The 43932-nt window shown below is 67.5% G+C and carries 45 protein-coding genes; 25 read left to right on the top strand and 20 right to left on the bottom strand.

Features of this window, described 5'->3' with window-relative positions:
- Positions 1–816: DUF3027 domain-containing protein (locus tag A9X04_RS24265; RefSeq protein ID WP_067926119.1), on the top strand; the 816-nt coding region annotated here is incomplete at its 5' end.
- Here the strand turns inward: A9X04_RS24265 and A9X04_RS24260 are convergent.
- Together A9X04_RS24260 and A9X04_RS24255 are read right to left on the bottom strand one after the other, a co-directional pair.
- Positions 813–1268 (bottom strand): SRPBCC family protein, encoded by a 456-nt coding sequence (locus A9X04_RS24260; RefSeq protein WP_067926116.1) that lies wholly within the window; start codon positions 1266–1268, stop codon positions 813–815. The two genes, A9X04_RS24265 and A9X04_RS24260, sit on opposite strands and share 4 nt — an antisense overlap.
- Positions 1269–1296: 28 nt before the next feature.
- Complete coding sequence (locus A9X04_RS24255) at positions 1297–1572, bottom strand: DUF2530 domain-containing protein (protein WP_067926114.1); 276 nt, start codon at positions 1570–1572, stop codon at positions 1297–1299.
- 198 nt (positions 1573–1770) lie between these two features.
- Between A9X04_RS24255 and A9X04_RS24250 the strand changes: the two genes are divergently transcribed.
- Genes A9X04_RS24250 through A9X04_RS24240 form a run of 3 tightly spaced genes read left to right on the top strand, consistent with a single transcriptional unit; the run spans position 1771 to position 3301 of the window.
- Positions 1771–2202 carry a MarR family transcriptional regulator gene (locus tag A9X04_RS24250; RefSeq protein ID WP_067926111.1) on the top strand — a complete coding sequence of 144 codons (432 nt, stop codon included), beginning with the start codon at positions 1771–1773 and terminating at the stop codon, positions 2200–2202.
- Complete coding sequence (locus A9X04_RS24245; RefSeq protein WP_067926108.1) at positions 2199–3032, top strand: RNA methyltransferase; 834 nt, start codon at positions 2199–2201, stop codon at positions 3030–3032. Before A9X04_RS24250 ends, A9X04_RS24245 begins: the two co-directional genes overlap by 4 nt.
- On the top strand, positions 3029–3301 hold the full coding sequence (locus A9X04_RS24240; RefSeq protein WP_067926105.1) for a DUF2537 domain-containing protein: 273 nt from the start codon (positions 3029–3031) through the stop codon (positions 3299–3301). Before A9X04_RS24245 ends, A9X04_RS24240 begins: the two co-directional genes overlap by 4 nt.
- A gap of 23 nt (positions 3302–3324) precedes the next feature.
- Here the strand turns inward: A9X04_RS24240 and sepH are convergent, their stop codons facing one another.
- Both sepH and serC read right to left on the bottom strand, forming a co-directional pair.
- A complete protein-coding gene (gene sepH, locus A9X04_RS24235; RefSeq protein WP_067926103.1) occupies positions 3325–4101 on the bottom strand; it encodes a septation protein SepH in 777 nt (258 codons plus the stop codon).
- 118 nt (positions 4102–4219) lie between these two features.
- Complete coding sequence (gene serC / locus A9X04_RS24230; RefSeq protein ID WP_067926153.1) at positions 4220–5338, bottom strand: phosphoserine transaminase; 1119 nt, start codon at positions 5336–5338, stop codon at positions 4220–4222.
- A gap of 242 nt (positions 5339–5580) precedes the next feature.
- Here serC and A9X04_RS24225 point away from each other — a divergent pair, with 242 nt between their 5' ends.
- Together A9X04_RS24225 and A9X04_RS24220 are read left to right on the top strand one after the other, a co-directional pair.
- On the top strand, positions 5581–6606 hold the full coding sequence (locus tag A9X04_RS24225; RefSeq protein ID WP_067926100.1) for a diiron oxygenase: 1026 nt from the start codon (positions 5581–5583) through the stop codon (positions 6604–6606).
- A gap of 20 nt (positions 6607–6626) precedes the next feature.
- Entirely contained in the window at positions 6627–8324 is a 1698-nt protein-coding gene (locus A9X04_RS24220) for an FAD-dependent oxidoreductase (RefSeq protein WP_067926097.1), read from the top strand.
- Here the strand turns inward: A9X04_RS24220 and A9X04_RS24215 are convergent.
- On the bottom strand, positions 8321–8779 hold the full coding sequence (locus tag A9X04_RS24215; protein WP_067926094.1) for a VOC family protein: 459 nt from the start codon (positions 8777–8779) through the stop codon (positions 8321–8323). The genes A9X04_RS24220 and A9X04_RS24215 overlap by 4 nt on opposite strands.
- A 132-nt stretch (positions 8780–8911) precedes the next feature.
- Complete coding sequence (locus A9X04_RS24210) at positions 8912–10033, bottom strand: citrate synthase 2 (RefSeq protein ID WP_067926091.1); 1122 nt, start codon at positions 10031–10033, stop codon at positions 8912–8914.
- Positions 10034–10105: 72 nt separating this feature from the next.
- Here A9X04_RS24210 and pdxH point away from each other — a divergent pair, with 72 nt between their 5' ends.
- Entirely contained in the window at positions 10106–10765 is a 660-nt protein-coding gene (pdxH, locus tag A9X04_RS24205) for a pyridoxamine 5'-phosphate oxidase (protein WP_067926090.1), read from the top strand.
- A gap of 162 nt (positions 10766–10927) precedes the next feature.
- Entirely contained in the window at positions 10928–12220 is a 1293-nt protein-coding gene (locus tag A9X04_RS24200; RefSeq protein ID WP_067926087.1) for a citrate synthase, read from the top strand.
- 16 nt (positions 12221–12236) lie between these two features.
- Here the strand turns inward: A9X04_RS24200 and A9X04_RS24195 are convergent, their stop codons facing one another.
- The 5 genes from A9X04_RS24195 to A9X04_RS24175 all read right to left on the bottom strand — a co-directional run bounded on the left by A9X04_RS24195 (position 12237) and on the right by A9X04_RS24175 (position 17501).
- A complete protein-coding gene (locus tag A9X04_RS24195; protein ID WP_067926085.1) occupies positions 12237–13808 on the bottom strand; it encodes an NAD(P)/FAD-dependent oxidoreductase in 1572 nt (523 codons plus the stop codon).
- Positions 13805–14068 carry a DUF2630 family protein gene (locus A9X04_RS24190; RefSeq protein ID WP_067926083.1) on the bottom strand — a complete coding sequence of 88 codons (264 nt, stop codon included), beginning with the start codon at positions 14066–14068 and terminating at the stop codon, positions 13805–13807. The genes A9X04_RS24195 and A9X04_RS24190 overlap by 4 nt, the downstream gene beginning before the upstream one ends.
- Before the next feature lie 51 nt (positions 14069–14119).
- A complete protein-coding gene (locus tag A9X04_RS24185) occupies positions 14120–15460 on the bottom strand; it encodes a HAMP domain-containing sensor histidine kinase (RefSeq protein ID WP_067926081.1) in 1341 nt (446 codons plus the stop codon).
- 15 nt (positions 15461–15475) lie between these two features.
- Entirely contained in the window at positions 15476–16186 is a 711-nt protein-coding gene (gene prrA / locus A9X04_RS24180; RefSeq protein WP_102419630.1) for a two-component system response regulator PrrA, read from the bottom strand.
- A gap of 175 nt (positions 16187–16361) precedes the next feature.
- On the bottom strand, positions 16362–17501 hold the full coding sequence (locus tag A9X04_RS24175; protein WP_067926078.1) for an FAD-dependent oxidoreductase: 1140 nt from the start codon (positions 17499–17501) through the stop codon (positions 16362–16364).
- Between the two features lie 104 nt (positions 17502–17605).
- Between A9X04_RS24175 and A9X04_RS24170 the strand changes: the two genes are divergently transcribed.
- On the top strand, positions 17606–18157 hold the full coding sequence (locus tag A9X04_RS24170) for a TetR/AcrR family transcriptional regulator (protein ID WP_067926075.1): 552 nt from the start codon (positions 17606–17608) through the stop codon (positions 18155–18157).
- Positions 18158–18233: 76 nt separating this feature from the next.
- Here the strand turns inward: A9X04_RS24170 and A9X04_RS24165 are convergent, their stop codons facing one another.
- Complete coding sequence (locus tag A9X04_RS24165; protein WP_067926072.1) at positions 18234–19706, bottom strand: carboxyl transferase domain-containing protein; 1473 nt, start codon at positions 19704–19706, stop codon at positions 18234–18236.
- 27 nt (positions 19707–19733) lie between these two features.
- On the opposite strand from A9X04_RS24165, the gene A9X04_RS24160 reads away from it, so the two are divergent.
- The 7 genes from A9X04_RS24160 (at position 19734) to A9X04_RS24130 (ending at position 26859) form a co-directional block, all read left to right on the top strand.
- Positions 19734–20465 (top strand): enoyl-CoA hydratase, encoded by a 732-nt coding sequence (locus tag A9X04_RS24160; RefSeq protein WP_067926070.1) that lies wholly within the window; start codon positions 19734–19736, stop codon positions 20463–20465.
- A gap of 5 nt (positions 20466–20470) precedes the next feature.
- Complete coding sequence (locus A9X04_RS24155) at positions 20471–21583, top strand: MBL fold metallo-hydrolase (protein WP_156764516.1); 1113 nt, start codon at positions 20471–20473, stop codon at positions 21581–21583.
- Between the two features lie 96 nt (positions 21584–21679).
- Positions 21680–23257: a serine hydrolase gene (locus A9X04_RS24150; protein WP_067926067.1), complete on the top strand. Its 1578-nt coding sequence runs from the start codon at positions 21680–21682 to the stop codon at positions 23255–23257.
- Positions 23254–25626 carry a cation-translocating P-type ATPase gene (locus A9X04_RS24145; protein WP_067926064.1) on the top strand — a complete coding sequence of 791 codons (2373 nt, stop codon included), beginning with the start codon at positions 23254–23256 and terminating at the stop codon, positions 25624–25626. The genes A9X04_RS24150 and A9X04_RS24145 overlap by 4 nt, the downstream gene beginning before the upstream one ends.
- Positions 25627–25693: 67 nt before the next feature.
- Positions 25694–25882 (top strand): antitoxin, encoded by a 189-nt coding sequence (locus A9X04_RS24140; RefSeq protein ID WP_067926061.1) that lies wholly within the window; start codon positions 25694–25696, stop codon positions 25880–25882.
- A 4-nt stretch (positions 25883–25886) separates the two neighbouring features.
- Positions 25887–26360, top strand: coding sequence for an SRPBCC family protein (locus A9X04_RS24135; RefSeq protein ID WP_067926058.1), 474 nt, complete (start codon positions 25887–25889; stop codon positions 26358–26360).
- 64 nt (positions 26361–26424) lie between these two features.
- On the top strand, positions 26425–26859 hold the full coding sequence (locus tag A9X04_RS24130) for a hypothetical protein (protein ID WP_067926056.1): 435 nt from the start codon (positions 26425–26427) through the stop codon (positions 26857–26859).
- A gap of 5 nt (positions 26860–26864) precedes the next feature.
- On the opposite strand, the gene A9X04_RS24125 is transcribed toward A9X04_RS24130, so the two are convergent.
- From A9X04_RS24125 to A9X04_RS24110, 4 genes are all read right to left on the bottom strand, one after another.
- Entirely contained in the window at positions 26865–27347 is a 483-nt protein-coding gene (locus A9X04_RS24125; RefSeq protein ID WP_067926053.1) for a VOC family protein, read from the bottom strand.
- On the bottom strand, positions 27347–28861 hold the full coding sequence (locus A9X04_RS24120) for a carotenoid oxygenase family protein (protein ID WP_067926045.1): 1515 nt from the start codon (positions 28859–28861) through the stop codon (positions 27347–27349). Before A9X04_RS24120 ends, A9X04_RS24125 begins: the two co-directional genes overlap by 1 nt.
- Positions 28851–30089: an acetyl-CoA acetyltransferase gene (locus A9X04_RS24115; protein WP_067926042.1), complete on the bottom strand. Its 1239-nt coding sequence runs from the start codon at positions 30087–30089 to the stop codon at positions 28851–28853. The genes A9X04_RS24120 and A9X04_RS24115 overlap by 11 nt, the downstream gene beginning before the upstream one ends.
- A 226-nt stretch (positions 30090–30315) precedes the next feature.
- Positions 30316–31719: an MFS transporter gene (locus A9X04_RS24110; RefSeq protein ID WP_067926039.1), complete on the bottom strand. Its 1404-nt coding sequence runs from the start codon at positions 31717–31719 to the stop codon at positions 30316–30318.
- A gap of 348 nt (positions 31720–32067) precedes the next feature.
- Between A9X04_RS24110 and A9X04_RS24105 the strand changes: the two genes are divergently transcribed.
- The 3 genes from A9X04_RS24105 to A9X04_RS24100 all read left to right on the top strand — a co-directional run bounded on the left by A9X04_RS24105 (position 32068) and on the right by A9X04_RS24100 (position 34050).
- A complete protein-coding gene (locus tag A9X04_RS24105) occupies positions 32068–33543 on the top strand; it encodes a DUF4185 domain-containing protein (protein ID WP_067926036.1) in 1476 nt (491 codons plus the stop codon).
- An 84-nt stretch (positions 33544–33627) separates the two neighbouring features.
- Positions 33628–33768, top strand: coding sequence for a hypothetical protein (locus A9X04_RS30605; protein WP_156751819.1), 141 nt, complete (start codon positions 33628–33630; stop codon positions 33766–33768).
- 48 nt (positions 33769–33816) lie between these two features.
- Positions 33817–34050 (top strand): hypothetical protein, encoded by a 234-nt coding sequence (locus A9X04_RS24100; protein WP_067926033.1) that lies wholly within the window; start codon positions 33817–33819, stop codon positions 34048–34050.
- A gap of 185 nt (positions 34051–34235) precedes the next feature.
- Here A9X04_RS24100 and A9X04_RS30020 read toward each other — a convergent pair whose 3' ends face one another.
- The 3 genes from A9X04_RS30020 to A9X04_RS24090 all read right to left on the bottom strand — a co-directional run bounded on the left by A9X04_RS30020 (position 34236) and on the right by A9X04_RS24090 (position 37387).
- The gene (locus tag A9X04_RS30020; protein WP_369829014.1) at positions 34236–34433 is read right to left on the bottom strand and encodes a DUF4193 family protein; all 198 of its coding nucleotides are present in this window, start codon (positions 34431–34433) and stop codon (positions 34236–34238) included.
- A 180-nt stretch (positions 34434–34613) separates the two neighbouring features.
- Entirely contained in the window at positions 34614–36461 is a 1848-nt protein-coding gene (locus tag A9X04_RS24095; protein ID WP_067926143.1) for a fatty acyl-AMP ligase, read from the bottom strand.
- A 338-nt stretch (positions 36462–36799) separates the two neighbouring features.
- The gene (locus A9X04_RS24090) at positions 36800–37387 is read right to left on the bottom strand and encodes a TetR/AcrR family transcriptional regulator (RefSeq protein WP_067926030.1); all 588 of its coding nucleotides are present in this window, start codon (positions 37385–37387) and stop codon (positions 36800–36802) included.
- 222 nt (positions 37388–37609) lie between these two features.
- Between A9X04_RS24090 and A9X04_RS24085 the strand changes: the two genes are divergently transcribed.
- From A9X04_RS24085 to A9X04_RS24070, 6 genes are all read left to right on the top strand, one after another.
- The gene (locus tag A9X04_RS24085; RefSeq protein ID WP_067926027.1) at positions 37610–38002 is read left to right on the top strand and encodes an MmpS family transport accessory protein; all 393 of its coding nucleotides are present in this window, start codon (positions 37610–37612) and stop codon (positions 38000–38002) included.
- Complete coding sequence (locus A9X04_RS24080) at positions 37999–40908, top strand: RND family transporter (RefSeq protein ID WP_067926025.1); 2910 nt, start codon at positions 37999–38001, stop codon at positions 40906–40908. Before A9X04_RS24085 ends, A9X04_RS24080 begins: the two co-directional genes overlap by 4 nt.
- Positions 40905–41231, top strand: a complete 327-nt coding sequence (locus A9X04_RS24075) for a DUF732 domain-containing protein (protein ID WP_067926022.1) — start codon at positions 40905–40907, stop codon at positions 41229–41231. The genes A9X04_RS24080 and A9X04_RS24075 overlap by 4 nt, the downstream gene beginning before the upstream one ends.
- A 35-nt stretch (positions 41232–41266) precedes the next feature.
- Positions 41267–41344 (top strand): DUF5078 domain-containing protein, encoded by a 78-nt coding sequence (locus tag A9X04_RS32455; protein ID WP_369829013.1) that lies wholly within the window; start codon positions 41267–41269, stop codon positions 41342–41344.
- 70 nt (positions 41345–41414) lie between these two features.
- The gene (locus A9X04_RS32450; RefSeq protein WP_369829012.1) at positions 41415–41474 is read left to right on the top strand and encodes a hypothetical protein; all 60 of its coding nucleotides are present in this window, start codon (positions 41415–41417) and stop codon (positions 41472–41474) included.
- 238 nt (positions 41475–41712) lie between these two features.
- Positions 41713–42375, top strand: a complete 663-nt coding sequence (locus A9X04_RS24070; protein WP_369829011.1) for a Crp/Fnr family transcriptional regulator — start codon at positions 41713–41715, stop codon at positions 42373–42375.
- 261 nt (positions 42376–42636) lie between these two features.
- On the opposite strand, the gene A9X04_RS24065 is transcribed toward A9X04_RS24070, so the two are convergent.
- The gene (locus tag A9X04_RS24065; protein ID WP_067926016.1) at positions 42637–43572 is read right to left on the bottom strand and encodes a TIGR03619 family F420-dependent LLM class oxidoreductase; all 936 of its coding nucleotides are present in this window, start codon (positions 43570–43572) and stop codon (positions 42637–42639) included.
- Positions 43573–43932 lie beyond the last annotated feature (360 nt).

The following is a 43932-nucleotide window of genomic DNA, read 5'->3' as shown; positions in this document are numbered from 1 at the left end:
CACCGGTTTCTTGCGCATCTGCACGGCTATCAGGGCTGGCAGTGGGCCGTCGTCGTCGCCGCCCACCCCGGTGCCGACCACGCCACCGTGAGCGAAGTGGTGCTGATTCCCGGACCGACCGCGTTGCTGGCCCCGCAGTGGGTGCCCTGGGACCAGCGGGTGCGCCCGGGAGACCTGAGCCCCGGGGACCTGCTGGCCCCGGTGGCCGACGACCCGCGGTTGGTCCCCGGCTACACCGCCAGCGGCGACCCCCAGGTCGACGAGACCGCCGCCGAGATCGGGCTGGGACGGCGCTGGGTGATGAGCGGCTGGGGCCGTGCCGAGGCGGCCGAGCGGTGGCACACGGGCGACCACGGGCCCGACTCGCCGATGGCCCGCTCCACGAAGCGGGTGTGCCGCGACTGTGGATTCTTCCTGCCGCTGGCGGGCTCGCTCGGCGCGATGTTCGGGGTCTGCGGCAACGAACTGTCGGCTGACGGGCAGGTGGTCGACAAGCAGTACGGTTGCGGCGCGCATTCGGACACCCCGGCTCCGGCGGGGACGGGTTCGCCCATGTACGAGCCGTACGACGACGGTGTGCTCGACGTCGTGGAGGCGCCGCCCGAGGCGGCCGAGCCCGCCGAGACGCCCGATTCCTCCGAGACGCCCGAGATTCCCGAGTCAGCCGAATCGCAGATACCCGAGACCGAACCGGACAGCGGTCCGGAGGTCGAACCGGAGTTGTCGGCATCCGCGCCCGAGACCTCGGCGGCCCACGCCGACACGACGGAGTCCGATGCCCCCGAGGGCGGGCCGGTGCAGCCCGAGGTGGATTAGCTCTTTTCGGCCGCGGCCTTGATCCTGGCCAACGAGGCGTTCATGCCCTCGAGCAACTCGCGCTCGAAGTTGGTGGTCCCACCGAACAGTCCATTGACCGACAGGTTCGAGAACGCGGTCACGCCGTTCTCCGCGTGACGGCTCTCGATCACCCGGGTGCCCCCGTCGATGGGTTGCAGCTCGTAGCTCCAGATCGTGTGGTTGGTGTCGACGCGAAACGCCAGCTTGGTCTCGGGAATGACCTCGACGACCGTGCACGTGGTGGGCCAGAACATCCGGTTGCGGCGATTGATGTTGAGGCTGCGCATGCCCTGGCGCAGCGGGCCGAAGGTCTTCATCCAACGGCACTGGGGGCTCCACTGCGGCATCCGCCGAAGATCCGAGACCAACCCCCAAACGGTGGAAACCGGTGCGTCAATATCGATTTGCGCTTGCAGTAGCGGAGCTACCATCGATCCTCCCGGGTTATCGGTGCGAGAACTAGCCGTGGTCGAGATAGTTGTCGAGTCCGGTCTGCGCGCCGCGATCGCCACGGCGCGCCCCCGCGAGCTGTAACACGAAGATGCTCGTGCCCAGCACGCCCACCCCGAGCCCGGCCAGCGTCAGCGGACGCCAACTCTGCAGCGCCGGGACAAGAAATGCGGCGGCCGTCGCGACCAGCCAGCCGAGCGCGCCGAGGCCGATGAAGGGCCACGCGTTGAGCAGTGCGGGTGGCAGGGGCGGCGCCTCGCGGTTCTCGCCGGATTCCTCGGACATCGCGATTAACATAGCCCCCGCCGGTGCGGGCCGTCCTTCCACCCGCCCGGGCACAAGGTCGCCGAAATGCCTGGGCAGCGCGGGTTACCCGGCCACGCAAGCGGTTCGGCGACGTCGGCCCGCGTGGTCTTGAGGACCAAAGCCCGTCGTTCACCGGTTCGTATCCCGATTTCCTGAGGTTCCGTGTAACCTCGCGCCATGCCTGACAGCGATGCGCGGCTGGCGAGCGACCTGTCGCTGGCGGTCATGCGGCTGGCCCGCCAACTCCGGTTCCGAAACCCGTCGTCGCCGGTGTCGTTGTCGCAGCTGTCGGCGCTGGCGATGCTGGCCAACGAGGGCCCGATGACGCCCGGCGCGCTGGCTATCCGCGAGCGGGTCCGTCCGCCGTCGATGACCCGGGTGATCGCGTCGCTGGCTGACATGGGCCTGGTGGACCGCGCCCCCCATCCCGTCGACGGCCGCCAGGTGCTGGTCTCGGTTTCCCAGTCCGGCGCCGAGCTGGTCAAGGCGACCCGACGGGCCCGTCAGGAGTGGCTGGCCAAACGGCTGGCGACGCTGGACGACGAGCAGCGTGACACCCTGCGCCACGCGGCCGACCTGATGTTGGCCCTGGTCGACGAAAGCCCGTGAGCGATGGAATCGATGGCCTCAACGTCCAGGATGTCGACGACCCCGACGACCCGCGGCTCGACGACTTCCGCGACCTGAACAGCGTCGATCGCCGTCCCGATCTGCCGTCCGGCAAAGGCCTGGTGATCGCCGAGGGGGTGCTGGTCGTCCAGCGCATGCTCGCCTCCAGGTTCACCCCGCACGCGCTGCTGGGGACCGAGCGCCGGCTCGCCGAGCTCGCCGATGACCTGGCGGGCAATGCCGTGCCGTTCTACCGCACCTCCGCCGACGTCATGGCGCAGGTGGTGGGCTTCCACCTCAATCGTGGGGTGCTGGCGGCCGCCCGCCGGGTGCCGGAACCCGGCGTGGCCGAACTGGTCGCGCGCGCCCGGACCGTCGCGGTGCTCGAGGGCGTCAACGACCACGAGAACCTGGGCGCGATTTTCCGCAACGCCGCCGGGCTGGGCGTCGACGCGGTGGTGTTCGGCAGCGGCTGCGCCGACCCGCTCTACCGCCGCGCGGTCCGGGTGTCCATGGGGCACGCCTTGCTCGTCCCGTACGCGCGAGCGATGGACTGGCCCGCCGAACTGACGATGTTGAAAGAGAACGGATTTCGGTTGCTGGCGATGACACCGCACAGCGACGCCCGCACCCTGGCGGAGGCCATGGCGGCCGCGCGCGACGAACGCGTCGCGGTGATCGTGGGTGCCGAGGGGCCGGGCCTGACGCCGGCGACCCTGCGGAGAAGCGATGTGCGCGTGCGCATCCCGATGTCGCGCGGGACGGACTCCCTCAACGTGGCCACCGCGGCCGCCGTGGCGTTCTACGAACGGGTTAGGCTCGGCGGGTGACCGACGATTCCGCGCCCTGGGCAACGGGTTTGACGGTCGCCGGCTTCGTCGCCGCCGTGACCGGCGCCGCCATCGTGGTGCTGAGTCTGGGCCTCATCCGGGTGCATCCGCTGCTTGCGGTCGGGCTGAACGTCGTCGCGGCCGGCGGGCTGGCGCCGACGCTGTGGGGTTGGCGGCACAAGCCGGTGCTGCGCTGGTTCCTGCTGGGCGCGGGGATCGGTGTCACGGGAGCGTGGCTGACGTTGCTCGCCCTGACGGTGGCGGGTTAGCCGGTACGGGGGCGGCGGGTCGCCTAGCGCTGCCCGCCAGAGCGAACCCCGAGCAGCACATCCTCCCAAGCCGGAATGACGGGCTTACCGCGTCGAGTATGTACCGGAGGCTCCTGGGGCGCGGGCTCCTCTTGCCGAGCGGCGGCGGCGGCGGGCTTCGCCGGCTCCTCGAAGTCGACGTGGGCGACCCGCGCGAGCGGGCGCAGCGGACGGTCGAAGTTCGGGTCGACCAACTCCTTGGCCGCGTCGTCGATGGCGGTGACTGTGCCGCCGTGGGCGCCGGGGGCGAAGCAGAAGTGCGCGATGTTGTCCGACCGGCCGGCCTTCCAGGCCAGCTGCACGGTCCAGCGGCTGTCTTCGTTGCGCCAGGCGTCCCAGCTGAGCCGGTCCGGTTCCAGGCCGCGCGTCACCAGGGCGGCGCTCACGGTCTCCAGCAGGGTGAGCACCGCGGGGCCGTCGGCGAGCACCGGGTGCGCGGCCGTTGCCAACTCAGCGGCCCGAGCGCGTTCCAGCAGCACCGGGTGCGCGAATCGGCGGACCCGCGAAACGTCGGAGCCCGACGCCGCGGCGACTTGTTCGACGGACGCGCCGGCGCGGATCTTGGCCTGAATCTCTCTGGGGCTCAGCATGTTGGTGACCTGAATGTCGAGCTGCGGTTGCTCCGGCGGCGCGATGTCGCCGCGCACGGCTGCCTTCAGTTGATCGTCGACCGCGAGCTTGAAGGGCTCGGCGGGATCGCCGGCCTCGCAGATGATGTGTTTGCCGCCGGCATCGACCCCAACCATTTTGAGTTCCCGCATGGTTTCTCCTCGCAGGCTCCGTGCAGGTCGACGGACCCGTCTTTTGCGCACTCTAGTGCAGCTGACGCCCGCAACCTGTGCTGACACGCTGGGCGGTTGCGCGTGGATTGCGTGGGGGTTACAGCCGCTCGACGACCCAGTCGACGCATTGCGTCAAGGCGCTGACGTCATCGGGGTCGACCGCCGGGAACATCCCGACCCGCAGCTGGTTGCGGCCGAGTTTGCGGTACGGCTCGACGTCGACGATGCCGTTCGCCCGCAGGATCTTGGCGACGGCAGCGGCGTCTACGTCGTCGACGAAGTCGACGGTGCCGACCACCTGGGACCGCAAGGCGGGGTCGGTGACGAACGGAGTGGTGTACGGCCGCTCCTGCGCCCAGGAGTACAACCGCTGCGACGAGTCGGCCGTGCGCTTGACGGCCCAGTCCAGCCCGCCGTTGCCGAGCATCCAGTCGATCTGCTCGGCCATCAGAGCCAGGGTGCCGACCGCCGGGGTGTTGTACGTCTGGTTCTTCAGGCTGTTGTCCACCGCGATGGGCAGCGACAGGAAGTCGGGAACCCAGCGGCCCGACGCGGCAATGGACTCCACCCGCGCGAGTGCGGCGGGGCTCATGATGGCCAACCACAGGCCGCCGTCACTGGCGAAATTCTTCTGCGGCGAGAAGTAATAGGCGTCGGTCTGGGCGATGTCGACCGGCAGGCCGCCCGCACCGGAGGTGGCGTCGATGACGACCAGGGCGTCGCCGGAGTCGGCCGGACGCCGAATGGGCACCGCCACCCCGGTCGACGTCTCGTTGTGCGCCCAGGCGATCACATCGACCGAGGGATCGCTCTGCGGTTCGGGTGCGCTGCCGGCGTCCGCCTTGACGATGATCGGGTCGCCGACGAACGGGTTGTTGGCGACCGCCGAGGCGAACTTGGCGCTGAACTCGCCGAAGGACAGGTGCAGTGAGCGCTTGTCGATCAACCCGAACGCCGCGGCATCCCAGAACGCCGTCGCGCCGCCGTTGCCCAGGATGACCTCATAGCCGTCCGGCACGGAGAACAGCTCGGTCAGCCCCGTCCGCACCCGGCCCACCAGATTCTTCACCGGGGCTTGCCGGTGCGAAGTGCCGAACAGCGGGGCCGCGCTGGTCGTCAGCGCCTGCAACTGTTCGGGCCGGACCTTGGAAGGGCCGCATCCGAAGCGGCCGTCGCGGGGTTTGATGTCAGCGGGAACCTCGAGCTGGTCAGCCATGCTCATCAGGGTAGTGAGCCGATGTGACCGGCGACGCAGCGGTCCGGCGGCGCACGCCCGTGACCCGCGCAAAACACCTGGCCGCGCCCGTGGTGTTTCGCCCGCTGTGAGGCAGGGCACACCATGCGCCTGACCACTGGTCAGCCCACAGCGGCGGATCGGGGTCTAGAAGATATCCGGTACCTGCGGTACTGTCTGGACACAGCACGTCCAAATGTAAACCTCGTTGGGGAGGCTTGGATATGGCCAGGACACGCATGGTTCGGCGTTGGCGCCGCAATATGGAGGTGCGCGACGACACTGAGTACGTCAACACGCTTGCCACACTGTCCGAGGGGTCGGTGCGGAGAAACTTCAACCCCTACACCGACATCGACTGGGACGCACCGGAATTCGCCGTCACGGAGAACGACCCGCGGTGGGTACTGCCGGCCACCGACCCGTTGGGGCGCCATCCCTGGTATTTATCGCAGCCCGAAGAGCGCAAGATCAAGATTGGGATGTGGCGCCAGGCCAACGTCGCCAAGGTCGGGCTGCACTTCGAGTCGATCCTGATCCGCGGCCTGATGAACTACACGTTCTGGGTGCCGAACGGCTCCCCGGAATACCGGTACTGCCTGCACGAATCGGTCGAGGAGTGCAACCACACCATGATGTTCCAGGAGATGGTGAACCGCGTCGGCGCGGACGTGCCGGGTATGCCGCGGACGCTCAAGTGGCTCTCGCCGCTGGTTCCGCTGGTGGCCGGTCCGCTGCCGGTGGCGTTCTTCATCGGGGTGCTCGCCGGCGAGGAGCCGATCGACCACACGCAGAAAAACATTCTGCGCGAAGGGAAATCGCTGCACCCGATCATGGAACGGGTGATGGCCATTCACGTGGCCGAGGAAGCGCGACACATTTCGTTTGCCCACGAGTTCCTGCGCAGGCGGGTGCCGCAGCTGACCAAGCGGCAGAAGTTCTGGACGGCCCTGTACCTGCCGTTGACGATGAAGGTCCTGTGCCGGGCCATCGTGGTGCCGCCCAAGGCGTTCTGGCAGGAGTTCGACATCCCGCGCGAGGTCAAGAAGGAGCTCTTCTTCCGGTCGCCGGAATCACGAAAGTGGTTGAGTGACATGTTCGCCGACGTCCGGATGCTGGCACACGACACCGGCTTGATGGAGACGCGCTCCGCCCGGCTCATGTGGCGGCTCTGCAAGATCGACGGCAAGCCGTCGCGCTACCGCAGCGAGCCGCAGCGCCGGCACCTGGCCGCGGCGCCGGCCGCCTAGGACCGCGCGGGTAATCGCCTATGCCGCACGTTATTACCCAGTCGTGCTGTAACGACGGGTCCTGCGTTTTCGCGTGCCCGGTGAACTGCATTCATCCCACGCCCGACGAGCCCGGCTTCGCCACCTCGGAGATGCTCTACATCGATCCGGTGGCCTGCGTGGACTGCGGCGCGTGTGTGAGCGCCTGCCCCGTGGGCGCGATCGCTCCGGACACCCGGCTGGACACCAAGCAGTTGCCGTTCGTCGAGATCAACGCGTCGTTCTATCCCGAGCGGCCGCCGGGTGAGAAGTTGCCGCCGACGTCGAAGTTGGCGCCGGTGATTCCGGCCGCCCAGGTGCGCGCCCGACGCCAGCCGCTGACCGTGGCCATCGTGGGATCCGGGCCTGCGGCGATGTATGCCGCCGACGAGCTGCTCACCCAGGATGGGGTGCGGGTCAACGTCTTTGAGAAGCTGCCCACCCCGTACGGGCTGGTGCGCGCCGGGGTGGCGCCCGATCACCAGAACACCAAGCGGGTCACCCGGCTGTTCGACCGGGTCGTCGGTCATCGCCGCTTCCGCTTCTACCTCAACGTCGAGGTCGGCAGGCACTTGAGTCACGCCGATCTGCTGGCCCACCACCACGCCGTGGTGTATGCCGTCGGCGCTCCCGACGACCGCCGCCTGCAGATCGAGGGCATGGGCCTGCCGGGCACCGGGACCGCCACCGAACTCGTCGCGTGGATCAACGGCCATCCCGACTTTGCCGAGCTGCCAGTCGATCTCGGCCATGACCGGGTGGTGATCATCGGCAACGGAAACGTCGCATTGGACGTGGCGCGCGTGCTCACCGCGGATCCGGACGACCTGGCCCGCACCGACATCTCCGACCGCGCGTTGGCGGCGCTTCGCGCATCCGCGGTCCGCGAGGTGGTGGTGGCCGCCCGCCGGGGCCCCGCCCAGTCGGCGTTCACCCTGCCCGAGCTGATCGGTCTCACGACCTCATCCGACGTCGTGCTCAGCGCGGCCGACCACGAGCTGGTGGCGGCCGACCTCGCCGCCGTCACGGACGGCTTGAGCAAGCGCAAGCTGGAGATCCTGAGCTCGCTCGGTGCCGATTCGGCACCAACCCACAACGGTGGGCGGCCGCGAATCCGGCTGGCCTATCAGCTCACCCCGAATCGCGTGCTGGGCGAACAACGCGCGACGGGCGTTCAGTTCGCCGTCACCGGCACCGACGACCTGTGTGACCTCAGCGCGGGACTGGTCCTGACCTCAATTGGCTACCGCGGCAAGCCCATCCGCGACCTGCCGTTCGACGAGTCGGTGGCCGTCGTCCCCAACGACGGCGGCCGTGTCGTCGATCCCGGCTCGGGGGCGCCGGTGCCGGGGGCCTACGTCGCGGGCTGGATCAAGCGGGGACCGAGCGGGTTCATCGGCACCAACAAATCCTGTTCGCTGCAGACCGTGCACGCCCTGGTAGCGGATTTCAACGCGGGCAGGCTGAGCGACCCGGTGGCGAAACCCGAGGCGCTGGCCGAGCTGGTGCGGGTCCGGCAGCCCGACGCCGTCGATGCCCACGGGTGGCGGGCCATCGACGCCGCCGAGGTCACCCGCGGCGGCGCCGACGGTCGCCCGCGCAGCAAGTTCACCGACGTCGCCGGCATGCTCGCCGCCGCTGCCGCCGCCGGGCCGGCGCCGGCGCCGCGACGCGGGCTGTTGGACCGGCTGCTCGGCTAACTCGCGCCCGGCCCCGCCATCGCGGCCTGGAGCTCGTCATAACCGACCTCGCGGACCGGCTGTCCCATCGACCAGTGGTGGCCGAACGGGTCGGCCACCACGCCGTAGCGGTCGCCCCAGAACTGATCGTCCAACGGCGCCACCACGGTGGCGCCCGCGTCCAGCGCGCGCTGGAACTTCGCGTCGACGTCGGTCACGGTCAGGTGGATCGTCACCGGGGTGCCGCCCAGTGACGTGGGCGTCATCGACTTGCCGCCGCACATCTCCGGGAAATCGTCGTTGAGCATGACCATAAAGCCGTTGATGCGCAGCGCGGCGTGGACCAGCTTTCCGTCGGGGCGAGGCACCCGCCCGATCTCCTCGGCGCCGAATGCCTTGACGTAGAAGTCGATCGCAGCAGCCGCGTCATCCACCACCAGGTGCGGGGACAGGGCCGGTTCGAAGTTGATCGCCATCGTGGTTCTCCTTGCTGTCGGTCTCCCAGACCCGCCCGGGGCGGGCGGGCTCGCGAGTTATGACCTCGCCCGCGACACAAACTCATCGCGGCGATCTCATTCAATCGCGGGGCACCGACAACCGGGCCCGCCTCAGGCGTGGGTGAGGCTGCGGTCCCAACCTTCGACGGACTCCGGGCTGCGCGGGGCCGGTCCCACGTAGATGGCCGACGGGCGCACCAGCTTGCCCAGCCGCTTCTGCTCGAGGATGTGCGCACACCAGCCCGCGGTCCGCCCGCAGGTGAACATCGCCGGCATCATGTTGGCCGGCACCTGCGCGAAGTCCAGGATCACCGCCGCCCAGAACTCGACGTTGGTCTCGATGGCCCGGTCCGGGCGACGCTCGCGCAGTTCGGCCAGCGCGGCCTGCTCCAGCGCGACGGCGACCTCGTGGCGCGGCGCGCCCAGCCGCTCTGCGGTCGCGCGGAGCACTCGCGCCCGCGGGTCCTCGGCGCGGTAGACCCGGTGCCCGAAGCCCATCAGCTTGTCGCCGCTGTCCAGGATCTTCTTGACCAGGCCACGGGCGTCGCCGGTGCGCTCGACCTCTTCGATCATCGGCAGGACCCGCGCCGGCGCCCCGCCGTGCAGCGGCCCGCTCATCGCCCCGATCGCCCCGGACAGCGCCGCGGCGACGTCGGCACCGGTCGAGGCGATCACCCGCGCGGTGAACGTCGACGCGTTCATGCCGTGCTCGGCGGCCGAGACCCAGTAGGCGTCGATGGCTTCGACGTGCCGCGGGTCCGGTTCGCCCTGCCACCGGGTCATGAAACGTGCTGTGACGGTTGCGCATTCGTCGATCACGCGCTGCGGGACGGCGGGCTGGTAGATGCCGCGGGCGGACTGCGCCACGTAGGACAGCGCCATCACCGAGGCCCGGGCCAGCTGGTCGCGTGCGGTGGCGTCATCGGTGTCGAGCAGGGGCTTGTACCCCCAGATCGGGGCCAGCATCGCCAGGCCCGCCTGCACGTCGACGCGCACGTCGCCGGTGTGGATGGGCAGCGGGAACGGCTCGGCGGGCGGCAGGCCGTGGCCGAACTTGCCGTCGACCAGCAGGCCCCACACGTCGCCGAAGGTGACCTGCTGGTTCACCAGATCCTGTATGTCGACGCCGCGGTAACGCAGCGCGCCGCCGTCTTTATCCGGTTCGGCGATCTCGGTGGTGAAGGCGACGACGCCTTCGAGGCCGGGGACAAAGTTCTCGGGGACCACAGTCATACCGAAAATTCTCGCACCCCACCTTCGGGCGGACGCTACCGGCCGGTAGCAAGCCCCGGTAGCGTTGGCGCGATGGCAGGACCAGACCCCGAACGCCTGCAGCGCATGCGCGTGGAATACGGATCGGTGGAGAAGGACGGCAGCCCCGACCTCGACACCGATTGGCTCGACGACGGTTGGGTTGCCTTGTTGCGCAACTGGATCGGCGACGCGGAACGGTCCGGCGTCGCCGAGCCCAACGCCATGGTGCTGGCTACCGTCGCCGACGGCCGGCCGACAAGCCGGACGGTCCTGTGCAAGAGCGTGGACGAGTCCGGGATCACATTTTTCACCCACTATGACTCCGCCAAGGGGGCCGACCTGGCGGCGACGCCATACGCGTCGGTGACCTTTCCCTGGTATCAGCTGGGCAGGCAGGTCCACCTCCGCGGCCCGGTGAGCAAGGTCACCCCGGATGCCACCCAGGACTACTGGTCCAAGCGACCGCGCGGCTCTCAGCTGGGCGCGTGGGCGTCGCACCAGTCGCGTGCGATCGCGTCACGCGCGGCGTTGCTCGACCAGCTGGCGGAGGTGACCGCACGCTTCGCCGACCGCGAGCAGGTGCCCGTGCCGCCGGGCTGGGGCGGCTACCTGCTCGCCCCGGAGTCGGTCGAATTCTGGCAGGGGCGGGAGAACCGATTGCATAACCGGATCCGGGTCACCGGCGCTCGGATCGAGCGGCTGCAGCCCTAGCCCGGCCGAGGATCGCCGCGACGCGGGAGCCGCACCCGATCGATTACCCAGGCCGTCCCGCAGAGCCGACCCCGGGCAGGCGCGCGAACGCGACAACGACTACCTTCACCTATAAGCACCTAGTCAGGGCAGCCATACCAGCCAGAGCGCAAAGGGGTTCTCGTGGCCGACACCGACGACACCGCAACTCTGAAGTACCCGGGGGGCGAGATCGACCTCGAGATCGTCCGCGCCACCGAGGGTGCTGACGGGATCGCCCTCGGTTCCCTGTTGTCCAAAACGGGGCACACCACCTTCGACAACGGCTTCGTCAACACCGCCGCCTGCAAGAGCGCGATCACCTACATCGACGGCGACGCCGGGATTCTGCGTTACCGCGGCTACCCGATCGAGCAGCTCGCCGAGAAGTCGACATTCATCGAGGTGAGCTATCTGCTGATCTACGGCGAGCTGCCGGACTCCGACCAGCTCGCGGAGTTCACCAAGCGGATCCAGCTGCACACCATGCTGCACGAGGACCTGAAGCGCTTTTTCGACGGCTTCCCGCGCAACGCACACCCCATGCCGGTGCTGTCCAGCGTGGTGAACGCGCTGAGCGCCTACTACCCCGACGCGCTCGACCCGATGGACAACAACCAGGTCGAGCTGTCGACCATCCGGCTGCTCGCGAAGCTGCCCACCATCGCCGCGTACGCGTACAAGAAGTCGGTCGGCCAGCCGTTCCTCTACCCGGACAACTCGATGTCGTTGGTGGAGAACTTCCTCCGCATGACGTTCGGGCTGCCCGCGGAGCCCTATCAGGCCGACCCCGAGGTGGTGCGGGCGCTGGACATGCTGCTCATCCTGCACGCCGATCACGAGCAGAACTGTTCGACGTCGACGGTCCGGCTGGTCGGGTCGTCGCGGGCCAACCTGTTCACCTCGATCTCCGGTGGCATCAACGCGTTGTGGGGACCGCTGCACGGGGGCGCCAACCAGGCGGTGCTCGAGATGCTCGACCAGATCCGCGAAAGTGGAGACGACGTCAGCGAGTTCGTCCGCAAGGTGAAGAACCGCGAAGAGGGCGTCAAGCTGATGGGCTTCGGCCACCGCGTCTACAAGAACTACGACCCCCGCGCCCGCATCGTCAAGGAACAGGCCGACAAGATCCTGGCCAAGCTCGGCGGCGATCCGCTGCTCGACATCGCCAAGGAACTGGAAGAGGCGGCGCTGACCGACGACTACTTCATCGAGCGCAAGTTGTACCCGAACGTCGACTTCTACACCGGGCTGATCTACCGGGCCCTCGGCTTCCCGGTCCGGATGTTCACCGTGCTGTTCGCGCTGGGCCGGCTGCCCGGCTGGATCGCGCACTGGCGCGAGATGCACGACGAGGGTGACAGCAAGATCGGCCGTCCGCGCCAGATCTACACCGGCTACACCGAACGCGACTACACGACGATCGACGCGCGCTAGCTACGGCGGAGTCGAGTCACAGCGAGGCCAGCACCGCCATGGCGGCGTTGTGCCCGCCGATCCCCGACACCGCGCCGCCGCGCCGGGCGCCCGAGCCGCACAGCATGACCCGCTCGTGCGCCGTCGCGACGCCCCATCGCCGCGCCGGGGTGTCCAGCGGGTCGTCGTCGTCGGCGAAGGGCCATGACAAGCCGCCGTGGAAGATGTTGCCGGCCGTCATCCCCAACGTGCGGTGCAGGTCCAGGGTGGTGGTCGTCTCGATGCACGGCCGGCCGTGGGCGTCACTCAGCAAGACGCCCTGAATCGGTTCGGCCAGAACGGAATCCAGCGATGCCAGTACCGAGTCGGCCAGCCGATCGCGCAGGGCGCCGGAGTAGGTGCCGTCGAACAGCGAGTGCGGGGTGTGCAGGCCGAACACGGTCATCGTGTGCGCACCCGAGTCGCGCAGCCCGGCCGGCAGAATGCTGGGATCGGTCAACGAATGGCAGTACGCCTCGCATGGCAGGGGATTCGGCACCTCGCCCGCGGCCGCCCGCGCATACGCCGTATCCAGTTGCGTCCACGCCTCGTTGACGTGGAACGTCCCGGCGAAGGCCTGTTCGGGCGTGACGCCGTTGTCGCGCAACCGCGGTAGCCGCCGCAGCACCATGTTCACCTTGACCTGTGCGCCCTGGACAGGCGGTGCGGGCCGTTCGCCGAGCAGTCCGGCCAGCACCGCCGGCGTGACACCCGCCAGGACGAACCGGGCCCGGATCAGACGCTCCTGGTCGCCGGTGCGGTAACGCACCACGCCATCCGGTTCGACCGCGTAAACGTCTGCACTGGTGGTGATTTCGGCACCATGGCGGATGGCGGCCGCCGCCAGGCCCTCCGTCAGCGCGCCCATTCCGCCAACGGGAACGTCCCAGTCCCCGGTCCCGCCCCCGAGTACGTGATAGAGGAAGCAGACATTCTGGATCAGCGACGGGTCGCCGAGGCGAGCGAACGTCCCGATCAGCGCGTCGGTCGCCATCACGCCGCGGACCACGTCGTCGCTGACGGCGGCGGTGATGGCGTCCCCGATCGGCTCGTCGATCAGGGCCTGCCACGCGGCCGCCGCTTGCCGCCCGCCGCTTTCCACGACATGCCGGCGGGCCTGCCCGCGGGTGCGCAGCGGTTCCAGCAGGGTTGGCCACAGTGGTTGGGTCACCAGTCGGCAGCGTCGGTAGAAGGCGGCGAACCCCTGCGCGTCGGGGCCGGCGCCGATCGCGGCGAACGTGTCAGCGCCCGCACCGATCAGCAGCCCCCGGTTGCCGTCGGTGCCGGGGTCGGGCGTGTACGACGAATACCGCCGCCGGGCCAGCCGCACCGAGGCGCCCAGGTCGTCGACGATGCTTGGCGGCAACAAGCTGACCAGGTAGGAGTACCGCGACAGCCGAACCCCGACGCCGTCGAAGGCTTGCACCGAGACGGCGGCTCCGCCAAGGTGTCCCAGCCGCTCGAGCAACCGCACCCGCAGGCCGGCCCGAGCCAGATAGGCCGCCGCGACCAGGCCGTTGTGACCGCCACCGACGACGACGACGTCGACGTGTCCCGGGTGCGGGCTCAGCTCAGGTAGCCCTCGACCTCGTCGGCCGGACGCACCTCGGCCGCGCGCGGGTCGCCGCCGGTTTCACGCAGCGCCCGCCGTTGCCGCAGCAGGTCCCAACACTGGTCGAGCTCGACCTCGAGCCGCCGCAGGCGATCATGCTCCTCCGATTGGGAGATGTCGCGCTGTTGCAGCTGCGCCCGCAGGGCTTTCTCCTCGGCGACCAGCTCGCGGATGTGTGCCAGGGTTTGGTTGTCGGTCGGTTTCTTGCCGTCGGCCATCGCTCCAGTGTGCCCGACCGCTCGGGGGCCGACTCGGTTGGCGAGGAAGCGCTAGCTGGGTCCCGGGAGCCGCAGCACCAGCCGCGCGCCGCCCAGCGGGCTGCTTTCCAGTGCGGCGGTCCCGCGGTGCAGGTGGGCCTGTTGGGCCACCAGCGCCAGCCCCAGCCCCGAGCCCGAATGCGAGGCGGTCGACCCGCGAGAGAACCGCTCGAACACCACATAGCGTTCGTCCTCCGGCACTCCGGTGCCGTTGTCGTCGATGGCGATCTCCACCCCGGCGCGCGAGCTGACCGCCGAGAGCTGGACGCGGGTGGCGCCGCCGTGCTTGACGGCGTTGGCGATCGCGTTGTCCACCGCCAGGCGCAGGCCGGCGGGCAACCCGACGATGATGCACGTCGGCGAGGGGACCAGTGACACGTCCAGGTCGGGGTAGATGCGCATCGCGTCGTGGGCGGCGCGGTCGAGCAGCTCGGTGATGTCGACCGGCACGTGATCGTCGGACGTCGACAGTTCGCCCTGGGCCAGCCGCTCGAGGGCGCTCAGGGTGGCCTCGATCCGTGACTGGGTGCGGATGACGTCGCTCAGCACCTCTTTGCGTTGGTCGTCGGTCATGTCCAGGGTGGACAGCACCTCGAGGTTGGTGCGCATCGCGGTCAGGGGGGTGCGCAGCTCGTGCGACGAGACGGCGGCGAAGTCGCGGGCCGACTCGAGCGCCTCCTTGGTCCGGTTCTGCTCGTCCCAAATGCGCTGCAGCATCCCCCGCATTGCCTCGGCGATCTCCACGGCTTCGCTGGCGCCGTGCACCTCGACGCGCGGCGCCTCGTCTCCGGCGTCGATCGAACGGGTCTGCTGCGCAAGCTGTTTGAAGGGCCGCACCGCGAACGCGGCCAGCAACCAGGCGAACACCGCCGCCGCGCCGATGGCGAAGCCACAGATCAGCAGGACCCGCCGGTGCAGGTTGTTGGTCTCGGCCAGCGTCGCGTCATACGTCGCGCCGACGGCGAGCGACGTGGGCTCCGGCGCGGGAATCTCCACCGTCCGGACCCGGTAGCGCACACCTTTGACGTAGGCGTCGGCGTAGTCGACGCTCAGCCTGGGCAGCGTCACGTCGGAATTCGACCTGACCTGGTCGCCGCGGCGGACCGTCATGATGGCGTCGTTGTCGTTGGGGGAGCGGGGGATTTCGTCGAGACCGCGCGGCAGGAAGGGGATCGCGAAACCGGCGGCCTCGTCGAGCCGGCGGTCCAGCCGCTCCTTGCGGTCGTTGGTGATGCCCACCCAGACGACGACGCCGACGATGAGGACGGGAATCGCCGCGCCGATGACCGTCGCGACCACCACCCGGGCGCGCAGCGAGGGCGTACGGGTGAGGATCCGGGACAGAAAATTCATCGCCGCTCGACCTGGCTACTGCATGCGCAGCACGAACCCGACTCCGCGGACGGTGTGCAGCAGCCGGGGACCGCCATTGGCCTCCAGCTTGCGGCGCAGGTACCCGATGAACACGTCGACGACGTTGGTGTCGGCGGCGAAGTCATAGCCCCAGACCAGCTCCAGCAGCTGCGCGCGCGACAGCACCGCGGTCTTGTGCTCGGCCAGCACCGCCAGCAGGTCGAACTCCCGCTTGGTCAGGTCGACGTCGACGCCGTTGACGCGGGCCCGACGGCCGGGGATGTCGACCTCCAGCGGGCCCACCGTGATGGTCTCCGAGGAGGTTGACGCGACGGCGCCGCGGCGACGCAGCAGCGCCTTCACCCGCGCGACCAGCTCGGCCAAGACGAACGGCTTGACCAGGTAGTCGTCCGCGCCGGCCTCGAGCCCCGCCACCCGGTCGTCGACCGAGCTGCGCGCCGACAGCACGCAGACCGGGACGTCGTTATCCATCGCCCGCAGCGCCGTGACGACGCTGACGCCGTCCAGCACGGGCATGTTGATGTCCAGCACGATCGCGTCCGGTCGGGTCTCGGTGGCGCTGCGCAAGGCTTCCGCGCCGTCGACCGCGGTCGACACCTCGAATCCGGACAGTCGCAGGCCGCGTTCCAGCGAGGCGAGCACGTCGGAGTCGTCGTCGACGACCAACACGCGGGGCGAGGTCCCACCAGTGTCCATGCCGCCCATTTTGCCTGATTGCCGATCACGGCGGTGCCCTGGCCGGGCCGCCGACGCCCAAAAGGTTACGTTTTCGACGCTGCGCCGCAACTGGCCGTTGACATCGGCACGCATGCGCCGAAACCAGTTGCGGTGCAGCCTGTTTCGCTTCCCCCGCCGTCGGTCGTCACCGGAAGGGGTTCGATCACTGTCGGGCCAGCCCGCTCAACTGCACCGCCAGCTGCCGACGGACCGCGGGAACCTCGGCGGCCAGACGCATCCCGGTGTTGCGCAGGGGGCGCAACGGGCGCGGCAGCGTCGCGATGCGGGTCAGCCGTCCGGTCAGCTTCAGCACCCGCTCGGCGCGTCGGCGCTGCGCGGCGCTGTAGGCGTCCAGCGCGGCGTCCGGGCCTCCTTGCAGAACCGCGGTCAGCGCGCCGGCCAGGGCCATCGCGTCGGTGATCCCGAGGTTCATGCCCTGGCCCCCGGCCGGGCTGTGCACGTGGGCGGCGTCGCCGGCCAGCAACAGCCGGCCGGCCCGGTAGCTGTCGGCGACGCGGTGATGGATGTGGAACCGCGACCCCCACACCAATTCGGTCACGACCGTTCGCCCCGGCCCGAAGCCGCGGGTGTCCAGCAGTGCCTGCACGAACCGCGCCGACGGCTGCAGCGGCGCGTCGGCCGTCGGCGCGACGACGCGGAAGATGTCTCCGGGCAGCGGCGCCAGCACCGTCAGGCCGTCTTTGGCGTAGAACAGGATCACCTCGTCACGGGGCGCTTCACCGGTCACTCGCACGTCGGCGAGCGTGAATGACTCGGCGAATTCGCCACCGGCGAAGCCGATTCCGGCTTCCGTGCGCACCGTGCTGTGCATCCCGTCCGCCCCGACGGCGTAGGCGGCGCGGATGGTGTCCCCGTCGTCGAACGTCGCCGTCACGCCGTCGCCGTCCTGGGCGATGCGACTCAGCGCCTTGGGCCGGACGACGTCACCGCCCAGCTCCCGCAGGCGCTCGAGCAGCAGCCGCTCGGTGTCGGCCTGGGAGAGCATCAGCGTGTACGGGTGTTCGGTCGGAAGCGTGCTGAAGTCGACGGGAATCAAGATGCGCCGGCCCTGCCGCATGGTGAACCGCGGCGCGATCACGCCCGCCTTGACCATTCGCCGGGACACGTCGAGCTCGTCGAGCACCTCGAGGGTTCGGGCGTTGACGGCGGCAGCGCGCGACGTGTTGGCGCCCTCCGCCACCTTGTCGACCAGTGTCACCCGAATCCCGCGGACTCGCAGCGCGGCGGCGAGCGTGAGGCCGGTAGGACCTGCGCCGACCACCAGGACGTCGGTGTCGTTCATGGCTGGCTCCTCTCCCTGATGCGTTAGTCAACGCTTGTTGGCATAACTCCATGGTCGCGCGTCGCTAGTGCTATGTCAACAGTTGTTGGCCTACAATCGTTGACATGAGACGGTCGTCGGACGAGACGAAGGCGGCGATCCTGGCGGCGGCGCGCGAGCGGTTCGGCGCGGCGGGGTTCCAGGGTGCGACGATTCGGGCCATCGCCGCCGACGCTGGGATCGATCCCGCGATGGTGATGCGGTATTACGGCAGCAAGGACAAGCTGTTCGCCGCGGCGGCGGAGTTCGACCTGCGGTTTCCCGACTTCGCGGCGACCGAGCCGACGCAGGTCGGGCGGTCGCTGGTGCGGCACTTTCTCGAACGCTGGGAGGGCGACGAGGCGCTGGTGATCCTGCTGCGGTCGAGCGCGACCAACGGCGAAGCGGCGCAACGGATGCAGGAGATCTTCGGAAACCAGATCCGGCCGCTGGTGGCCTCACTCGCGCCGGCGGAGGAGGTGGGGGTGAGGGCGGGGCTCATCGCCACGCAGATATTGGGGATGGCGTTGTGCCGCTTCGTGTTACGGCTCCCCCCGGTCGCGGAGATGACCCGCGACGAGATCGTCGACTGGCTCGGTCCGACCATTCAGCGCTATCTCGGCCTGCCGGAGGGCTGACTCGCGAGACTTAAACCACGGTGACGTTTTGCGGCGTGTCGTGGGCGTGGTTTACGTGTCGCGCGTTGTGCCGCGCTCAGGGCACTCCGATGCGGCGGTAGCGCCGCAATCGGGTGGCCAACCGCTCGTCGGCGGGCAGCTCGCGCAGGCCGTGCAGCTCGGCGGCGATGGCATGCGCGAGTCGCCGGCAGAACTCGACCGGCTCGTCGGCCGCGTCGGGATGTTCCGGGACGACGACGTCGGCAATTCCGGACCGCAGCAGGTCCGCCGAGCGGATACCTTGCGCGGCAGCGAGTTCGGGGGCGTGCGCGGTGTCACGGAAGACGATCGCGCTGGCGCCCTCCGGCGGCAGCGGCGCCAGCCACCCGTGCAGCGCGCACAGCACCCGATCGGCGGGAACCATCGCCAGCGCCGGCCCGCCGCTGCCCTGGCCGAGCAGCACCGAGACCGTCGGGGTGTCCAGGGTCACCAGCTCGGCTAGGCACTGGGCGATCTGGCCGGCGAGCCCACCCTGTTCGGCCTCCGCCGACAGGGCCGGGCCGGCGGTGTCGATCACCAGCACCAGCGGCAGGTGCAGTTCGGCGGCCAGCGCCATGCCCCGCCGGGCCTCGCGCAGGGACGCGGGGCCCACCATCCCGCCCGCCACCCGCTGCTGCCCGAGCACCACCGCGGGCTGTCCGGCGAAGCGGGCCAGTGCCAGCAGGGTGGTCGCCGCATCGCCCTGGCCGGTGCCCGACAACAGCACCCGATCGGTGGCGCCATGGCGCAGCAGCAGCCCGACACCGGGCCGATCGGGGCGCCGTGACGCCACCACGGAGTCCCACGCCGGCACGTCGGGTATCGGTTCGGGCGGCCGCGGTGCCGGCAGGGCCCCGGGCGGGTCGGCGATGACCGTCAGCGCGCGGTCCAGCATCCGGCGCAGCTGCTCCAGCGGTACGACGTCGTCGATCACGCCGTGGCGCTGCAGGTTCTCCGCCGTCTGGACGCCTTCGGGGAAGGGTTCGCCATAGAGCAGCTGGTACACGCGCGGCCCGAGGAAGCCGATCAGGGCGCCCGGCTCGGCGGCCGTGACGTGGCCCAGCGACCCCCAGGACGCGAACACCCCGCCGGTCGTGGGGTGGCGCAAATAGACGAGGTAGGGCAGGTGCGCCTGTTTGTGCAGCCGGACGGCGGCGGCGATCTTCACCATCTGCAGGAAGGCGACAGTGCCCTCCTGCATGCGGGTGCCGCCGGAGCTGGGCGAGGCCAGCAGCGGCAGCCGCTCGGCGGTCGCCCGCTGCATCGCGGCGGTGATCCGTTCGGCCGCCGCCACCCCGATGGAGCCGCCCAGGAAGCCGAACTCGCAGACCACCACCGCGACCCGGCGCCCGAAGATGCGGCCCTCGCCGGTCAGCACCGATTCGTCCAGGCCGGTGGCGGCCCGCGCGTCGGCCAGCTCTCGCGAATACTCCTCGCTGACCGGCACGGCGAGCGGCTCGCCGTCCCAGCGGATGAAAGAGCCCTCGTCGAGCACCGCGTCGCGCAGCTGAGCAGCCGTGATACGACTCACGACACGAGGCTATATAGGGTGGCTGCCATGATCGGTGTTACCCAGGACGAAGCCGTGCTGACCATCGAGCTGCAGCGTCCCGAGCGCCGCAACGCCCTCAACTCGCAGCTCGTCGAGGAGCTCCGGGAAACCTTCCAGAAGGCGAGCGACGGCTCCGTCCGGGCCATCGTGCTGACCGGCCAGGGCACGGTGTTCTGCGCCGGCGCGGACCTGAGCGGCGACGCGTTCGCCGCCGACTATCCCGACCGGCTCATCGAGCTGCACAAGTTGATGGACGCCACGCTGATCCCGCTGATCGGCGCCATCAACGGTCCAGCCATCGGCGCGGGCCTGCAGCTGGCCATGCGATGCGACCTGAGGGTCGTCGCGCCGGAGGCGTTCTTTCAGTTCCCGACGTCGAAATACGGCCTGGCGCTGGACAACTGGAGCATCCGGCGACTGTCCTCGCTGGTGGGTCACGGCCGGGCCAGCGCGATGCTGCTAACCGCCGAGAAGCTGACCGCAGACGCGGCGCTGCAGACCGGAATGGCCAACCGCATCGGGACACTCGCCGACGCCCAGGCCTGGGCCGCCGAGATCTCCGGCCTGGCGCCGCTGGCCATTCAGCACGCCAAACGGGTGCTCAACGACGACGGTGCCATGGAGGACTCGTTGCCGGAGCACAAGGAACTCTTCGACAAAGCCTGGAAGAGTCAGGACGTCATCGAGGCCCAGGTCGCGCGCATAGAGAAGCGACCGCCGAAGTTCCAGGGGGCCTGACAGCCATGCTGCGGGGGGCGCTGCGACTGGCCGCCGGCACGGCGTCGCTGGCGGCCGGCAGCTGGGTGGTGCGAGCGCTGCACGGCGCGCCGGCGGCACTCGGTGCCCACCCCACCGCCATCAGGGCGGTGGCGCAGGGCTCGCCCAACTACCGCGACGGCGTCTTCGTCAACCTCGATCCCGCCTCCGCCCTCACGATGGATCGCGAGGAGTTGCGGCTGGTCGCGTGGGAGTTGATCGGCAACCGGGGCGTCAGCCGGCCCGCCGCGCCGATCCCGTTGGCCGCGCCGGCCCTGTTCGACGGCGACCCCCGCCGGCTCGCCGTCAGCTGGTTCGGCCATTCGACGGCGCTGCTGGAAATCGACGGCTACCGGGTGCTCACCGACCCGGTGTGGAGCAATCGCTGCTCGCCGTCGGACCTCGTCGGACCGCAGCGGCTCCACCCGCCCCCGGTGCAACTGGAAGGGTTGCCGGCCGTCGACGCGGTGGTGATCAGCCACGACCACTACGACCACCTCGACATCGACACGGTGTTGGCGTTGACGCGCACGCAGCGGGCGCCGTTCTTCGTGCCGCTCGGTGTCGGCGCCCACCTGCGCGCCTGGGGGATACCGGAGCACCGAATCGTCGAGCTCGACTGGTATCAGAGCGCCCGGGTCGACGAGCTGACCGTGACTTGCGTTCCGGCGCGCCACTTTTCGGGTCGGTTCCTGGACCGCAATACGACGCTGTGGGCGTCTTGGGCGTTCGCCGGCCCGAACCACCGCGCGTACTTCGGCGGCGACACCGGCTACACGAAGAGCTTCGCTCACATCGGCGCCGACCACGGACCGTTCGACCTGACCCTGCTGCCCATCGGCGCCTACAACACCGCATGGCCGGACGTCCACATGAACCCGGAGGAGGCGGTCCGGGCGCACCGGGACCTCACCGACAAAGGGCTGCTCGTGCCGATCCATTGGGGCACCTTCCGGCTGGCCCCCCACCCGTGGGCCGAGCCGGTCGAACGCCTGCTCGCCGCCGCCGCACCCGAGCGGGTCGACGTGGCGGTTCCCGCCCCCGGCCAACGCATCGATCCCGCGGCGCCGCTCAAATCGAACGCCTGGTGGCGGCTCTGATTCGGGGTGCAGGCAACCTCGCCGCGCTGAGTTGAATTGCGCGGCTCCTTCTCGCGCCGCACGCGGCGCGCATCGTCGCCGCGCTAGGGTTCCGCCATGACGAAACGCGCGGCCGCCGCCGCTGTCACCGTGCTGCTCGGCATGACCGGATGTGGGCCCGCGCAACCGGTATCCAGCCCGCCCGCGCTCTCTGACGCACCGCCCAACGAGGTGTCCGGTGTGGCGATCCCGGCGGGGCGCATCGATCAGGCGGTGGCAAAGCTCGACGGCCTGGTCGGTGACCTGATGAAGAGCACCGGCGTCCCGGGAATGGCGGTGGCCGTCGTCCACGGTGGAAAAGTGCTGTACGCCAAGGGTTTCGGCATCAAGGACGCGAGCAGAGGGCAGGGACAGGACAACAAGGTGGACGCCGACACGGTCTTCCAGCTGGCGTCGGTGTCCAAATCGGTCGGCTCGACGGTGGTCGCGCATGAAGTGAGCGACGGCGCCGTCGCATGGGACACCCCGGTGGCGGCCAAGTTGCCGTGGCTGACGCTGAGCGATCCGTACGTCACCAGCCACGTGACCCTCGGAGACCTGTATTCGCATCGTTCCGGGCTGCCCGACCACGCCGGTGACAAGCTTGAAGACCTGGGCTACGACCGTCGGCAGACCCTCGAACGGCTGAAGTATCTGCCGCTCGCCCCCTTTCGGATCAGCTACGCCTACACCAACTATGGCGTGACCGCCGCCGCCGAGGCGGTGGCCGCCGCGGCGGGCAAGTCGTGGGAGGACCTGTCTGACGAGGCGCTCTACCGCCCCCTGGGCATGGCGTCGACCAGTTCGCGCTTCGCCGATTTCATCGCACGGCCCAACCACGCGGTCAACCACATGAAGATCGCGGGCAGGTGGGAGGCCCGGTTTCAGCGGGACCCGGACCCGCAGTCGCCTGCCGGCGGGGTGAGCTCCTCGGTCAACGACATGGCCCGCTGGCTGATGATGTTGCTGGGCAACGGAACATACGACGGCTGGCGGATCACCTCACCGGAAGCCCTGCTGGCCGCCACCAGCCCGCAGATCGTTTCGGCGCCCGCGAAAGCGCCCAACGCGCGCTCGGGGTTCTACGGATACGGCTTCAACGCGTCGGTCGATTCCTCGGGGCGCACCCAATACAGCCACTCCGGCGCCTTCGACCTGGGCGCCGCGACGAACTTCGTGGTCATGCCCGCGGAGAACCTGGGCATCATCGCGCTGACGAACGGCGCGCCCTACGGCATCCCGGAAACGCTGACCGCCGAATTCATGGATCTCGTCGTGTACGGCCAGATCCGCGAGGATTGGGCGGCTCTGTACCAGAAGGCGATCGGCTGGCTCAACAATCCCGAGGGCTCGCTGGTCGGCAAGCAGCCGCCGGCCCGGCCCGCCCCGCCCAGGCCGCTCGTCGACTATGCCGGGGTCTATGGGAACGATTACTGGGGACCCGCCGTGGTGACCGAACACGACGGCGCGCTGCAGCTGGCGATGGGTCCGAAGAACCGGACGGTCGCCCTGACGCACTGGGACGGCGACACCTTCACCTTTGCTCTGACCGACGAAAACGCGCCGCCGGGAACGGTTTCCAAGGCAACATTTGCGGGGCCGACACTGAACCTTGAGTACTACGACTCCGACAAGCTGGGAACGTTCACCCGATGATCGCGGGCCTGACCGATGCCGAGGTCGCGCAGCGGGTCACTGAAGGCAAGAGCAACGCCGTCCGGGAGCGTGCCACCCGCAGCATCCCGGACATCGTGCGGGCCAACGTCTTCACCCGCATCAACGCGATCCTGGGGGTGTTGCTGCTGATCGTGGTGGCGACCGGCTCGCTGATCAACGGCATGTTCGGCCTGCTGATCGTGGCCAACAGCGTCGTCGGCATGGTCCAGGAGATCCGGGCCAAAAAGACGCTGGACACCCTCGCCATCGTCGGACAGGCAAAGCCTCTGGTGCGCAGGCAATCCGGGACCCGCACCTTGCTGCCCGCCGAGGTGGTGCTCGACGACATCATCGAACTCGGACCGGGCGACCAGGTGGTCGTCGACGGTCAGGTCCTCGAAGAGGCCAACCTGGAGGTCGACGAGTCGTTGCTGACCGGCGAGGCCGACCCCATCACCAAGGCCGTCGGCGACGCGGTGATGTCGGGCAGCTTCGTCGTCGCCGGCACGGGCGCCTACCGTGCCACGAAGGTGGGACCGGAGGCCTATGCCGCCAGGCTCGCCGAGGAGGCCAGCAAGTTCACGCTGGTCAAATCCGAACTGCGCAACGGCATCAACCGGATCCTGCAGTTCATCACCTACCTGCTGGTGCCGGCCGGACTGCTGACGATCTACACGCAGTTGTTCACCACCCACGTGGGCTGGCGGCAGTCCGTGCTGCGGGCGGTGGGTGCGCTGGTGCCGATGGTGCCCGAGGGCCTGGTGCTGTTGACGTCGGTCGCCTTCGCCGTCGGGGTTATCCGGCTCGGCCAGCGCCGGTGCCTGGTGCAGGAGCTGCCCGCCATCGAGGGACTCGCGCGGGTCGACGTGGTCTGCGCGGACAAGACGGGCACGCTCACCGAGAACGGCATGCGCGTCGCGGGCGTCGAGGAACTCGAAGCGGCACGGCGGCACAGCGTCGACGACGCGCTGGCGGCACTGGCCGCCGCCGACCCGCGCCCCAACGCCAGCATGCAGGCGATCGCCGAGACCTATCGCCGGCCGCCGGATTGGATCGCCACGGCGACCGCGCCGTTCAAGTCGTCCACCAAGTGGAGCGGGGTGTCCTACTCCAGCCACGGCAACTGGGTGATCGGGGCGCCGGATGTGCTGCTCGACCCGGCGTCGGCCGCGGCCGAACGCGCCGAGCGGATCGGCGCGCAAGGTCTGCGGGTGCTGCTCGTGGGCACCGGCGACGTGGCCGTCAACCACCCGGACGCCCCAGGCCGCGTCACCCCCGTCGCGCTGGTGGTCCTCGAGCAAAGGGTGCGTCCCGACGCCGCGGAAACGCTGGATTACTTTGCCGAACAAGGGGTTTCCGTCAAGGTGATCTCCGGCGACAACGCGGTGTCCGTCGCGGCCGTCGCCGACCAGCTCGGGCTGCGCGGTGAAACCATGGACGCGCGCCGGCTACCGTCCGGGCCCGCGCAACTGGCCGACGCGCTGGACACGCACACCACCTTCGGGCGCGTGCGGCCCGACCAGAAGCGGGCGATGGTGCACGCCCTGCAATCGCATGGGCACACCGTCGCGATGACCGGCGACGGCGTCAACGACGTGCTGGCCCTCAAGGATGCCGACATCGGCGTCGCGATGGGAGCCGGCAGCCCGGCATCGCGCGCCGTCGCGCAGATCGTGTTGCTGGACAACCGGTTTGCCACCCTGCCGTATGTCGTCGGCGAGGGCCGGCGGGTGATCGGCAATATCGAGCGGGTGGCCAACCTGTTCTTGACCAAGACCGTCTACTCGGTCCTGCTGGCGCTGCTGGTGGGCATCGAATGCCTGTTCGCCGGGCCGCTCAAGGCCGACCCCCTGCTGTACCCGTTCCAGCCCATCCACGTCACCATCGCCGCGTGGTTCACCATCGGAATCCCGGCGTTCATCCTGTCGTTGGCCCCCAACAACGAACGCGCCAATCCCGGGTTCGTGCGGCGGGTGCTCACTTCGGCGTTGCCGTCCGGGCTGATCGTCGGCGCCGCGACGTTCGCCTCCTACCTGGTGGCCTATCACGGCCGGCACGCGACGTTTCAGGAACAGGAGCAGGCGTCGACCGCGGCCCTGATCACGCTGCTGATGACGGCGCTGTGGGTGCTCGCGGTGGTGGCGCGGCCCTACCAGTGGTGGCGGGTCGCGCTGGTCATCGGCTCCGGCCTGGCCTACGTGGTGATCTTCAGCCTCCCGCTGGCCCGCAAGGCGTTCCTGCTCGATCCCTCCGATGTCGTGGTGACGTCGACCGCCGCGGGGATCGGCGTGCTGGGCGCCGCCGCCGTCGAGGCGATGTGGTGGATGCGGGCCCGGATCCTGGGCGTGCACCCGCGGTTGTGGCGCTGACCGCCCGATCGCCCGCGTGTGCGGTTCCACCCGGCAAGTAGGATTTCGGCGGGGAAAGGACGGGTACATGGGATTCCTGGACAAGGCCAAAGAGCTGTTGTCGCAGAACGCCGACAAGGTCGAGACGGCGATCGACAAGGCCGGCGAATTCGTCGACGACAAGACGCAGGGCAAGTACTCCGACACCATCCACAAAGTGCAAGAAGAGGCCAAGAAGGCGGCCGAACAAGCGGCAAAAGGCGACAACCAGAACTGAGCTCATGGCGAAACTCTCCGGATCCATCGACGTCCCGCTGCCACCCGAGGTGGCCTGGAAGCATGCCTCGGATCTGTCCCGGTATAAGGACTGGCTCACCATTCACCGGGTGTGGCGCAGCACACTGCCCGACGACATCGACAAGGGCACGGTCGTGGAGTCGATCGTCGAAGTCAAGGGCATGTACAACCGGATCAGGTGGACGGTCGTTCGGTACAAGCCACCGGAGGGCATGACGCTCAACGGCGACGGCGTCGGTGGCGTCAAGGTCAAACTCATGGCCAAAGTTCAGCCCGCCGAGGAGGGCTCCGTCGTCAGCTTCGACGTCCACCTCGGTGGCCCGGCACTGTTCGGGCCGATCGGCATGATCGTCGCCGCCGCGCTGCGGGGCGACATCGACACGTCGCTGCAGAACTTCGTCACGGTGTTCACTCGGCCCGACCCCGGCATGAACGGTTCCGGCGGCGGCCACCGCTGACCGAGCAGCGCCACGCTAGCGTGACGCCCACGGGGCCGGTCCCCGGTCGGCTAATCTCGCTGACATGACTCGCCGGCTGCGCCCTGGTTGGCTGGTGGCGCTTTTCGCGCTGGTGATCTCGGCCAGCTCGTGGCTGCCCTGGCTGACTACGGCGGTCAACGGCGGGGGCTGGGCCAGCGGCATCGGGGGCGCTCACGGCAACTTGGAACTTCCGCGGGGGTTCGGCGCCGGCCAGCTCATCGTGCTGTTGTCCTCGGCGCTGCTGGTGACCGGGGCGATGGTGGGTCGCGGCCTGGCGGTGCGGCTCGCTTCGGTTGCGGCGCTGGTGATTTCCTTGCTCATCGTCGCCCTGACGGCGTGGTACTACAAGCTCAACGTCAATCCGCCGGTGTCGGCCCAATACGGCCTCTACGTCGCCGCGATCGCGGCGGTCTGTGCGGTGGTGTGTTCGATCGCCGCCGTCGTCGCGGCGCTGGCTTCCGGTCGGTCCGGTCGCTGAGGTCTCTACGGCGACGGGAACTCGTGTGTCCCCGACGCGGAGCTGTCGGCGGGCTCGTTGACGCCGAACACGAACGGGGCGAACACGATTTCGCGGCCGTCGGGGTCGCGGTAGGTGATCGCGCCCGTCGCCTCCCAGTACGGATGCTGTTCGACCGGTTCGATGCCCGCCGCTTGCAGGCGGACGATCGCCGCCTGCTGCGCCTGCCGGTCGGGGAAGTACAGGCACAGCTGTTCGTGGGGGTCCACCGCGACGGGCTCGACGGATTCCACGATCTCCAGGGTCAGGTTCCAGCTGGGCAGGCCGAAGATCGCGCCGTTGCTGCCGTAGCTGTCGCCGAACGTCTCGTAGAGCGGCAACCCCACCAGCTCGCGGTAAAACCGCACCGCCTCTTGGAAGTTCGACGACCGGCGCGCGAAGCGAATGCCGCCGATCGACGCCAGCTGCATCGGCCAGTGCGTGGTCCGGCGGGGCTTGTGGACGTCCATCACAGCCCGACCGCGGTCGCCGCCGACTCCGCGGTGTCCCAGCGCCGGAGCTGCTCGCCGGGCGCCCACGTCGCATGGGTGCCGCTGGAAATGCGCTCCGGCAGTTGAATTCTGCATACCGGGCCGTCGGCCACGCGCGCGGCGTCGAGAACCACGCAATACGAGGCGTCGGTATTCATGTCGGTGGTCAAGGTGATCAGGTAGCCGTCGTCCTCGCCGGTGGCACCGCGCCGCGGCGCCATCGCCGTCTCGCTGCCGTAGACGCCGTCGCCGAAGGAGAATTCCTGTTGGCTACCGGTGCGCAGATCGTGTTTGACCAGCCCGTCGAAGAGGAACCAGCCCGGTTTGCCCGTGGCGGCATAGGCGTAGCGGTAGTCGCTTGCGGCGTAGTCGGGGTTGATGGTCCCGAACTCGGTGACCGACTCCGACAGCCGCTCCTCGCGCACGGCGCCGGTGGCCAGGTTGAAACGCCACCGGTGCAGCCGGGATTGCAGCCGATCCAGCGCCAGGAACCGGAACAGCTTGTCCCACTTGGTGCCACCGTTGTCAATCGGCGAAGGGTCGCCCTCGAAGAAGCCGTCGAGCACGATCTCGTCACCGTCCTCGTAGGCGTTGACGAAGTGCAACACGAACGTGGGGTCCGCCTCGAACCATCGGATGTCCCCGGTTCCGCCCCGGCGGGGCAGGACCGCGAAACGCGACGGCAGGTCGGGATGAAAGCCCGGCAGGTGCACGTCCTGCTCGAGCAGGACGGGGTCCCAGAACAACGGAAAGTCGTTGAGAATCACGTAGTTTTCGGTGAATGCCATGTCGTGCGGCAGCCGCGGCCCGGGCAGGGGAATGTCGACGTAGTGGACGAGCTCGCCGTTCTCGTCGACCACGCCGTAGCGCATGTACGGGTCGCGCTTGCTGTAATTGAAGAACAGCAGTTCACCGGTTCTGCTGTCCACCTTCGGGTGCGCGGACACACCCCACTCGGTGGGGAAGCGCCCGTTCCAGGTCTCCTTGCCCAGGGTTTCACCCGACCACGGATTGACGCGGTAGAGGTCGCCGCACTGGTAGAAGCTGGTCAGCGCGACGCCCCGGTGCACGATGACGTCGGTGCTCGACGCGTCCTTCATCAGGGTGCGAGCGCTCCAGCCGTCCTTGCGCTTGGCCAACTGCACGGGCTCGGCCAGCCCCGGCCAGAGTGGCTCACCGGCCTCGTTCTCCGCCAGGAAGCCGTCGGTGCGCACAAAGCGGTTGCGATAGAAGGCTTTTCCATCGCGGAATCCGACGATGTGCAGCATGCCGTCGCCGTCGAAGGGGTGATACGTCTTCAGGGCGGGGTGCAGCGGATTTTCGGTGTTCCGCAGGTAGATGCCATCCAGGTCGTGCGGGATCTGCCCTTCCACGGCGGTGAGGTCGTCGGCGTTCCACTCGGTGGTCTGGGGACGCCACGGCCCGGTGCGGTAGGGGTGGTCGTCGTCTTCGGGCAGTGTGGACAAGAACTTGCCGACGAGCTCAACGTCCATGTCGCGCGCCTTCCGCCGTGGCGACAACGAAACTCACGGTGGTGGCGGTGCTGCCGCCGAAATTGAGGGTGCCGAACGTCCTCGCCCCGTCGACCTGATACTCGCCGGCCGCGCCACTGACCTGTTTGGCCGCGTCGAGCAGCATGCGCACGCCGGAGGCCCCGACCGGGTGGCCGCCGCCGATGAGGCCGCCGCTGGGATTGATGGGGAGCCGGCCGCCGAGCTCGATCTCGCCGTTTTCGATGGCCTTCCAGGACTCACCGGGGCCGGTCAACCCGATGTGGTCGATGGCCAGGTACTCGCTGGGCGTGAAACAGTCGTGCACCTCGTAGCCGTCGACGTGGTCGAGCGTCAGCCGGGCGCGCCGCAACGCATCGTGCACCGCGGCCCGCACGTGCGGAAGGATGTAGGGGTCGTCCGCGGCTCGGTCCAGCTTCTGCCGCAGGCCCAGTCCCACCGTCCGGTGCCCCCAACCCTCGATGCGGCCGATCGGGCGCGCATCCGGGTGATCGCGCAGACAGGCATCCCCGACCAACACCAATCCTGCGGCACCGTCGGTCATTTGGCTGCAGTCAAAGCGCCGCAACCGGCCCTCGGTGACGGGGTTGGTGGTGTCGTCGTCCGTGATGGGGTCCGGGACCGTCCATGCCCGGGTCTGGGCGTTGGGGTTACGCCGGGCGTTCGCGAAGTTCAGCTGCGCAATGGCGCGCAGATGTGCGTCGTCCAAGCCGTAGCGTCGGTCGTATTCGTCGGCGACCGCGGCGAACATCGACGGCCACACGTACCGCGCGTCGGCCCCCTCGTGACCCGTCCACGCTGCCGCTCCCAGGTGTTGCGCCGCGGTGTCACCGGGCACGGTCTTCTCGAGCTCGATGCCCACCACCAGCGCGGTGTCATAGGCACCGGACCGCAGATCGGCCATCGCGGACAGGGCGGCGACGCTGCCCGACGCGCACGCGGCCTCGTGCCGGGAGGCCGGGGTGTCCCAGAGATCGGGGCAGACCGTCGCGGGCATCGCCCCGAGGTGACCCTGGCGGGCGAACATCTCACCGAAGGCGTTCGCCACGTGGACCACTTCGATGTCGGCGGCGTTGATCTTGGCCGAGGCCAGCGTGGCCTCGACGATCTCGGCGGTCAGGGCGGCGAAGTCGCGGCCCTCTCTGGTGAGGTTGCGGGCGAAATCGGTTTGGCAGCCGCCCAGGATCCAGACGCCGGCTGAGCCATCCATACGCCGCAGGCTACTCCTGGACGGCCTCGTCGTTGGGTCGTATCCGCGAGCGGGTCATGGTTAAGGAGGGCCCGCAAAATGAGGGCGGCCCCGTCGGCTCTCGGGCTGAACCGACGGGACCTAGGCGAACGCGAAGGCCGGCCGACGCGTGCGCCTCTCATGGAACATTGCCCCGTACCGCGGCGGACAAACATGCGGGTTACGCGTGACGGCGTCGCACACGGGTTCAGATGGCGCCCTCGACGAGCTCGCTGCCGTCCGATCGGAGCGCCGCATCGGTCCGTTGTCTGCGGGCGTCGGCGGAGTCGAGGGCGGCCAAGTCGATGCCCTTGGTCTCGGCGGCGGCGAGGACGGCCAGGGCGCTCACCGCGGCGGTTGCGGCCAGGTACCACGCGATGGGCACCGCGGACCGGTAGGTCTCGAGCAGGCGAACCGCGATGATCGGCGCCAGCGAACCGGCCAAGATCGAGGTGACCTGGTAACCGAGGGACACCCCCGAATACCGCATGCGGGTGGGGAACATCTCGGCCATGGCCGCCGGCTGGACCGCGTACATCAGGCCGTGAAAGACCAGACCGATGACGATCGCCGACATGATGACGGCGTTGCGTCCGCTGTTCATCATCGGGAACGCGAAGAAGCCCCAGGTGCACGCGCAGAGCGCGCCGATGAAATAGATTGGCCGCCTGCCCAATCGATCGCTGAGGCTGCCGGCCAGCGGGATGACGGCGAAGTGGACGGCGTGCGCGGCCAGCAGCCACCACAGGATCGTCTTGGTGTCGGCGTGCACGTGGACCTTCAGATAGGTGATGGAGAAGGTGACGACGAGGTAGTACATGGTGTTCTCGCCGAGGCGCATGCCCATGGCGGTGAAAACGCCACGCGGATAGCGCTTTAGCACCTCGAAGACACCGAGCCGGCTGGCGTTGATGCGGTCGTCCTGACGCTGCGCTTCGTAGAAGATCGGCGCGTCGGTCACCTTGGTGCGGATGTAGTAACCGATCAGGACCACGACCGCGGACAGCCAGAACCCCACGCGCCAGCCCCAGCCCAGGAACGCCGCATCCGAGAGCGTCGAGGTGAGCATCAGCAGCACCACGGTGGCGAGCATGTTCCCGCCGGGGACGCCCGCCTGCGGCCAGCTGGCCCAGAACCCGCGGTGGGACTTCGGGCTGTGCTCGGCGACCAGCAGGATCGCCCCGCCCCACTCGCCGCCGACGGCGAAGCCCTGCAGGAAGCGCAGCACCACCAGCAACGCCGGGGCCCAGTAGCCGATCTGGGCGAAGGTGGGCAGGCAGCCCATCGCGAACGTGGAGACGCCGACCAGCAGCAGGCTGAGCTGCAGCAGTTTCTTTCGGCCGTACCGGTCGCCGAACTGGCCGAAGACGATGCCGCCGAGGGGGCGGGCGGCGAAGCCCACCGCATAGGTCACGAAGGCGGCCAGGATCGCGTCGAGCTCGTTGCCGCCCCGGGGGAAGAACACTTTGCTGAAGACCAGGGTGGCGGCGGTGCCGTAGAGGAAGAATTCGTACCATTCCACCACCGTGCCCGCCATGGACGCGGCGACCACGCGGCGAAGATACGCTGGGCTTTGGATCAGCTTGCCGCGCAGATCATTACGCACAGTCATCGGTCGCCCTCCTTGGCGGGCCGCGCACCCGGGCAGCCGGGCCGTGTTTGCCGGGGTTGGCCGCAGCGCTAGCCGACGGCGATGACGGGTGTGCTGGCGGATGGGAGCGTACCTGGCCCCAGGGGCCCATCGCACGGTGTTCGGCGAGATGCTCCGTGGCGGTCAGGCACGCGCCTGCGCGGTCACTGCGATCGGGCGGGTGATGACCGGGGGCGGGCTGCGTTGCGACACGGTCACGGATGCGTACCTATTGTCGCATCACTAGTCACAACTGCCGCGCTGATCACTATCGTCACATGAGCCAACTGCGGACGTCAATGCGGTGTCCCGCCGCTCGAAAGGTGTTACATGTCGGCGATTCTTCGAAGTGTGTCGCTATCGATGGCGTCGGCGGCCGCTGTCGGACTCGTCTACGTGGTCGGTCCCGCACCGTCGGCCAATGCCACCCCATGCGGCGCGCCGGAAGCGAACGTCGACCCACCCGCCGCGCCGCCGGCGATGCCCGCGCCCCAGCCGGTCGTCCAGCCGCCCACCGGGCGCAGACCCAGCCACGCCAACGACCAGGCGCCGCTGCCCAAACTGGGCCCGCTGATCTCGTCGTTCCTCAAGCCGGCGATCCCTCGGCAGGTCGCCCCGATGAGGCCGCAGGCGGAGGTGTTACCGCCCGGTCCCAATCCGCCGGCCCCCGGCCTCGCACAGCCGCCGAACGCCGGTCAGTTGCAGCCGAACGCGGCCCCGGTCCCGCCGCCGCAACCCGCGCCGGCGCCGCCCCCCTCGATCGCGGGGGCGCCGACGTCGCTGGTCGACTGGGTGACCGGGCCCGACGGCCCGAACAAGACTCTGCAGCGGTTCAGCATCTCCGGTACCGACCTCGGAATCGCCTGGGACAACGGGGATCCGGCGAACCGCCAGGTGCTGATGGCCTTCGGTGACACCTTCGGCTACTGCAAGGTCAAGGGCCAGCAGTGGCGCTACAACACACTCTTCCGCAGCTCGGACCGCGATCTGTCGCACGGCATCCACATCGCCGAAGGCGTCCCCAACGACCGGTACTCAGGTTCACCGGTGTGGGCGCCGAGCCTGTCCAAGCAGGTCGTCAACACCATCCACAAGGCTGCCCACGAGACCGGGATCATTCCCACCGCCGGCATCGCGATCGGCCGGACGCAGTACATGAGCTACATGTCCATCCGGCAGTGGGGCCGCGACGGCGAATGGTCGACGAACTACTCGGCGATCGCGCGGTCCAACGACAACGGCCAGAACTGGGGGATCTTTCCCACCTCGATCCGCACCGCCTCAGCGGACGCCATCCCGGGAGCCGGGTTCACTCCCGGCAACGAGAACTTCCAGATGGGTGCGTTCATGAAGGGCAACGACGGTTACCTCTACCAGTTCGGGACCCCATCGGGACGCGGTGGCGCGGCCTTCCTGTCGCGCGTGCCCCCGGGTCAGCTGCCCGACCTCACCAAGTACCAGTACTGGAACGGCGACGAGGGCGGCCGCTGGGTCCCGAACAATCCGGGTGCGGCCACACCGATCTTCCCGGGGCCGGTGGGCGAGATGTCGGCCCAGTACAACAACTACCTCAAGCAGTATCTGGTGCTTTACACCAACGGCGGCAGCAACGACGTGGTGGCACGCACCGCCCCGACCCCGCAGGGGCCGTGGAGCCCGGAGCAACCGCTGGTGTCGTCGTTCTCCATGCCCGGTGGCATCTACGCGCCGATGATCCACCCGTGGTCGTCGGGGCGCGACCTGTATTTCAACCTGTCGCTGTGGTCGGCGTACGACGTAATGCTGATGCACACCGTCTTGCCCTAATCGTGATCGTGTCGCACCCCCAATAGTCGGTATACGTGTCGCACCCTGAATAGAGCGGGGGCCTAGCGAGAGAGGAGATCGCCGATGATCACCTTCGACAACCCGGCCACATCGACCGCCAGCAAGCCGAGGCGGCCAGACATCGAGGTGCGTATCGAGGGCGTGCACCGCAGGGGCGGCGCCGTCCGGCTGGGCATCGTGCTCGACGGTCGGATGGCAACCTAACCCCACGGGTCGGCCGCCGGCCGCATTGGCCGGGGCAAGATGTAACGCGTGAGTTGGGCCAAGCGCGAGGCGAAGGCGCTCGCGGATACGACACTGACGGGCGCCGCGCTGCTCGCCGAGCTCGAAGACTATGTCCGCGTGCACAATCCGGGACTGACGGACGTTCGGCTCGAGCGGGCGACCGCGACCGAGGAGTACGACAACAGCGTGGAGCCGCATCGACGGTGGTATGTGGTCACCTACCTGGCCGACGATGGCGAGGGTTATGGGATCAAGCCATGAGCTGTCGCCGTGAGTGGCGCCCACTTTGACCGTCATGCGTCGCCTGTTACCGGCCAGGATCGGCGAAAAGATCGGCGCTGATCTTGGCCAGCGCCGCGCGCACCATCGTGGAACGGCGGGAGGGCATGCGGTCGGGGATATCGCCGGCGCGACAGGTCCCGGCTTGGCTCGAAGTAGTGCGGACGTCAGCGGCGTTTCGGTGAGGCCCCTGGGTGTGAGGGTGGTGGTTGGTCGCAATCGGTGCATATGGGTTGGGCATGGATGTTGCTGGCCAATCGGCGTTTGTGCTGCACCAGATAGCAATGGGCACAAGTAAATTCATCGACTTGTTGAGGGAGAACCTGGGTTTGGAGTGCGTCACGGGAGAGGTCGGCGCCCGGCAGCTCGAGGGTTCGGCGGTGTCGATGTCCTCGCTGAAAAGCGAATCCTGGCAGCTTCGCGTGCGAGGCGCAGCACGCCGAGTGAATCCTTTTCTGGGTCTTCAGGGTTGGAGCGTGGTTGGTCGTAGTCGGTTGCCATGGAGATTCGCCTTCAGAAGAAGTGAGAACTGAATGCGTCTGAGCTCATTCTTGGCTGGGGTGGAACCGCCCGGCGAGGTAATCGGCCCGGCAGGCGTTGCGCGCGAGCTTGCCGCTTGTGGTGCGGGGAATCGCACCAGCGGCTACGAGTTTGATGTCGGCGACACGGATGTGATGCTGTCGTGCGATCGCGGCGCGCACAGCGTTGAGGATCGGGGCAGGGTCCGCGCGCCCGGCACCGGCTGCGCGTTCGGCCACGATGACGACCTGTTCTCCGGTGCGGTCATCGGACGATTCAATCGCCTCGCGGGGAACGGAGAACGCGGCGACGTACCCGCTGCGGATGGCGGCCGAGGCGTCGCTGACCGTGGTTTCGATGTCGTGGGGGTAGTGGTTGCGGCCGTCGATGATGATGAGGTCTTTGATCCGCCCGGTGAGATACAGTTCGCCGTCGATGTAAACGCCGAGGTCTCCGGTTGCCAGCCAGTATCCGTTGTCGGGGGCCCCCTCGGCGTGGCTGCCGTGTTGGAGTCGCGATTGCAGCTTATTGGCGAATACGCGCTGTGTTTCATCTGCGCGGCCGAAGTACCCGCGGCCAATATTATTACCGTGCAACCAGATTTGCCCGATCATGCGGTCGGGAACTTCGGCCCCGTCGGTGTCGGTAATCACCGCCCACTGATTGGGGATCGGTTGGCCACACGAGACGTGGGAGACGGCGCCTGGGCTTGTCGCGGCGACGGGAATCGCCCGGCCGGCGCCGAGCTGCTCACGATCCAAACAGATTGCACTCGCCTTGGCGTCTTGGGCGATGCTGGCCACCGAGAGGGTTGCTTCCGCCATTCCGTAGGACGGCTTGATCGCCGCGGCCGGCAGACCGTAGGGGGCGAAGGCGTTGGTGAATTTGTCGATGGCCGACATCGTCACCGGCTCGGATCCGTTGAGCAGGCAGACGACGTTGCTCAGGTCGAGGGTCTCGCCTTGTGGGGGGAGACCACGTTCGGCGGTCAGTTCGAAGGCGAAGTTCGGAGCGGCCGCAAACGTCCGCCCGTACCGGGCCTCAGCGCCCAGCTGCTTGATCCATCGGTAGGGCCGCCGGAGGAAGGCCATGGGGTCCATCAGCGTGATGGACTCTCCGAACAGTGCGGGGAACATGATCATTATCAGACCCATGTCGTGATACAGGGGCAGCCAGCTCACGCTACGGATTTTGAGGTCAAGTCCGCCCGCGAGGATCATCTGTATGACGTTGGTGCACACGGCGCGGTGGGTGATCTCCACCCCGGCCGGCGTGCGCGTCGACCCTGATGTGTATTGCAGATACGCCACATCATCGCTGTCACGGGTCACGTCGAAAAATGTCGCGCCCAGTGATTCTGGGACTGCATCGACGGCGATCAATCGCGGACGTGCTTGTGGTGGCAGCGTCCTGATAAACGTGCGGATCGGCTCGGCGGCCGCGGTGGTGGTCAACACTGCGGCGGGTCGAGCGTCTGCCAGCACTGCCGCTAACCGCTGGGCGTGTCCGGACAGAGTCGGCGCGAAAAGTGGGACCGCGACGTTGCCGGCGTGGATTGCGGCGAAGAAGGCAGCAACGTAGTGCAAACCTTGCGGTGCAACGATCGCCACCCGGTCACCGGGCGAGGTGACGTGTTGCAACCGGGAGCCAATCGCGCGCACTTGTGACCATAGATCGTTCCAACTCAGGTCGACGGCGAGGCCGTCGCGCACCCTGGCGTAGTCGATGAAGCGATAGGAACGCTGGTCGCCGAAAGCCGCCCGGTTGCGGTCGAGGAATGAAGTCAGGGTCACGCCCTCGGGCAGCACAATAGTGCCATCGGCAAGAACATATTCCGCGAGATCGCCAACTTCACTGCCAATGCCGTTGCGCACCAATGGATCGTCGACCACGACGAGCAGAATATAGCTGCGCTAAGGATCTGCACCCTCTCGGAGAGCAGTGAAAACCATCACACCCACTGCCGCGCGGCGTTTGTGACAGCACGCGTCTTCGGTTGGTGGACCCAGCACTGGTGGAGGGTGGCGGATATGCGGGGCGCGATCTGGTTGGAATCGATTTCCCGTCACGTCCGAACTGATTGAGTGAACTTTGCGCTGCTGCAGGCGATTCTGACAAATGTTCTTATTGGTGCCGAGCGGATGTGAGGGCCGACCCACGAGGCCGATCGGATTGAGCCGATGAAAGCCGCGCGGCGCTATTGCGCCACTTGCTACCGGGGCCCAGTTTGGCAGTGCGCCGATAGCGCAGCGGTGAAGATCTTGACGATATCCTGCAACATATCCCGCAGGTCGTCGTCGGTGATGCCGCGCAGGCGCGAGTCGGCCGCACATCCATAGATTCCGGCGGTGAGCATTGTCATGGCCACCAGATCGGAGTCGGTTCTTCGAGCGCCGAGCAGCAGATCGGTGAAGCTGTCGACAATGTGGTGGAGATCTGGGTGGGTGTTGACCAGCTCGGTCATGACCGGATCGCCGTAGACGACGTTGGCCACTTGGCGGTGTCGGATGACAAGGTCGACGACACCGCTCAGGGCGACATCGCGGCGCGCTTGCGGCGTGGGGAGCATGTCGGCGATGCGCTGAATGTGTGCGAGGTCATCGAATATCGGCTCGGCGACTGCAAGAACGATGTCGTCCTTGGACTGGAATTGGTAGTAGACCGAGGCTTTGGTAACGCCGAGCCGCGCGGCGATCATTTGGATGGAAGTGCCGCGAATGCCATGTTGGGCGAACAGCTCAAGGGCCGCGTCAAGCACGCGCTCGCGCGCGAAACCGCGAGCAGCCACTGGTTTGGCCATTCCGAACGCCTCCTTTCGTGCAGGTTACCCCCAGAACGCATGGTGACTTGGACCACCCTGACGGCGGCGACGTTGTCCCGCTCACATACTCTACCCTTCGGTTGATTGAACTCAAACGATCGTATAGGTTCAGACTGCCGACCGGCTGTTGCTGAGGGAGGCATGCGGCCGTAGGGAGGGGTTGAATTGAAAGTGCTCCAACGTGTTTGGCTGCCGTTGACGATGGTGGTGGTCATCGCCCTCGGTGGTGTGGCCGTCAGCCGGATCCGGAGCATCTTCGGCTCGGACCCGGTGCTGGTGGCGCCGATGAACTTCGCCGGAGACGCCAAGCGATTCAACCCAAAGGTGGTGCGTTACGAGGTCTCCGGTCCCGCCGGTGCGGTCGTCGACATCAACTACACCGACCTCAAAGCGCTTCCGCAGCGGGTGAGTAACGTCGCCCTGCCCTGGTCGTTGACCCTGTCCACAACAGATCCATCGGTCTCCGCGACGCTGGTCGCACAAGGTGATGCCGACTCCCTCGGCTGTCGCGTCTATGTCGATGACCAACTGCGCGCTGAGCGCGTAGTCGACGGGTACAACGCCCAGACGTACTGCATCGTGAAGTCGGCATGAGCGCGCCGGTGTCGGAGGCGGTGACCGACGAGCTCCGGGTGCCGGTCCACCCTCGCGCGCATTTCGGGGGCATCGCGCTGGTGATGCGCAAGCTCTCGGTGCCGATCATCGTTGCCTGGATTGGGTTGGCCGTCTTCCTGAACGTCTCGACTCCGCAGCTCGAGAAGGTCGGTGAGTTGCGCTCGGTGTCGATGAGCCCGAAGGGCGCGCCCGCGGCTGTGGCGATGCAACGGATCGGGCGGGTGTTCGAGGAATACAGTTCCGACAGCTCGGCGATGATCGTGCTCGAAGGTAAGGACCGGCTGGGTCCGCAGGCGCGTGAGTATTACGGGAAGCTGGTCGCCGCCCTGCGCGCCGACACCGCGCACGTCGAGCACGTCCAGGATTTCTGGAGCGACCCGCTGACCGCCTCGGGCGTGCAAAGCGGCGACGGAAAGGCCGCGTACGCGCAGATCAACCTGGTTGGCAACCAGGGCGAGGCCAAGGCCAACGACTCGGTGGCAGCCGTGCACAAGATCATCGACCAGATCCCGGCACCCCCCGGCGTGAAGGCCTATCTCACCGGCGGTGCGGCGTTGGCCGCCGAGCAGCAAGCGATCGGCCACAGCAGCATGAAGTCCGTGGAAAAACTGACCATGGTGGTCATCGTGGTCATGCTGTTGGCGTTCTTCCGCTCCATCATCACGACCCTGCTGATCATGGCAACGCTCGGGATCAGCGTCGCAACCGTCCGCGGGACGATCGCATTCCTGGGCTATCACAACATCATCGGGCTCTCGACATTCGCCACCAGCCTCGTGGTGACGCTGGCCATCGCCATCGCGGTCGATTACGCGGTCTTCCTGATCGGCCGCTATCAGGAGGCGCGCAGCCTCGGGCAGGATCGAGAATCGGCGTACTACACCATGTTCGGCACCACGGCCCACGTCATCGTCGGCTCCGGGCTCACGATTGCGGGGGCCACGTTCTGCCTGAGCTTCACTCGGCTGCCGTACTTCCAGACACTCGGTGTGCCGTTGGCCATTGGCATGCTCGTGATGGTCGCGTTCGCGATGACCTTCGGAGCAGCGTTAGTGGTGGTGGCAAGCAAGTTTGGCCTGCTTGATCCCAAACGTGCTTTGCGCTCGCGCGGCTGGCGCAAGATCGGTGCCGCGGTGGTGCGTTGGCCCGGACCGATTCTGGCTGCCAGCCTGGCGATCTCGCTGATCGGGCTGATCGCTTTGCCCAGCTACAAAACGAGTTATGACGACCGTAAGTTTCTGCCGGCGAGCATCCCGTCGAGCCAGGGCTACGCAGCAGCCGAGCGGCACTTCGCCCCGGCCCGGCTCAACCCGGAGATGCTGATGATCGAGACGGATCACGATCTGCGGAACCCGGCCAACTTTCTGGTGATCAACAAGATCGCCAAGGCGGTGTTCAAGGTGCCCGGGATCGGGCGCGTCCAGACGATCACGCGGCCCGACGGGCAGCCCATCGACCACAGCACGATCCCCTACGCCCTGTCCCAGCAGAGCATGTTGAGCAAGCTCAATGAGCAATACCAAGGTGACCGGACGGCCGACATGCTCAAACAAGCCGCAGTCATGCAGACGAACATCGACACGATGGAGAAGATGCAAGGCATCACGGTCCAGATGGCCGAGACCACCAGCAACATGGTGACCAAGATGAAGGACATGTCCGTCACGCTCGCCCAAGTGCGCGACCAGCTGGCGAATTTCGATGACTTCTTCCGGCCGCTACGCAGCTACCTCTACTGGGAGCGCCACTGCTACGACATCCCGGTCTGCTGGGCGTTGCGTTCGATGTTCGACGCGCTCGACGGCATCGACTCGATGACCGACAGTATCCAGGACTTGATCCCGGACATGGAGCGGCTGAATTCCCTGATGCCGCAGATGGTTGCGTTGATGCCGGCCATGATCAACGCGATGAAATCGGTCAAGCAGATGATGCTGACGATGTACCAGACACAGAAGGGGATGCAGCAGCAGACCGCCGAGATGCAGCAGAATTCCCAGGCGATGGGGGAGGCGTTCGACGCAGCAAAGAACGACGACTCCTTCTATTTGCCGCCGGAAGCCTTCGACAACGCGGACTTCAAGCGTGGCATCAAGCAATTCGTGTCCCCGAACGGGAACGCGGTGCGATTCATCATCGCCCACGAGGGTGATCCGATGTCGCCAGAGGGCATCGAGAAGATCGATGCCATCAAGCAAGCCGCCAAAGAGGCGCTCAAGGGCACACCGCTGGAGGGGGCACGAATCTACCTGGGCGGCACCGCATCGACCTTCAAAGACATGGCCGACGGCACGAAGTACGATCTGATGATCGCGGGTATCGCCGCGCTCGCGCTGATCTTCCTGATCATGCTGATCATCACCCGGGCCATTATTGCGGCGGCGGTGATCGTCGGCGCGGTGGTGATGTCGTTGTGTGCTTCATTCGGCATCTCAGTACTGCTGTGGGAGCACATCATTGGGCTCGAACTGCACTGGATGGTGCTGCCCATGGCGATGATCATCCAGCTTGCCGTAGGCGCTGACTACAACCTGCTGGTGATCTCACGATTGAAGGAGGAAGTCACCGCGGGCGTCCGGACAGGCATTATCCGCACCCTGGGCGGGAGCGGTCCGGTGGTCACCGCCGCCGCGATGCTGTTCGCCTTCACGATGATGACCATGGCGGTCGGCGAGCTGCGGGTGATCGGTCAGGTCGGCACCACCATCGGCCTGGGATTGATCTTCGACACCGTGATAGTCCGGTCGTTCATGACGCCGGCGATCGCTACCCTGCTGGGGCGGTGGTACTGGTGGCCGCAGCGGGTACGGGTGCGCCCGCTGCCGGCTCCGTGGCCCAAAGTTGAGCGTTTGCAGAAGGATCCGGCGGTAGGAGTCACGCCATGAGGTGGGGGACCACATTCGTCGCGACGGCTCTCACCTCGATGCTCATGGCGGCGCCCGCGGCCGCCGATCCCGACGCCGACTTCGCCAACGAGCTGCACACCTACGGCATCTACGGGCAGCGGGACTACAACGCCTGGATCGGCAAGACCACCTGTGAGCGGCTGGACCACGGAGTCGACAAGGACGTCTATGCTTCAGCCACATTCGTCGGTAGCAACCTCGCCCATGGCACCACCGCTGGGCAAGCCTGGCAGTTCCTGGCCGCAGCGCTGAAGACCTACTGTCCCAATCAGCTTGCGCGTTTCGATGCGGCCACACAGTAGCCTGAAGGCGCGGCGACGGCCCGATTCCGCACCCCATGCTCGAAACCATCTGCACTACAAAGCAAGTCATGGCCGCCGCGCGCGACGTCGACCCGGTTTACTACGAGCGCTAGATGATGGACTACGACAACGAGTCGCCTGAGGTGCAGCGCGGCACGAGACCACTTCCACTGGTTCTACTCGATGAACTACGACGGCCGGCGAGCCAATGCAGAGCAGACCGCAACCGATGCTGTTCTATGAACAGCTCGCGTAAAACTGGGCGAAGTTGTTCTTCAACAACAAAGGTGCCGCAGCGCGTACCACCGAGATCTGCGACCGCACCCGCCCGTCCATATGTCGAGCTGAAGTTGGTAGGGCGTCCAGCGGGTTCAAGCCTTTGCTTCGCCCATGTCGACCGACGGGCGTACTGATCACAGTCGGGCAGTCCTTAGCAGATTGGGATGCAAAACAGAGGGGTGCTTAAGTGCATGACGCGTTGATGCGAGCCGGAATCCTGCAAGGCGTTCCTCCCGACGCTGCTGCCGCGCTGGCTGGCGAGCTCCAGCAGGTGTCTTTCCCGCCTAGATGCACAGTCTTCGCCGAGGGGCAGCCAGGCGTCGACCTGTACATCGTGCTGGCAGGCAAAGTGAAGATCCGCCGGGCGGCAACGGACGGCCGCGAAACATTGATTACCGTGCTGGGCCCCACCGACATGTTCGGCGAACTCGCCCTCTTCGATCCCGGGCCGAGAACCTCGACGGTGACGACATTGACCCACGTGACCGCGCTAAGGATGGATCGTCGTGCCCTTCGGGCTTGGATCGCCGCCTACCCCGACATCACACAACAGCTGTTGCGGGTGCTGGCGCGGCGGCTGCGGCGCACCAACGACACGCTATGCGACTTGATCTTCACCGATGTGCCGGGCCGGGTGGCCAAGCAACTCCTCGACCTGACCGGGCGGTTCGGAACCCGCACCGAAAAGACGCTCAGCGTTCAGCTTGGACTCACCCAGCAAGAACTCGCCCAACTGGTCGGCTCGTCCCGCGAAACGGTCAACAAAGCCCTCTCGGACTTTGCCCAACGTGGATGGATCTATCGAGAAGGCAAGACGCTAGTCATCATCGACCCGGAGAACCTTGCCCGTCGCGCCCGGTTGTGACTAGCCCCGGACTTGGAGTTCCGAACTCACCGCTTCTCAAAGGCCCATATCGCCGCTGCTCTGGGGGGGGTCTCGCAATGTGTGCGTACCTGGATCAGTCGCTTTGAAACTCGCCATTGCGTGCGAGTGGGATACACCACCCGATTCGGGATCGCCGTTCAGGCGCCCGGTCAAGCTTCGCCAAAGACTCACGTTGTCCTCTGTGTCGTCACGCACCGAAGAATCGCCCACTTCGCTTGTCAACAAACGGGATCTGCCGTCTCATGCCGCCCTGAGCTGTGGGATTACCTCCTCCGACAGCCAGCGAAGCGAGTCCAAATACTCACCCAGTTCGCTCACCGGCGCGGGCGGCACCCAAGTATCGGTCACGCCCAGGGTGGCGAGTTGCCCACAAGCGTCGACGACGCGCTGCGTTTCGGCCGACGACACCGAAGCCTGGTCATCCAGGGGCACATGGCCGGTATCGTCCAAACCGATGAGCAGCGCCATCAGTGAGTAGAACACTGTCAATGGCCGACCGTCGAACTCAGCGAACGACCGAAGACGGTCAAGCTTTTCGGGTATCTGACCGGGCGGCGTCAACCATGGCGCCCACCCATCGCCGAATCGCGCTGCGCGTCGCAGTGCCGCATCGGCGTCGCCGGCGACCCACACCGTCGGATGCGGTTCTTGAATCGGTTTGGGCTCAAAGGTTATGTCAGTAAAGTTGACATATTTGCCGTCGAAGCTCGGCGCTTGGTTGTGCCATAACTCGAACATCGCAGCCAAGTACTCGTTTGCCCGCGCACCGCGCTCCTCCCAGGGGACACCGACTGCGCGGTACTCGTCAGGCTGCCATCCCAAGCCCACCGTGACGGCCGCGCGACCGCCGCTCAGCCAGTCCAGCGTGGCCAAGGACTTTGCAAGCACGATTGGATTGTGTAACGGCAAGATCGTCACCATCGAGCCAAGTTTGATTCGACTCGTCGCGCCCGCCATGATCGCTTGTGCGGTGGTCGAATGCACAAAGTGTCGTCCCGTCGTCTCTGCGTGGTCGGCAGCGACAACGAAATGTTCTGGGATCAGAAGACCTTCGAACCCGCACTCGTCGGCAACCTGTGCGATACGGACGATGTCGGCACCCGTAAGCGTCGATTCCCACGGTTGCGTGATCGCGGGCGTGTCGACACAGCCGGGCAACAAAACGTGAAACTTCACAACCTGGCTCCTGTTCCTAGGCCGATTGATGCGTCATCTCGCACAGGCCGCATTGTCGGCGCCAGCGGCCCGCTGGACCGTTCAACCACCAACTTTCACGAGCTGGTCGGTGACGATGCGGAATTCATCGTTGAGCGACAATAAGGCACTCGAAAACGTTGCCCGCATGCCAGCAGCGCGCACTCGGTGCGCTTCCAATTCCGAAGGTCTATCCCGAGCCCGGCCGACAAAGCCCGACGAGTGATCCGGGTCACTTGCATTATCAGTATAATAATTATCCCTTTGCAAAGTGTCAAATGGTGTAATCTCTGCTGCCGCAAATGATTGCGTCGGTTCCGTAGGAGAAGCAATCCCGAACGC

The sequence above is a fragment of the Mycobacterium sp. E3247 genome (genome assembly GCF_001667785.1).
Lineage (GTDB): Bacteria > Actinomycetota > Actinomycetes > Mycobacteriales > Mycobacteriaceae > Mycobacterium.
Note: the sequence above shows the minus strand (reverse complement) of the source record. Positions and strands in the feature narration are given on the sequence as shown.

What these genes read in the sequence shown, in the direction of transcription:
- A9X04_RS24220 (WP_067926097.1), top strand. Translation starts at nt 6,627, where the DNA reads ATGCCGCACGTTATTACCCAGTCGTGCTGTAACGACGGGTCCTGCGTT.
- A9X04_RS24170 (WP_067926075.1), top strand. Translation starts at nt 17,606, where the DNA reads ATGAGACGGTCGTCGGACGAGACGAAGGCGGCGATCCTGGCGGCGGCG.
- A9X04_RS24215 (WP_067926094.1), bottom strand. Translation starts at nt 8,779, where the DNA reads ATGGCGATCAACTTCGAACCGGCCCTGTCCCCGCACCTGGTGGTGGAT.
- A9X04_RS24155 (WP_156764516.1), top strand. Translation starts at nt 20,471, where the DNA reads ATGCTGCGGGGGGCGCTGCGACTGGCCGCCGGCACGGCGTCGCTGGCG.
- A9X04_RS30605 (WP_156751819.1), top strand. Translation starts at nt 33,628, where the DNA reads ATGATCACCTTCGACAACCCGGCCACATCGACCGCCAGCAAGCCGAGG.
- A9X04_RS24225 (WP_067926100.1), top strand. Translation starts at nt 5,581, where the DNA reads ATGGCCAGGACACGCATGGTTCGGCGTTGGCGCCGCAATATGGAGGTG.
- A9X04_RS24150 (WP_067926067.1), top strand. Translation starts at nt 21,680, where the DNA reads ATGACGAAACGCGCGGCCGCCGCCGCTGTCACCGTGCTGCTCGGCATG.
- prrA (WP_102419630.1), bottom strand. Translation starts at nt 16,186, where the DNA reads ATGGGCGGCATGGACACTGGTGGGACCTCGCCCCGCGTGTTGGTCGTC.
- A9X04_RS24135 (WP_067926058.1), top strand. Translation starts at nt 25,887, where the DNA reads ATGGCGAAACTCTCCGGATCCATCGACGTCCCGCTGCCACCCGAGGTG.
- A9X04_RS24255 (WP_067926114.1), bottom strand. Translation starts at nt 1,572, where the DNA reads ATGTCCGAGGAATCCGGCGAGAACCGCGAGGCGCCGCCCCTGCCACCC.
- A9X04_RS24115 (WP_067926042.1), bottom strand. Translation starts at nt 30,089, where the DNA reads ATGGATGGCTCAGCCGGCGTCTGGATCCTGGGCGGCTGCCAAACCGAT.
- A9X04_RS24260 (WP_067926116.1), bottom strand. Translation starts at nt 1,268, where the DNA reads ATGGTAGCTCCGCTACTGCAAGCGCAAATCGATATTGACGCACCGGTT.
- A9X04_RS24145 (WP_067926064.1), top strand. Translation starts at nt 23,254, where the DNA reads ATGATCGCGGGCCTGACCGATGCCGAGGTCGCGCAGCGGGTCACTGAA.
- A9X04_RS24085 (WP_067926027.1), top strand. Translation starts at nt 37,610, where the DNA reads ATGGTGGTGGTCATCGCCCTCGGTGGTGTGGCCGTCAGCCGGATCCGG.
- A9X04_RS24140 (WP_067926061.1), top strand. Translation starts at nt 25,694, where the DNA reads ATGGGATTCCTGGACAAGGCCAAAGAGCTGTTGTCGCAGAACGCCGAC.
- A9X04_RS24080 (WP_067926025.1), top strand. Translation starts at nt 37,999, where the DNA reads ATGAGCGCGCCGGTGTCGGAGGCGGTGACCGACGAGCTCCGGGTGCCG.
- A9X04_RS24120 (WP_067926045.1), bottom strand. Translation starts at nt 28,861, where the DNA reads ATGGACGTTGAGCTCGTCGGCAAGTTCTTGTCCACACTGCCCGAAGAC.
- A9X04_RS24105 (WP_067926036.1), top strand. Translation starts at nt 32,068, where the DNA reads ATGTCGGCGATTCTTCGAAGTGTGTCGCTATCGATGGCGTCGGCGGCC.
- A9X04_RS24250 (WP_067926111.1), top strand. Translation starts at nt 1,771, where the DNA reads ATGCCTGACAGCGATGCGCGGCTGGCGAGCGACCTGTCGCTGGCGGTC.
- pdxH (WP_067926090.1), top strand. Translation starts at nt 10,106, where the DNA reads ATGGCAGGACCAGACCCCGAACGCCTGCAGCGCATGCGCGTGGAATAC.
- A9X04_RS32455 (WP_369829013.1), top strand. Translation starts at nt 41,267, where the DNA reads ATGCTCGAAACCATCTGCACTACAAAGCAAGTCATGGCCGCCGCGCGC.
- A9X04_RS24070 (WP_369829011.1), top strand. Translation starts at nt 41,713, where the DNA reads ATGCGAGCCGGAATCCTGCAAGGCGTTCCTCCCGACGCTGCTGCCGCG.
- A9X04_RS24190 (WP_067926083.1), bottom strand. Translation starts at nt 14,068, where the DNA reads ATGGCCGACGGCAAGAAACCGACCGACAACCAAACCCTGGCACACATC.
- A9X04_RS24090 (WP_067926030.1), bottom strand. Translation starts at nt 37,387, where the DNA reads ATGGCCAAACCAGTGGCTGCTCGCGGTTTCGCGCGCGAGCGCGTGCTT.
- sepH (WP_067926103.1), bottom strand. Translation starts at nt 4,101, where the DNA reads ATGCGGGAACTCAAAATGGTTGGGGTCGATGCCGGCGGCAAACACATC.
- A9X04_RS24125 (WP_067926053.1), bottom strand. Translation starts at nt 27,347, where the DNA reads ATGGACGTCCACAAGCCCCGCCGGACCACGCACTGGCCGATGCAGCTG.
- A9X04_RS24185 (WP_067926081.1), bottom strand. Translation starts at nt 15,460, where the DNA reads ATGAATTTTCTGTCCCGGATCCTCACCCGTACGCCCTCGCTGCGCGCC.
- A9X04_RS24075 (WP_067926022.1), top strand. Translation starts at nt 40,905, where the DNA reads ATGAGGTGGGGGACCACATTCGTCGCGACGGCTCTCACCTCGATGCTC.
- A9X04_RS24160 (WP_067926070.1), top strand. Translation starts at nt 19,734, where the DNA reads ATGATCGGTGTTACCCAGGACGAAGCCGTGCTGACCATCGAGCTGCAG.
- A9X04_RS24110 (WP_067926039.1), bottom strand. Translation starts at nt 31,719, where the DNA reads ATGACTGTGCGTAATGATCTGCGCGGCAAGCTGATCCAAAGCCCAGCG.
- A9X04_RS24175 (WP_067926078.1), bottom strand. Translation starts at nt 17,501, where the DNA reads ATGAACGACACCGACGTCCTGGTGGTCGGCGCAGGTCCTACCGGCCTC.
- A9X04_RS24210 (WP_067926091.1), bottom strand. Translation starts at nt 10,033, where the DNA reads ATGACTGTGGTCCCCGAGAACTTTGTCCCCGGCCTCGAAGGCGTCGTC.
- A9X04_RS24130 (WP_067926056.1), top strand. Translation starts at nt 26,425, where the DNA reads ATGACTCGCCGGCTGCGCCCTGGTTGGCTGGTGGCGCTTTTCGCGCTG.
- serC (WP_067926153.1), bottom strand. Translation starts at nt 5,338, where the DNA reads ATGGCTGACCAGCTCGAGGTTCCCGCTGACATCAAACCCCGCGACGGC.